We start from the raw sequence: 55,399 nt of genomic DNA, 5'->3' as shown, positions 1-55,399 counted from the left end.
GGGCGGCTGCGCTACATGGTCGCCCCCTCCGCTCCCCAGCGGGTGGCGCCCGAGCTGCTGGTCGGAGCGACCGAGCTCGCGCTCGAGCACGGCGCGGAGTGCCACATCCACGTCCTCGAGACGAAGACCCAGCTGGTCACCGGGCAGGAGTCGTACGGGGGCACCCTCGTCGAGTACATGGAGCGGATCGGCGCGCTCTCGCGGAACACCACGTTCGCGCACGGCATCTGGCTCACCGACTCCGACATGGACCGGGTCGCGGCCGCCGGCACGTCGATCTCGCACAACCCGCTCTCGAACCTCAAGCTCGGCTCGGGCATCGCGCCGTGGCGGGCGCTGCACGACGCCGGAGTGAACCTGGGGCTGGGCACCGACGGCTGCTCGAGCAGCGACTCCCCGCGGATGCTCGACGTCATCAAGGCCGCGGCCCTGCTCCACAAGGTGACCGACCCCGACCTCGCGTCGTGGCCGACCGTGGCGGAGGTGCTCACGGCCGGCACGATCGGCGGCGCCCGCAGCGCGGTGCTCGACCACGTCACCGGCAGCATCGAGGTCGGCAAGCAGGCCGACCTCGTGCTGTTCGATCTCGAGACGCTGAACTTCACCCCGCGCCAGCGGCTCGAGAACCAGCTGGTCTACTCCGAGAACGGCTCCTCGATCGACACGGTGATCGTGGCGGGCCGGGTCGTCGTGGCGGGCGGCGAGTCGACGACCGTCGACGAGAAGGCGCTGCGGGCGGATCTGGCGGCGCAGCTGGGCGAGATCGTCGCGCGGCAGGACTCGCTCGACCGCACGAACGGCGTACTCACCGCGCCGTTCCACCGCATGTACGAGCGGGCGATGGCGCGCGACGCGTCGATCGACCGGTTCAGCGGGCGGCGCCTGGTCTGACGCACCCTCCCGGGCGACCTCCGGCTCGCAGGACCACGTCCGGCTCGCAGGAACGCGTTCGGCTCGCAGGAATCCGCAGATCCCGCGAGCCGATCGCGGATCCGCGAGCCGGAGGTGAGGCCGGTCGGCGCGCGGATCAGTCGGCGAAGATCTCGCCGACCGGCTCGCGCTTCTCGGCCTGGAAGCGGTCCTCTGCGCGGCCGAGCGCCCAGTACGCCGACAGCGACAGGGCGCGGCGCTCGAGGCCCCAGTCGTCCTGCAGGAGGGCGCGCAGCTCCTTCATCGCCCCGCGCTCGCCGTGCGCGAAGACGTCGAGCACCCCGGCCGCCGCGGCTCGGCGCGGACGGCGGCGACCAGCGCGCGACCGGCGGCCAGCTCGCCCCGGTGCAGCCAGCGGACCTCGACGCCGTCGGGTGCCGCGAGCGGCTGCTCGTCCTCGGCGCCGTGCACCTCGATCAGCGCGAGTCCGCGCGCGTGCGCGGGCATCGACTCCAGCGCCGCGGCGATCGCCGGCAGAGCGGAGTCGTCGCCGAGCAGCAGGTGGAACGCCTCCGGCTCGGTGCTCGGCGACCACGCGCCGCCCGGGCCGTTGAAGGCGATGCGGTCGCCGGGGACGGCCGACGCGGCCCACGGCCCCGCCACTCCGTCGTCGCCGTGCAGGACGAAGTCGATCGCGAGGCTGCGGTTCGACGGGTCGACGGAGCGGATCGTGTAGGTCCGGCGCACCGGCAGGTCCTCGGGGGCGAGGGTCGCCCGCAGCGCGTCGAGGTCGTACGGCGGCTCGACGTCGACGCCGGCGCGGGGCAGCAGCAGCTTCACGTACTTGTCGGTGGTCGCGAGAGCCGCGGGATCCGCCTCCGCCGCGAACGCGTCGAACCCCGGACCGCCGAGGTGCACGCGCGCGAGATGGTCGCCGAACCGCTCGGTCCGCAGCACGGTCAGCACGTGCTGCGTGCGCACGGGGCGCTCGCCCCGGGGACGGGCGGCGGCGGGGCTCGCGGACGGGGAGGCGGGTGCGGAGGCGTCGGTCATCCCTCCAGCATGCCCTCCCGTCCGAGGCGCTCTCTAGCGAGCGCCTCGGAGTCCGCCGACACGTCGCGCGGCGCGGGCCCGGCCCGGAGCCGGTGCGGCGACGTAGCCTCTCCTCCGTGCCCGCGACCTCGGATCCTCTTGCCGCGCGCCGTAACGTGACCGCGGCGCTGCGCGGCCTCGGCCTGGCGCTGGTCCTCGTGCCCGCGCTGGCGGGGTGCGCTCCAGGCGGGGCGGCTCCGGAGGCGGGCACTCCCGGTGCGGCCACGACGGCGACCAGCCTCCCGCGACGACTCCGCCCGGCACCCCGGACGTCGACGCCGCTGCGATCGAGACCGCCCTCGTCGCCCTCGAGGCCGAGTACGCCGCCCGGATCGGGCTCGTCGCGATCGACACCGGTGACGAGCGCACCGTGGAGCACCGCGCCGACGAACGGTTCCGGTTCGCGTCCTCGATCAAGGCGCTGGCAGCGGGCGCGCTGCTCGCCCGCTCCGAGCCTGCGGATCTCGAGCGCGTCGTCATCTGGAGCGGCGTGGTCGACCACTCGCCCGTCACCGGTCCCGCCACGGCGACGGGCCTGCCGCTCGGCGAAGTGGCCGAGGCCGCGGTCCGCCTCAGCGACAACACCGCTCACAACATCGTGCTGCAGGAGCTCGGCGGGCCGGCCGGACTGCAGGAGGCGCTCCGTGCACTCGGCGACGACGTCACGCGCGTCGACCGGATCGAGCCCGAGCTGAACCGGGTCTCACCGGAGGGTCTCGACTCCGGCACCGCGCGATCGCTCGCGGGCGACCTGCGCGCGCTCCTCCTGGGCGATGCGCTCGATCCGGCCGACCGCGCTCAGCTGCACGACTGGATGAGCGGCAACGCGACGGGCGACGCGCTCGTGCGCGCGGGCGCTCCCGACGGCTGGAGCGTCGTCGACAAGTCCGGCGGAGCGGGCGGGCTCCGGAACGACCTCGCCGTCGTCGAGCGTCCGGATGCGGCTCCGATCGTGATCGCCGTGCTGACCGAGCGCACCGACCCGTCGCTCCCCTACGACGACACCCTCGTCGCCCGCGCCGCGTCCGTCGCGCTGGAGGCGCTCCGCTGACGCGGAGCTCCCCGGTGATGCCGGGGGTGCGCCCCGACCGGTGGTCTCAGCCGTTGACGAGCTGGGAGACGCGACCGCGGGACACTCCGAGGATCGCTGCGGAGTCGGCGACCGAGAAACCGGCCTCACGCAGATGCCGAGCCGCAGCGCGGGAGCGTGCCGCAGCCGTCACCGCCGCCCGGGCAGCCTGGTCCGTGGCCGATCTCGCTTCGACGACCTCTGCACCGAGGTCGCCGATCTCGGGAACGATCGCGACCTCCCACCGACTGTGGTCCGTCGCGGGCTCGACGGTGTCGAGGTAGTCGCGAACCTGCTGCGCGGCTCTGTCGAGTGAAGCGACCTGGGTCGCGGGCTCGCCGTCGATCCAGAGCTCCCACCCGTGCTCCCACCGGTGGGCGGTGGCTGTGATGGTCATCGATCCTCCTCGGATGCCGCTTCGATCGCTTTCAGGGCGGTGCGCACGAGACCAGGTGAGATCTCACGTGTCTGCGTGATCACCACCCGATGCGGACCACGGGTCCACACCTCGTGATCTTCCCTGCCCTGCCGTGCGGAGAACCCTGCTCGTCGCAGCAGAGCCGCCAGGTCCCTGTACTTCACCGGCTTCACCCTCAGGGTGATTTAGCCCGGCTAAGCCGGCAAGCCCGATGCAGGCGCGGGACACCGCGCGCCTACCCTGAAGCCGTGCCTCCCGCTCTCGCCCCGGCCGCCGGGATCTCCGTCTCGGCCGTCCTCCTCTTCGGACTCCGCCTCCCGCTCGCGGGCTACCTCGTGCTCGGCGCGAGCCTCCTGCTCGCGCTCGTGATCGATCGAGTCCTCGCGGTGGACCTGTCGCTGATCGCCGCCGGGCTCGTGATCGTCAGCACGATCTCGGTCGAGGCGAACCTCGACTATCCCAACATGGCGCTGATGGGCGCGGTGCTCTCGGCGGCCGTCGCCGTGCCCTGGGCGATCGACCGCTACGGCACGAAGAGGCGGATCATCCGCTTCCCGCTGCGCACCGGCCAGAAGTGGACGCCGCTGGAGAAGTCGTACCTGCCCGCCGTGCTGGTGCTGGGCTGGATCCTGCTGCCGTTCTACTTCATCCGCTCGGGCGCCTACCTGAACTGGCCCGCCATCCACGCTCCGGACGAAGTCGCGCGCCTGTTCGTCGGAGTGGGCTTCGTCGGCATCTGGGACGAGCTGTTCTTCATCTGCGTCGTCTTCGCGGTGCTGCGCCGCCACCTGCCGATGTGGTGGGCGAACGTGCTGCAGGCGGTCGTGTTCGTGTCGTTCCTCTGGGAGCTCGGCTACCGCGAGTGGGCGCCGGCGTTCACGATCCCGTTCGCGCTGCTGCAGGGCTGGATCTTCTCGAAGACGAAGTCGCTCACCTACGTGATCTGCGTGCACCTGCTGTTCGACCTCGTGGTCTTCCTGGCCCTGGTGCACGCGCACAACCGCGACTGGCTGCGCTGGTTCGTGTACTGACGCCTCCCTTCCAGGGGCCAGTACGGGCGGAGTGTTACGGCGGACGTCACGCGGCCGACGCGGGGCGGCGGCGATGCTCCATCATCGTCCCCGTGCGCCGACGGCGCCCGCTCCGCCCCGTCCCGGAAGGACAGCAGGCATGATCCGCCTCGAGCAGCTCACGAAGGTCTACGGACACGGCGACGCCGCCGTCACCGTGCTCGACCGCCTCGACTTCTCGGTCGCGACGGGCGAGATCTTCGCCGTCGTCGGCCCGAGCGGCGCCGGGAAGAGCACGCTCGCCGCGTGCGTGAACCTCCTCGAGCGTCCCACCTCCGGCTCGGTCGTCGTGAACGGCGATGCGCTCTCGCAGCTGTCCGAGCAGGAGCTGCGCGTCGCGCGCCGCCGCATCGGCACCGTCTTCCAGTCCGACGGCCTCTTCAGCCGCCGCACCGCGGCCCAGAACGTCGCGCTGCCGCTCGAGTACCTCGGAGTGACGCCCGCCGAGACCACGCGCCGCGTCGCCGAGCTGCTCGACCGCGTCGGACTCGCCGAGCGCGCCCGGCACTACCCCCATCAGCTCTCGGGCGGTCAGCGCCAGCGCGTCGGCATCGCCCGGGCCCTGGCCCTGCGCCCCAGCGTGCTGCTCTCGGACGAGGCCACCTCGGGGCTCGACCCCGCGTCGACGACCGCGATCACGACCCTCCTCAAGGAGCTGCGCGACGACCTCGGCCTGTCGATCCTGTTCATCACGCACGAGATGGAGACGGTGCGGCAGGTCGCCGACTCGGCCGCCCTGCTCGATCACGGCCGCATCGTGGAGTCGGGGCGCCTCGTCGACCTGCTCCGCGACGCCTCCTCGCCCCTGGGCCTCGCGCTGAATCCGCTGCGCCCGGCCGCGACTCCGGCCCCCGGGCTCACCGAGTGGGTGCTCGGCTACGCGCGCTCCGACGTGCCGGCCGACTGGATCGCCCGTCTCGGCGAGACGGTCGGACCGGTGTCGCTCCTCGGCGCCGCCATCGAGACGATCGGCGGGCGGGCCGTCGGTCACGCCACGATCGCGCTCGGCCCCGTCGACGAGCGCCGCCTCGTCGACGCCGCCGGAGCGCTCGGCCTGTCGGTCCGCCCGGCCCCCGTGCGCGTCGACTCCGCCCCGCTCGAGCTCACCGAGGAGATCGCCGCATGAGCCTGCACCTCGACAACCGCGTCCCGATCGCCGAGATCCCGGCGCTCGTGCTGCCCGCACTCGGCGAGACCCTGATCATGGTCGGCATCGTGATGACGATCGTCGTGCTCGTCGGGATCCCGCTCGGAGCCGCCGTGCACAACCTGGCACCCGGCGGACTGTTCGAGAACCGCGCCGCGCACCAGACCCTGAGCTGGGTGATCAGCATCGGCCGCTCGCTGCCGTTCCTGATCCTGATGGCGTCGATCATGCCGTTCACCCGGCTGATCACCGGCACCAACATCGGCATCGCGGCGGCCGTCGTGCCGATGTCGATCGCGGGCATCGCGTTCTTCACCCGCATCGTCGAGAACGCGCTGCGGAGCGTGCCGATCGCGCTGACCCGCGTGGCCCGCGCCTCCGGAGCGTCGCGACTGCAGGTCGTCCGCTCGGCGCAGCTCAGCGAGGCCGTGCCGCAGATCATCGGCGGCCTGACCATCAACACGATCGCGATGATCGAGTACTCGGCCATCGCGGGCACGATCGGAGCCGGTGGCATCGGCTACGTGGCCGTCACCTACGGCTACCAGCGCTTCGACAACACGGTGATGCTCGCGACGATCGTGATCCTGGTCGCCACGGTCGCGCTCGTGCAGCTCACCGGCGACGCCCTGGTGCGCGCCACGACGCCGAGCGCCTCGCGCACCCGGCGGCCCGAGCGCGTCGCCGCCGCGGTCTGAGACCGCTCCCCTCTCTTCTCCCCCACCCCTCGCCCGGCCTCCCCCCGCGGCGTCCCTCTCGCGCGCCCGGAACCCGCGCGCGCACTCCGGAAGGCCTCTCATGCCCACGCAGAACGACACCCCCGACACCTCCGACACCCTCGGCTTCGAGCTGAAGAAGAAGCGCCGCTGGCCGTGGATCGCCGGAGGCGCGGTCGTCGCGCTCGGCATCGGCGCGGCGGTCGTCGTGCCGATCCTCTCGCCCGCCGTGTCGGCGAACGAAACCGAGGGAGCGACGCTCTACGTCGCCACGGCCGAGGGCAACGCGTCGGAGCAGGCGCTCGTGCAGTTCGTCGCCGACGAGGTCGCGCCGAAGTACGGCATCGAGGTGGAGTTCAAGGGCCTCTCGGACAGCAACACCATCAACCGCGCCGTCAGCGAGGGCGAGGTCGCCGCGACGGTGTACCAGCACAAGCTCTGGCTCGGGCAGGTGCTCGAGTCGAACCCCGACTTCGAGGAGGAGGCGGCGACTCCGGTGTTCCGCTGGGGCTTCGGACTCTGGAGCGACAAGTACGGCGACGTGTCCGAGATCCCCGACGGCGGCACGATCTCGCTCTACTCCGACCCGGCGAACGAGGCCCAGGGCCTCTGGCTGCTGCAGAGCGCGGGGCTGATCGAGCTGAAGCCCGGCACCGAGCCCGGCACGGCGACGCAGGACGACATCGCCTCGAACCCCAAGAACCTGAAGTTCACCCTGCTCGACTTCGCGGCCCAGTCGCGCGCGCTGCCGGACCTCGACGCGGCCGTCGGCTACACCGAGTACTACCTCGCCGCCGACATCCCGATCGAGAAGCAGATCTTCGCGCCGACCGCCCCCGACGACTTCGCCGGGCAGCTCACGATCGGCTCCCGCTACGCCGACACCGAGAACATCGAGAAGCTCGTGCAGGCGTTCCAGGACCCCGCGGTGCAGGAGTTCCTGGCGACCGACGAGACGGTGAAGGGCATCCTGCTGCCGCTCGAGGGCTGACGCCGACGGCCGGCGGCCGGGGTCTCCTCCGGCCGTCGGATTCCGTGATGCATTCGTTGTGTCGGGACGTCGTGTCGCATGCCCCCGCTCCGCCAGGATCAGCACCAGGGGGCGCTTCGCCCCCGGATCCATGGGGAAGCCGGGAGAGCGCACTGCGCCCCGGAGGAAGCAGGAATCGTGCGTACAGCGCGAGGGGGCCGCACGGCCTCCGTCATCACGACCGCCGCACTGCTGGGAGCGCTCGCGCTCCCGAGCGCGGCGGGGGCCACCGAGATCCTCGAGCACCCGCCTCCGAGGCGACACCGACCGCGGTCGCGCCGGTGCTCGAGCCCACGCCGACCCCGGCCGCGACCAGCGATCCGGAGCCGACGAGCAGTCCGGAGCCCACGGGCACGCCGGAACCGACCAGCACGCCCGAGCCGACCAGCGCACCGGTCGCGACTCCGGTCGCCGCCGAGACGCCCGTCGCCGTGCCGAGCGCGGCTCCCGTGTCCGCGGCTCCGGAGCTCGCCCTCTCCCGCACGACGTTCGTCGTCGGATCGACCGCCGTCGGCGGACCGGACGCGGGGTGGGGCGACGGCATCGACGTCACCGGCTCGGGCTACACCCCCGGCACCGTCGTCGTGATCTCGCTCATGGACGGCCCGGACGAGGAAGCGCGCACCACGGTCGTCTCCTCCGCGACCGGCGAGATCGTGCTGGACGACTGGCTGCCCTCGCGCTCGGACGGCTTCAGCACCTACCCGCACCTCCCCCGAGCCGGTGAGCGGATCTCCGTGGTGGCCTCGGGGATCGACGCGGCCGGGGAGCCGATCACGTCGAGCACCGTGCCGCTGACGATGACGCGGCCCGCTGCGGGGGTGTCCTTCGTCGTCGCCGAGGACGGCGGCCGCATCGAAGCCGGCAGCGAGGTCGGCGTGGCCGGCTTCCGAGTCTTCGAGGTGGTCGCCCTGCTGGTCGGCTTCGACCGTGACGAGCTCGTCACGACGACCCTCACCGCTCCCGACGGCTCGGTCACCACCCTGACGGCGGACGACCCCTGGTCGATGATCTACGGCGAGACCTTCGTCCGTCTCGACGAGAGCACCATGGCCGATCAGCTCGGGACCTTCACGGTGACGGGCGTCGGAACGACGAGCGGCCGCAGCGCCTCGGCTTCGCTGGTGCAGGTCGCCGGCGAGCCCGGGATCCGGATCTGGCCCTCCAGCGCTCCCTCCAAGCCGGGGCCTGACGACGGGCAGCCCACGAGCGGCGGAGCCCTCTGGGGCTTCGCGTCGAACGAGCTCGTCTCGGTGAGCATCCACTCGGTCGACGGCACGCGCCAGCGCCTCGCCGACGGCAGCACCGGCCTGGCGTACACCGCTGACGGGGTGGGCTGGAGCCCGATCGCGCTGGGCCGGTACCCGCTCGACGACCCCGACGCCGAGGTCTACTGCGTCGTCGCCCTCGGCGCGACCAGCGGCCGCACCGCGAGCACCTCGTACGACTACGGCACGACCGAGTCGGACCTTCTGCCGGAGTCGGCCGACTGCTCGGTCGCCGAGGCGGCGGCCCGAGCCGGTGCGACGACGGGCGCGGGCAGCGGCTCGGGCACCGGAGTCACGGCCGGCCGGCCCGTCCTCGCGGCGACCGGCGTCTCGCCCGCGGCTCCCTTCGCTCTCGCGGCGTTCGGGATCCTCGGCGGACTCGCGCTGATGATCACGCGGCGCCGCCGCGCCTAGCGGTCACGGCACCACCGGAGGGGCGTCCCGAGAGGGGCGCCCCTCCGTCGTTCCCCGCCCCTCGGACGGCCGTCGACGAGCGCTGGCCCCCGTCGACCGCCTCGCCGAGAACCGTGATGCGTTCGTTGTGTCGGGACGTCGTGTCGCGACCCTCCGCTCCGCCAGGATCAGCACCAGGGGGCGCTTCGCCCCCGGATCCACGGGGAAGCCGGGAGAGCGCACTGCGCCCCGGAGGAAGCAGGAATCGTGCGTACAGCGCGAGGGGGCCGCACGGCCTCCGTCATCACGACCGCCGCACTGCTGGGAGCGCTCGCGTCCCGAGCGCGGCGGGGGCCACCGAGATCCTCGAGGCACCCGCCTCCGAGGTGACACCGACCGCGGTCGCGCCGGTGCTCGAGCCCGCACCGACCCCGGTCGCCACCAGCGAGCCGCCGGCGACGAGCAGTCCGGAACCGACCAGCACTCCGGAGGCGCCCAGCGCGCCCGAGGCGACGAGCGCTCCGGAGGCGACCGGCACTCCCGCGCCGACGGCCGCTCCCGAGGCGACGACCGCACCCACCGCGGCGCCCGCCGCGCCTGCGGCCGCGGCCCCGGTCCTGACCCTCTCCCGCACGACGTACACGGCCGGGTCGGAGCCCCGCGAGGGCGACCTCGGCTGGGGAGACGGTATCAACGCCCTCCTCACCGGCTTCGCTCCGGACACGGTCGTCACCGTCTCGCTGATGGACGGACCGATGGAGGAGGCCCGCACCGAGTCGATCGTCTCCACGTCCGGAGTGGCGGCGGTCACGGACTGGTTCCCCTCGACCCTCACCGACGGCTCCAGCCTGAACCCGCACCTCCCCCGACCCGGCGAGGAGATCACCGTCGTCGCGACCGGCCGCGACGCGACCGGGGAGAGGGTCTCCTCGAACGCCGCCCCGCTGACGATCCTGCAGCCCGACCCCGCCGTCACCTTCTGGGTCGCCGACACGCCGTTCATCCCGGCCGGCAGCGAGATCGGCGTGGGCGGCTTCCGCTTCTTCGGTGGCGTCGGCGTGCTCAGCGGCTTCGATCGCGACGAGCCCGTCACGACGACGCTCACCGCGCCGGACGGCACGGTGAGGACGATCGTCGGGGAGCGCCCGAACGCGATCTACGGGGAGGCCTACGTGCCGTTGACCGAGGACACCATGGAGGACCAGCTCGGCACCTTCACGGTGACGGGCGTCGGAACGACGAGCGGCCGCTCCGTCTCGGCCTCGCTCGTGCAGGTCGCCGGTGACCCCTCGATCCGCATCTGGCCGGTCGGCGCGCCGTTCGAGCCCGCTCCCGCCGACGGACAGCCCACCAGCGGCGGCGGCGTGGTCGGCTTCGGCGGCGGCGAGCGCGTCTCGGTGAGCATCCACTCCGTCGACGGCACGCGCCAGCGCCTGGCCGACGGCGGCACGCGTCTGTCGTACACCGCGGACGCGGTCGGCTGGTCTCCGATCGCGATCGGCGAGTACCCCCTCGCCGACCCCGAGGCCGGGGCCTACTGCGTCGTCGCCGTGGGCGCGAGCAGCGGCCGCGTCGCGAGCACGACGTACGACTACGGGACGACCGAGGCCGACCAGGTCGCCGAGACGGTCGACTGCTCGGTCGCCGAGGCGGCGGCCCGCGCCGGCGCATCGACGGGTGCGGGCAGCGGCTCGGGCGGCGGAGTCACGGCAGGCCGGCCGGTCCTCGCCGCGACGGGCGTCTCGCCGACCGCACCGCTCGCCCTCGCGGCGTTCGGGATCCTCGGCGGGCTCGCGCTGATGATCACGCGCCGCCGCCGCGCCTAGCGGTCACGGCATCATCGGAGGGGCGTCCCGGAAGGGGCGCCCCTTCGTCGTTCCACCTGCGCTCGCCGCTCGAGGCGCAGCACTCAGAGGTCGCGCGAGAAGCAGAGCGACCACTCGCCGCCGATGTAGGCGCCGAAGAGCGGGACGGACGTGTAGCCCTCGCGCTCGTAGAAGCGGACCGCGTCGGGCTGCCGGGTGCCCGTCTCGAGGACGAGTCGCGTCGCTCCGAGCCCCGCAGCGAGCTGCTCGAGCCGGCGCAGGACCAGGGTCGCGACTCCGGAGCCGCGTGCCGACGGGTCCACGAACATCCGCTTGACCTCGATCACTCCGGGGCCGAGGACCGAGTCGGCCAGCGGACGGAGGCCGCCGCAGGCCCGTGCCGTGCCGTCGGCGTCGCGGGCGACGACGAACACGGGGACGTCGGCGGCCGAGGGAGGCACGCCGGGCTCGTGGTCGGTGCTGCCGTAGCGCTCGTCGAGCTCGACGCGCTGGGCGGCGCGGAGCGCGTCCGCGTCGGGATGGTCGTAGGGGATCGTCTCGAGCTGCCAGGTCATGGGCGCCTCCGTTCGGCCTTCACCGTAGCGGGCGGTGGGCGTCAGGCCGCCGGGAAGGCCCGGCCCACGGCCACCCGGAGGAACGCGCGGCGCCGGTCGTGCTCGCGGCGCTCCTCGTCCGCCGACGCCGAGTAGACGGTGCTCACCGGCGACCACGCCATCGACATCGCGATGACCATCGCCATCACGTCGAAGGGATCCGCCTGCACGGCGATCAGGCCGCGCGCCTGCGCCGCGCGGATCGCCTCGAGCTTCCCCTCCTCGCGGCGGCGGGCCTCGTCACCCGGCACGAGGTGCCCGATCGGATGGCGCTCGAGTCGCGCCCACGTGGCGAGCCGGATGAGGTCGGGGCGCGCGAGGTACTCGTCGTAGAGGCGGACGGCCCAGTCGGGGAGATCGGAGGGGTCGATCGGCACGACGTCGACGATGCGGTCGAGCGAGGCCTCGAAGACCGCGTCGAAGAGCAGCTCCTTGCTGGTGAAGTACGCGTAGAGCTGCGCCTTGTTCGAGGAGGCGACCGCCGCGATGCGGTCCACGCGGGCGCCGGCGAGGCCGTGCTCCGAGAACTCGGCCGTGGCCGCGTCCATGATGCGGCGGCGGGTGGCCGCGCCCTTGTCGGTCGGAGGGAGCGGGGTCATGGATCGATCCTACCGACCGGTCTGTTTCTCGATGAGCTCTCCTGCTACGGTAGGAATAACAAACCGGTTGGTTTATTCCTGAGGAGCCCCCATGCGCCGCACGACCGCCTACGCCGCCACGGCGTCCGCACCCCGACCCGTCCGCTCGAGCATCGAGCGGCGGGACCTCCGGAGCGACGACGTCGCGCTCCGCGTCGACTTCTGCGGCGTCTGCCACAGCGACGTCCACGCGCTCCACGCCCTCGACGGCGACGCCCGCCTCGTGCCGGGCCACGAGCTGGTCGGGACGGTGACCGAGGTGGGCTCCGGCGTGACCCTCTTCGCTCCCGGCGACGCGGTCGCGGTCGGCACGATCGTCGACTCCTGCGGGGAGTGCGATCTGTGCGCCGCGGGCCAGGAGAACTTCTGCCGCGAGTTCCCGACGCTCGCCTACGGCGGTGTCGATCGGAGGGACGGCAGGCCGACGCTCGGCGGCTGGTCGCGCGAGCAGGTGGTGCGCGAGCGCTTCGTCCACCGGCTGCCCGCCGGCCTCGACCCGGCGGCCGCCGCTCCGCTGCTCTGCGCCGGGATCACGGTGTGGGAGCCGCTGCGCAGCCGTCACGTCGGACCGGGGACCCGCGTCGGCGTCGTCGGTCTCGGCGGCCTCGGGCACCTGGCGGTGACGCTGGTCCGAGCGCTCGGCGCCGAGGTGACCGTCTTCACGAGCAGCGCGGCCAAGACTGCGGATGCGCTCGCCCTCGGTGCGTCGGAGGTCGTCGTCAGCCGCGACTCCGAGGCGATGGCCGCGCAGCGCGGGCGCCTCGACCTCGTGCTCGACACGATCTCGGCGCCGCACGACGTGGCGCCGTACCTGCGCGTCCTCGCCCTCGACGGTGCGCTGAGCGTCCTCGGGGCGCTCGGGCCGGTGACGGTCGAGGTGCTCGACCTGCTGATCGGGAGGAAGAGCCTCACCTCCGGCGGCAGCGGCGGGCTCCGCGCCACCCAGGAGCTGCTCGACTTCTGCGCCGAGCACGGGGTCGCGGCCGAGGTCGAGGTGCTGCCGTCGGCGGAGGTCGGCACGGCCCTCGCGCGGCTGGAGGCGAACGACGTGCGGTACCGCTTCGTCCTCGACCTCGCCGACCTCGACGAGGGCTGACCCGCTTCACGCGGGGAGGGTCGTGACCGTCGACGTCGAGGGCGACTGCCGGAGGTAGCCCTCCGGCCCCGTCCCGTGGCAGGGTCGGATCGCCGACGAGAGGACGAGGATGTCGAACGACCGAGCACTGCGGGTGGCACTCGTGGGGACCGCTTTCATGGGCAGGACCCATTCGCACGCCTGGCGCACCGCCGCCCGCTTCTTCCCCCTGCCGCTCGAGCCCGAGCTCGCCGTGCTCGTGGGGAGCAACCCCGAGACGACCCGCGAGCGCGCCGACGTCCTCGGCTGGAGCGAGGCCTCGACCGACTGGCGCGCGGTGATCGAGCGCGACGACATCGACCTGGTCGACATCTGCACCCCCGGCGACACGCACGCCGAGATCGCGATCGCGGCCCTCGAGGCGGGCAAGCACGTGCTCTGCGAGAAGCCGCTCGCCAACTCCGTCGAGGAGGCCGAGCGGATGGCGGCCGCCGCGAGCGCCTCCGACCGCGTCGCGATGTGCGGCTTCAGCTACCGCCGCACCCCCGCGCTGGCCCTCGCCAAGCGCTTCGTCGACGAGGGCCGGCTCGGGGCGATCCGCCACGTCCGCGCGCAGTACCTGCAGGACTGGCTGCGCGACTCCGAGGCGCCGCTGACCTGGCGGCTGCAGAAGGACCGCGCCGGATCAGGCGCGCTGGGCGACATCGGCGCGCACAGCATCGACACGGCGCAGTGGCTGACCGGCCGGCGCATCTCCTCCGTCTCGGCCGTGCTGCGCACCTTCACGACCGAGCGCCCGGTGCTGGCCGAGCAGTCGGGGCTCGGCGGGCGCGCCGAGGAGGGGGCGGAGCGCGGACCGGTCACGGTCGACGACGCCGTCGCCTTCACGGCCGCGTTCGAGGGAGGCGCCCTCGGCGTCTTCGAAGCGACCCGTGTCGCGACCGGCCGCCGCAACGCCAACCGCATCGAGATCGACGGTGAGACCGGCTCGATCGCGTTCGACTTCGAGCGGATGAACGAGCTCGAGTACTACGACGCGCGCGACGCCGACGAGGCGCAGGGCTTCCGGCGCATCCAGGTGACCGAGCCCGTGCACCCGTACATGGAGGCGTGGTGGCCCACGGGGCACGGCATCGGCTACGAGCACCTCTTCACGCACCAGGTCGTCGACCTGGTCGAGGCGATCGCGGGCGGCACCCCGGTGGCACCGACGTTCGACGACGCGCTCGACGTGCAGCGGGTGCTCGAGGCGGTGGCGACGAGCGCGGCGCACCGCTCGGAGTCGACGTCGGTCTCCCGCGGCTCCGGACCGGTCTGACGGGCGCGCTCCGAGGACGTCCCCCGGTCGGCGTCTCGCCTCGAGAGGCGAGCTTGCGCCATAATGCGCCTATGAGCAAGAAGATTGACGCGGCCCACCAGGCACTGGTAGCCGCCCTCGACAAGCACGCCCGACTCGTCTCGGACAAGGCCTCGAGCCCTCGGAAGGTCGAGCGCGCCGGCGCCGAGCTGCGCTCCGCCACGAAGGCGTACGCCGCCCTCGTCTCGGCCCGCACCGGCTCGGCGAGCCCGTTCGCCGACCTCGCGGATCCGCGCCTGGACCAGCCGACCATCGCGTCGCTCCGGGCCGAGCGCGACGCGATCGCGAAGCGCCTGGCGAAGCACGAGGCCGCGGAGGCCGAAGCCCTCGCGGGCTGACCCTCCTCCCCTGCCGCTCGCCCCTTCCTCCCCCGTCTGCTCGGTCCGGCGCGAGTCGTCGTGTTACGCGCGTGTTTCGCGCGCACCGCGCGACGTCCGTACCGTGGTCCCCGGGTTCCGCGTCGACGCGGCGTCGAGCGACCGGAGGCCGGTCGCAGCGCCGGCGGTGATCAGCACCGCCCGTGGTCGCCGCCCCCTCAGCGGGCAGCACCGCGCGGATCCTCTCCACGGAAGGATCCCCACAGCATGTCCCTGCGCACGAAGCTCCTCGCGACCACCGCGATCACCGCCTCCGCCCTCGCCCTCGCCGGCTGCTCCGCCTCGGCGGGCGAGAGCGACACCGTCCGCATCGGCGTCGTCGGCGCCAGCGACCCCTACTGGGCCACCTACGAGGAGGCCGCCGCCGACGCCGGGATCGACGTCGAGATCGTCGACTTCAGCGACTACAACCAGCCCAACCCGGCGCTGAGCGAGGGCGAGATCGACCTCAACCAGTTCCAGCACATCGTCTACCTGGCGCAGTACAACACCTCGGCCGACGAGGACCTCGTGCCGATCGGCGCGACCGCGATCTACCCGCTCGGCCTCTACTCCACGCAGTACGACAGCGTCGAGGACATCCCCGAGGGCTCGACCGTGGCCGTTCCGAACGACGAGAGCAACCAGGCCCGCGGACTGCTCGTGCTCCAGTCGGCCGGTCTGATCGAGCTGACGGACGGCGGCAGCATCTTCTCGAGCGTCGACGACGTCGACACCGCGAAGTCCAAGGTCGAGGTGACCGCCCTCGAGGCGTCGCTGACCCCGACCTCGCTGCCCGACGTCGCCGCCGCGATCATCAACAACGACTTCATCGAGAACGCCGGCCTCGAGGCGACCGACGCGATCGCGACGGACGACCCGAGCGACCCCAACGCGCTCCCCTACGTCAACGTGTTCGCCGCCCGCTCCGAGGACGCCGACAACGAGACGTACCAGGAGCTCGTCGACATCTACCAGAGCACGCAGGCCGTGCTCGACGGAGTGTCGGAGCAGTCGGGCGGCACCGCGATCTTCGTGAAGACCCCCGCGGACGAGCTGGAGGCCTCGCTCGAGACCGTCGAGGCGGACACCGCCGCCCAGGGCTGATCCGCCCGGGGCTGATCCGCCCTCTCCTCGCGACGGGATCCCCTGCTCCGGCGGGGGATCCCGTCCGTCCGCCGGGACACCGGCACCCCCGCCCGAACCCCTCGAAGGGAGCGCCGTGCCGCTCATCCGCCTCACCGACGTGAGCAAGGTCTACCCGCCCCTGTCCCGCGGGGCGACGGCCTCGACCGCGGTCGACGGCGTCAGCCTCGACATCGAGGCCGGCGACGTGCAGGGCGTGATCGGCTACTCCGGCGCCGGGAAGAGCACGCTCGCGCGCCTCGTCAACGCGCTCGAGCCCGCGACCTCCGGCAGCATCGAGATCGACGGCCGCGACATCGTCGGACTGCCCGAGCGGGAGCTGCGCCGCATCCGGCTGGGCATCGGCATGATCTTCCAGCAGTTCAACCTGTTCGGCTCCAAGACGGTGTGGCAGAACGTGGCCTACCCGCTGCAGGTCGCCGGCACTCCGCGCGCCGAGCTGAAGGCCCGCGTCGACGAGATGCTGAGCTTCGTCGGCCTCTCGGACAAGGCGCGCAGCCATCCGGAGCAGCTCTCGGGCGGTCAGAAGCAGCGCGTGGGCATCGCCCGCGCCCTCGCCGCCTCGCCCCGCATCCTGCTCGCCGACGAGGCCACCAGCGCGCTCGACCCGGACACGACCGGCGAGGTCCTCGCACTGCTGCGGCGCATCAACGAGGAGCTCGGGGTCACGATCCTCGTCATCACGCACGAGATGGACGTGATCCAGCAGCTCGCGACGAAGGTCGCCGTGATGGAGTCGGGCCGCATCGTCGAGCGCGGCGACGTGTTCGACGTGTTCTCGGCCCCGCGCGAGCCGGTCACCCGGCGCTTCGTCTCGACCGTCGTCCGCTCCGTGCCCTCCCCCGCCGAGGCGGCCGTGCTGCGGCAGCGCCACCGCGGCCGGCTGGTCACGCTGTCGTTCTCGGACGGCTCCGCCTCGCAGGGCGACGTCTTCGCCGACATCGCCGCGGCCGGTGTGCCGCTCGAGCTGGTCTACGGAGCATCACCGACGTCCGCGGACGCGCCTTCGGCCACCTCACGGTCGCCCTCGACGCGTCGGACGACGTCGTCGAGCCCCTTCTCGCCCGCCTCGGCGCTCGCGTCGACCTCACGGAGGTGCCCCGATGAACGCCCTGATCGAGCTGCTCCCCGAACTCGCGAAGGCCACCGGCGAGACGCTCTACATCGTCGCCTTCAGCCTGCTCTTCGGAGGGCTCGGCGGCCTGCTCATCGGCCTCGGCCTCGCGCTCACCCGCGGCGGCGCGCTGTTCGCGAACCGCCTGGTCTACGGGCTCCTGAACGTCGTCGTTAACATCTTCCGGCCGATCCCGTTCATCATCTTCATCGCGGCCGCCCAGCCGCTCGCCCGCCTCGTGGTCGGCTCGGGCATCGGCACCGACGCGATCATCTTCTCGCTGTCGCTGGCCGCCGCGTTCGGCATCGGCCGTATCGTCGAGCAGAACCTGCTGACCGTGCAGCCCGGCGTGATCGAGGCCGCGCGCTCGGTCGGAGCGAGCCGACTGCGGATCGTCCGCACCGTCCTGCTCCCCGAGGCGCTCGGCCCGCTGATCCTCGGCTACACCTTCGTCTTCGTCGCCATCGTGGACATGTCGGCCGTCGCCGGGTACATCGGCGCCGGCGGTCTCGGCAACTTCGCGATCCAGTACGGCTACCGGCAGTTCGAGCCGGTCGTGACCTGGGGCGCGGTGCTCGTGATCATCGTGATCGTGCAGCTGGTGCAGCTGCTGGGCAACGTGCTGGCGCGGCGGGTGCTGCGGCGCTGAGGGGCGAGCGGAGTGACGGGGCCGGTCCGAGCGCGCGGCCCCGCGCCTCGTAGGCTCGACGCACCATGACCTCCACCACCGTTCCGACGCTCGTCGCCGTGCTGGTGCTCGCGCTGGTGACGACGGCGATCGTCGCGGCGCTGCGACTCGAACGGCCCGGTGCCCAGGCGGTCGCGATCACGCGGGCGGCGCTGCAGCTCGGACTCCTCAGCCTCGTGCTGCACGGCATCATCGAGGATGCTCGGCTGGTCGCCGCGTTCCTGGTGCTGATGCTCGTCGCGGCGACGTGGACGGTGCGCGAGCGCGCGGGCCTGGACCGCAGCGGCCTGCGGACCTTCGTGGTGCTGCTCTCCGCGGCGGGGGTCCCTCTCGCGGTCGTCACCGCGACCGGGGCCGTCGGGGCGGAGCCGCGCTACCTGCTCGCGACCGGCGGCATCGTCATCGGCGGAGCGATGACCGCCGCGTCGCTGATGGGACGGCAGCTGCGCGCCGGTCTCGCCGCGGGGACGGAGGAGGTGGAGGGCTGGCTGGCGCTGGGTGGCACTCCGCGCCGCGCCGCCCTGCGCCTGGTGCGCGCGGCGGCCTCGACGGCGCTCGTGCCGGCGACGGACCAGACGCGGACGACCGGTCTCGTCACCCTGCCGGGAGCCTTCGTCGGCGCGGTGTTCGCGGGAGCGTCGCCGCTGGAGGCCGCGCAGTTCCAGCTCGTCGTGCTCGCCGCGGCCCTGGCGGCGGGCGCCGTCGTCGCGGCGACGACCGCGCTGCTGTTCGGCGCGCCGCAGCGGCACCCGGCCGCCGGCTAGCGGGCTTCCCGAGATCCGCCCTCCTGGACACGCGGGTCTCGATACGCGGCGTACCGCCGCTACTCGACCAGCAGGGAATGCGCGCCGCTGCACCCACGCTCTGCGCCGTCCCCTGCTGATCGAGTAGCCCGCGGCAGCGGGCGTATCGAGATCCACTCCGCTGGACACGCGGGTCTCGATACGCGGCGTGCCGCCGCTACTCGACCAGCAGGAATGCGCGCCGCCGCGCCCACGCCCTGCGCCCCGCATCGTCCCTCGCTGATCGAGTAGCCCGCGGGAACGGGCGTATCGAGATCCGCCCCGCCCGCGAGTCGACGCGAACCGGGCTTCGGCTGTCTCTGTGCGCCCGGTCCGCGACGGGTCGCCCTCCGCCGCCGCGGTGAGTGGACGCGGACAGGGCGCCGGCGGGCGGGCAGGGCCCGTTGCGCGTCCACTCGGAGGAACGGCGGGACGACGGAGGGGGGCGGGACGACGGAGCGGCGGGACGACGGAGGGGCCGGCCCGCCGGCGGGGAGCGGCAGCTCCTCGGTCGGCGGACCGGCCCCTCCGGGGTCGGCGCGCGAGCGCTAGTAGCGCGGCTTGCGGTCCGGGCGCTCGGACGAGCGGGACGGGCCGGAGGGGCGGCCGCCGCGGTCGGCGCCGGCGCGGCTCGGGCGGCGGTCGGGCTTCAACTCGATCAGCTGGCCGCTGATGCGGGTGTCGGCGAGACGGTCGAGCACGTCCTGGGGCAGGTCGGCCGGCAGCTCGACGATCGAGAAGTCGGGGCGGATGTCGATGTGCCCGAAGTCGCCGCGGTTGAGGCCGCCCTCGTTCGCGAGCGCGCCGACGATCTGGCGGGGCTCGACGCGCTGACGGCGGCCCACCTCGATCCGGTACGAGGCGAGGTTGCTGTTCGCCGGGCGCTGGCGGCGCTCGGGACGCTCGCCCCGGTCGCGGTCGAAGCCGCGGTCGCCGCGGTCTCCGCGGTCGCGCTCGGGGCGCGCCTCGCGGTCGTCGCGCTCGCGGCGCGCGAAGCGGGGATCGTCGGGCGAGAGGAGCAGCGGCTCCTCGCCCTGGGCGACGATCGCCAGCGCCGCGGCGACGTCGGACTCGACGACGTCGTGGTGCTCGACGTAGTGGCCGATGATGTCGCGGAAGCGCTGCAGGCGCTCGGAGTCGGCGAGCGCCTCCGTGATCGCGTCGTCGAAGCGCGAGAGGCGCGTGACGTTGACGTCCTCGACGCTGGGCATGCGCATCTCGGTCAGCGGCTGGCGGGTCGCCTTCTCGATCGCGGCGAGCAGGCGGCGCTCGCGCGGCGTGACGAAGCTGATCGCCGCTCCGCTGCGCCCGGCACGGCCGGTGCGGCCGATGCGGTGCACGTACGACTCGGTGTCGATCGGGATGTCGTAGTTGACGACGTGGCTGATGCGCTCGACGTCGAGGCCGCGGGCCGCGACGTCGGTGGCGACGAGGATGTCGAGCTTGCCCGACTTCAGCTGCTCGACGGTGCGCTCGCGCTGGGCCTGGGCGACGTCTCCGCTGATCGCGGCGGCGGTGTAGCCGCGGGCGCGCAGCTTCTCGGCCAGCGTCTCGGTCTCGCTCTTGGTGCGGACGAACACGATCATGCCCTCGAAGTTCTCGACCTCGAGGATGCGGGTGAGGGCGTCGACCTTCTGCGGGTACGACACCATCAGGTAGCGCTGCGTGGTGTTCACGGAGGTCGTGGTCTTGTTCTTGACCGTGATCTCCTCGGGCTCCTTGAGGTACTTGCCCGAGATGCGGCGGATCTGCGAGGGCATCGTCGCCGAGAACAGCGCGATCTGCTTCTCGACGGGGGTGTCGGCGAGGATCGTCTCGACGTCCTCCGCGAAGCCCATCTTGAGCATCTCGTCGGCCTCGTCGAGCACCAGGTACTTCAGGGCCGAGAGGTCGAGGGTGCCCTTCTCGAGGTGGTCCATGATGCGGCCGGGCGTGCCGACGACGACGTGGACGCCGCGGCGCAGCGCGGAGAGCTGGGTGCCGTAGCCCTGGCCGCCGTAGACGGGGAGCACGTGCACGCCGCGCAGCGCCGACGCGTAGCGCTCGAACGCCTCGCACACCTGGAGCGCGAGCTCGCGGGTGGGAGCGAGCACGAGGGCCTGCGGGGTCTTCTGCGAGACGTCGAGGCGGGAGAGGATCGGCAGCGCGAACGCGGCAGTCTTGCCGGTGCCGGTCTGGGCGACGCCGAGGACGTCGCGGCCCGAGAGGAGGGACGGGATCGTCGCGGCCTGGATCGCCGAGGGCGTCTCGTAGCCGACCTCCTTGAGAGCCTTGAGGACGGGCTCGCTGAGGCCCAGGTCGGAGAAGGTGAGCGAGCGGGGCTCGTCGGAGGCCGCGGCGGCGGGTGCGGCGGGGGCCTCGGTGGTCGGAGCCTCGGAGGCGCTCTGAGCGGCGGTCGCGCTCTGATCCTCGGGGGCGGTATCGGGTGTTTCGGTTGACGCCATGGTGCAACGGTAGGCCGTCGAGGGCCTCCGCGGTGGCCGCATCGCCCTGATCGGCCCGGATAGTAGCCGATCCGGGGGCCCGTGGAGGCGAATCGGAGGTTCGCGGCGCCGATTCCGCTCCTCGGCGGGCCTCGCCCGGCCGTCGGGGTCCGTGCCCGATCCGTCGCGGACGGCCGCCGCCGCCCGCTCCCGGCGGCCTTTCGCGACGGATCGGAGCCGCGTTGCCGCGGAGCTCGCCGCGCAGGCCGTCCTCATGCCGATCCGTCACGGACGGACGCCGTCGACGGCTCCGCACGACCATCCGCGTCGGATCGGAACTGCGCGACCGCAGAACCCACGGGGCGGCCCACCCTCACTCACTCTCATCCGTCACGGACGGTCGCCGTCACCTGCGCCGCGCGACCCTCTGCGACGGATCGGGGCTGTGCACCGCAGAATGCGCTGCGTGGCCCGGCCTCCACCCGATCCGTCGCGGATGGTCGCCACCGCTCGCTCCGCACGGCCGTTCGCGACGGGTCGACGGGCCGGACGCGACGGCGCGGTCGCATCAGTAGAACTCGACCGTGTCGACGCGGTTGATCAGCTCCTCGCCGTCGAGGAACCGGGTCGCGTTGCGCGCGAAGAGCTCGGCGATCAGCCGGTCCTCGGCGGCGTTGAGCGCCGCGGTGTGCGGGCTGATCAGCACGGCGGGATGCGTCCACAGCGGGCTGCCCTCGGGCAGCGGCTCCTGCGCGGTCACGTCGAGCACCGCGCAGCCGACCCGGCCGTCGTCCAGCGCCGCGAGCAGGGCCTCCTCGTCGATCACGGTGCCGCGGCCGACGCTGACGAGCGTCGCTCCCGGCCGCAGCGCCGCGAAGAACTCGGCGCCCACCAGCTTCTCGGTGGCGGAGGTGCCGGGCAGCGTCACGACGACCCCGTCGATCCGCTCGGCCGCCTCGGCGATCGCGTCGGGCCGCACGATCTCGTCGACGTGCTCGACGGAGTCCTCGTGCCGGCTCGTGCCGATCACGCGCGCGCCCAGGCCCTGGAGCTTCTGCGCGGTGGCCCGGCCGATCGTGCCGAGTCCGACGATCAGGATCGTCTGCTCCGAGATCAGCCCCATCGTCCAGCGCGATCCCCACTCCTTCCGCTGCTGCAGCTCCTGGAGCCTCGGCAGCGACTTGGCGCCGGCGAGCAGTCCGAACACCGAGAACTCGGCGAGCGGCTGGGAGTGGACGCCCGCGCTCGTCGAGAACGCGATCCGCTCGAGCGCGTCGGAGTCGAGCCCCGCGGCCTTCACCTGGCCGCCGCCGCCCGCCGGCATCGTCTGCACCCAGCGCAGGGACGGATTCGCGGCGACGGTGCGCGCGAGGGCCGACGGCGTCTCGTCCGGGACGCCGTAGAGGACCTCGGCGGAGTCGACGAGCTCGTCGAACGCGGCCTGCTGCTCGGGAGTGCGCTCGAAGGCGGGATCGCCGCCGTGGTCGCCGGGGTGGCGCATCGGCGGGAGCAGGCTCTGGTCGGCGACGAAGTCGACGCGCGGCTCGAGCTCCACCACGCGGGCGATCAGCTCGTCGCTGATCGGAGTGGCGGCGACGACGCGGAGGCGGTCGGTCATGGGGAGGTCCTTCGGTCGGGGTCGGGTGGGAGCAGCCGCATCAGAGAACTCGGGCGGTCCAGAGGATCCCGCGCTCGACGAGCGTGCGCACCGTCGGATGCCGCAGCACCTCGATGCTGTGGCCGGGAGTGCTCACCGCGATGCGCCCGCGCCCCCAGTCCCGGGTCCAGACCGCCGGCGACGTCACGGGGCGGTGCCACTCCTGCCACGCCTCGGCGGGGTGAGTGGTCGTGGCGAGCACGTCGATGAGGTCGTCGTGCAGCACCCAGTACTGCTCGGTCACGAGCTCGAAGTCCTCGAGTCCGGCGGTGATCGGGTGCTCGAGGCCGGTGAACTCGATCCGGTGCCGACGGAACGCGTCCTCACTCCCCTCCGCTACCGCGGGGTGCGTGGCGAACTGGCCGCCGACGAGCTGCAGGTAGTCGGAGGAGGCGCGGAAGGAGTCGGCGATGCCGCCGTGCCAGCCGGTGAACCCGGTGCCGGCGGCCACCGCGGCGCGCAGGCCCGCGATCGCGGCGGGCGACGCCTCCGACATGGTCACGCTCTGCACGACGACGTCGAGGCCCGACATCGCGTCGGCGTCGGCGTAGACCTCGGGCGACTCCTCGACGCGGACCGCGAAGCCCTGCTCCTCGAGGAACGGGAGGAACAGGTCGGTCGCCTCGACCGGCCGGTGCCCCTCCCAGCCGCCGCGCACGACGAGTGCGCTCCTGGTCCGCGTGGTCTCCGGCATGCTCGTCCTCTTCCTCGTCGACGTCCCCTCGACGATGCCATGCCGGGCGCCGCGGACGCGCGCGGACGGGGCGGATCCTGCGGTTCCGGGACGGGAGGCGCGCAGAACCTCGGCCCGGAGGGTCCGCCGGCCACGACGGTGTCCGAGCGACGCTCACGGTGGACGTTCTGCGCGCACCTCGCCCGCCCCGCTCGTCGATCGCACGGCCTGCGAATCAGCTGCTCCGCAGGCGAGGACCTAGAGTGGACGGAGAACCGCAGATGCGGTTGATCATGAGAACCGAGGAGTCGCATGCGCCGTACCCGGTTCCCGGCAGCCCTCGTCGCTGCCGCCCTGGCGGGCCCGCTCGCCGGCTGCTCCGCCTCTGCCGCGCCCGACGCGGCGTCCGAGCCCCGCAGCATCACCGTCTTCGCCGCCGCCTCCCTCACGGGCGTCTTCACCGAGCTCGCCGACGAGTTCGAGGCCGCGAACCCCGGCACCTCGGTCGAGCTCTCGTTCGCCGGCTCCTCCGATCTCGCGACGCAGATCGAGAACGGAGCGCCGGCCGACGTCTTCGCGTCGGCCGACATCGCGACCATGCGGACGGTGCAGGAGGCGGGCCTCACCGCCGCCGACCCCGTGCCGTTCGCGACGAACGTGCTCGAGATCGCCGTGCCGCCGGGCAATCCGGCGGGTGTCCGCTCCCTCGCCGACCTCGCCCGCGAGGGCGTCGCGACGGTCGTCTGCGCACCGCAGGTGCCGTGCGGAGTCGCGGCCGACGCCGTCGAGCGGGCCGCGGGCCTCGTGATCGAGCCCGTCAGCGAGGAGTCGTCGGTGACCGACGTGCTCGGCAAGGTCCGCTCGGGCGAAGCCGACGCCGGCCTCGTGTACGTCACCGACGTCCGGGGCGCGGGCGACGACGTGCTCGGCGTGCCGTTCGCCGAGGCCGAGCAGGCGGTGAACACCTACCCGATCGCCCCACTCACCGACTCCGACGCGGCCACCGCGTTCGCCGCGTTCGTCACGGGCGCCACCGGCCGCGCGGTCCTCGACGCGGCGGGCTTCGGCGCCCCCTGACGAGCGTCCTCAGCGCAGCAGCCGCCGGCCCAGCGCCACCGCCGCGCGAGCCCGCCGAGCACCCAGGGCCCCGCGACCAGCAGCGGATCGAGCACCTGGTGCCGCACGTCCGAGCGGCCGAGCCGCGACGCGATCGGGTGCGCCTTCAGCTCGGAGAGCACGCCCGTCTCGGTGACAGGGTTGTCGGGCCGCAGGGACGCGAACGAGCGCAGGTGCGCGCCGGTCGCATCGACGCGGTCGCCCAGCACGAGCAGGAGCCAGTGCGCCGCACGGCCCTCGCTGAAGCGGTCGTACGCGTAGCGGCGGATCGCTCCCGAGACCCCGTGCAGCGGCTGCGCCGTGCCGAAGACGGGCGGCAGCTCCTCGTGCTCGATGCTCTTCTCGCGGTACTCCCCCGGGTCCATCGGCTCGGGCTTGTGCCAGTGCGCCCCGGTCTCGAGGTCGAACCGCTCGCGCGGGAACGAGGGCCGGTCGGCCGGGTCGAGGTCGGCGCCCCAGCCCGGGATGCGGGCGCGCAGCTCCTCCGCGGTCGGCGGCTGGATCGGCTTGTCGGCGGTGTACGGCACGGTGACCTCCTACGGCACCACGACGGTCTTGATGCAGCCGTCGAGCTTGGACGAGAACAGGTGGTACCCCTCGGCGATGTGCTCGAGCGGGATGCGGTGCGTGATCATGTCGCTGGGCTTCAGGTACCCCGCCCGGATGTGCTCGAGCAGGCGCGGCCACTGGCGCTTGACCGGCGCCTGGTTCATCCGGAGCGTGAGGCCCTTGTTCATCGCGTCGCCGAACTTCACGGCGCTGAAGAGCGGGCCGTAGGCGCCCATCACCGAGATCGTGCCGCCCTTGCGCACGCCGTCGATCGCCCAGTTGAGCGCGACGGGCGAGCCGCCCTGCAGCTTGAGCTTGGCCGAGGTGACGTGCTGGATGAGATTCCCGTCCGCCTCCGCCCCGACCGCGTCGATGACGACGTCGGCGCCGAGGCCGCCGGTCGTCTTCTTGAGGTGCACGACGATGTCGTCGTGCTCGAGGTAGTTCACGGTCTCGGCGAGCGCGAAGTCGCGCGCCTTCGCCAGCCGGTACTCGAGCTGGTCGACGACGATCACGCGACCCGCTCCCATCAGCCAGGAGGAGCGGGCGGCGGCGAGGCCGACCGGGCCGGCTCCGAGCACCACGACCGTGTCGCCCTCGACGATGTCGCCGAGCTGGGCGCCGAAGTAGCCGGTCGAGAACGCGTCGGTCAGCAGCAGCGCGTCCTCGTCGGGCAGCCACTCCGGGATCACGCTCGGGCCGACGTCGGCGAACGGCACGCGCACGTACTCGGCCTGCCCGCCGTCGTAGCCGCCGGTCGAGTGCGAGTACCCGTAGATGCCGCCGATGGCCGTGGCGTTCGGATTCACGTTGTGGCAGTTGGAGTAGAGGCCGCGCGCGCAGAAGAAGCACGTGCCGCAGTAGATGTTGAACGGCACCATCACGCGGTCGCCGACCTTCAGGTTCTGCACCGACGAGCCGACCTCGTCGACCACTCCGATGAACTCGTGGCCGAAGGTGTGGCCGATCCTCGTGTCGGGCATGAGCCCGTGGTACAGGTGCAGATCGGAGCCGCAGATCGCGGCGAGCGTCACCCGCACGATCGCGTCGTTCGGGTGCTCGATGCGGGGCCGGTCCTTCTCCTCGACACGGATCTTGTACGGACCCCGGTAGGTCATGGCTCGCATGCGTCCTCCTCCTCGACGCCGACAGCCTCCGTCGTGCTCCCGGCCGGGCTGAAGGGGGTTGCCAGTGCCCGGCCCTGCGTGGCAGACGCGGCTCGGATCCGCGTCCGCGGTCGTAGACTCCTTCCCATGCCGCAGATCCGGATCCGTGACGCCGCCGCCGCCCTCGGGGTGAGCGACGACACCCTGCGCCGCTGGATCGACAACGGCGTCCTCGAGAGCGGCAAGGACGCCTCCGGGCGCCTCGTCGTCGACGGGCTGGCCGTCGCCGAGCTCGCCCGGGCGAACGCGGTGCTGCCGGAGGATCCCTCGCCCGTCGCACGATCGGCCCGCAACCGCTTCGTCGGCATCGTGACGAGCATCGTGATGGACACGGTGATGGCGCAGGTCGAGCTGCAGTGCGGACCGCACCGCGTGGTCTCGCTGATGAGCAGCGAGGCGGTGCGCGAGCTCGGCCTCGAGCCCGGCTCCCCCGCCACCGCGGTGGTGAAGGCGACGACCGTCATCGTCGAGACGCCGCTGCCCCGCGCCTGATGCGCACCGGATCCGCGCCACCGCGCTGGGTCGTCGCGCTCGCCGCGGTCGGCGCGCTGCTGGTCCTGCTGCCGCTCGTCGCGATCCTCGCGCGGGTCGACTGGCCGCGCTTCGTGCCGCTGATCACCTCCGACTCCTCGGTCGCGGCGCTCCTGCTGAGCCTGCGCACGTCGGCCGCGGCGACCCTCCTGTGCGTGCTGCTCGGGGCGCCGATGGCGCTGGTGCTCGCGCGCACCGCGTTCCCGGGGCAGCGGATCCTGCGCGCGCTCGTGCTGCTGCCGCTGGTGCTGCCGCCCGTGGTCGGCGGCCTCGCGCTGCTGTACACCTTCGGCCGGCTGGGCCTGCTGGGCGGCGCGCTCGAGGCGGTGGGCGTGCGGATCGCGTTCTCGACGACCGCCGTGGTGCTCGCGCAGACGTTCGTGGCGCTGCCGTTCCTGGTGCTGAGCCTGGAGGGCGCGCTGCGCACCGCGGGGGCGCGCTACGAGGCGGTCGCCGCGACGCTCGGGGCGTCCCCCGGCACCGTGCTGCGCCGGGTCACCCTGCCGCTGATCCTGCCGGGGCTGGCGAGCGGAGCGATCCTGTCGTTCGCGCGGGCGCTCGGCGAGTTCGGCGCGACGCTCACCTTCGCGGGCAGCCTCGAGGGAGTGACGCGCACCCTGCCGCTCGAGATCTACCTGCAGCGCGAGAGCGATCCGGACGCGGCGGTCGCGCTGGCACTCGTGCTCGTGGTCGTCGCGGTGCTGGTGATCGGGCTCGCGTACGGACGGCGGGGGGTGCGCTCGTGACCCTGCGGTTCGACGCGCGCCTCGCCTCCCGCGGCTTCGACGTGGCGCTCGAGGTCGCCGACGGCGAGACCGTGGCGGTGCTCGGGCCCAACGGCGCCGGCAAGTCGACGCTGGTCGAGCTGCTCGCGGGCCTCGTCCGCCCCGACTCGGGCAGCGCGCGGCTGGGCGACTCCGTCCTCTTCGGGCCCGGCGCATGGACTCCTCCGCACCGCCGCGGGGTCGCCCTGCTCGCGCAGGACCCGCTGCTGTTCCCTCACCTCAGCGTCCGCGAGAACGCGGCGTTCGGTCCCCGGAGCGCCGGGATCGGCCGGGCCCAGGCGCGCGCGCGTGCGGAGCGACGCCTCGCCGACGTCGACGCCCTGCCCCTCGCCGATCGCCGCCCCGCGACCCTCTCGGGCGGGCAGGCCCAGCGGGTGGCGCTCGCGCGCGCCCTCGCGACGGATCCGCGCCTCCTGCTGCTCGACGAGCCGATGGCCGCGCTCGATGCGCGGGTCGCGCCGGTGCTGCGGCGGATGCTGCGCACCGTGCTCGCCGACCGCACCACGATCCTCGTCACCCACGACGTGCTCGACGCGTGGACCCTGGCCGACCGCGTCGTGGTGCTGCACGAGGGGCGCGTGGTGGAGGAGGGGCCGACCGCCGAGGTGCTCGAGCGGCCGCGCACGGCGTTCACCGCCGAGCTGTCGGGGCTGCGCCTGGTGCGCGGGGTGCGGACCGTTGCGGGCCTGCGGCTGGAGGACGGGCGCGAGATCGCGGGGTCCTCGGATGCTCCCGTGGGGTCGGCCGTCGCGGCGGCGGTGCGCCCGTCCGCCGTGACGCTGGGCGAGGGCGGGCTGCGAGAGGAGATCGTCGACCTGGAGCCGCGCGGGGACGCGGTGCGGGTGCACGGGCGGGTGCTCGCGGCCGACGTCACTCCGGCCGAGGCGGCGCGGCGCGAGCTGGCGCCGGGGGTCGAGGTCGGGTTCGTGCCGGCGCCGGTCGAGCTGTACGCGGTGTGAGCTAGGTCGTCGGCGGCCTCGGCGCAAGGGGCGAGGGGACCCGTGGCCGACGTCGGGGGTCGCGCCTACGGTGGGCACATGACCGCTTCGGACTCCTCCGCCCCGCACCACGACGTGCTCGTCATCGGCGGTGGCAACGCGGGGCTCTCGGTGGCGGGCCGGCTGCGGCGCTACGGAGTCTCGGACGTCGCGGTGATCGAGCCGCGCACGACGCACTACTACCAGCCGATGTTCTCGCACGTCGCGGGAGGCACGGCGAAGGCCTCGCAGGCGACCCGTCCGCAGGGCGAGGTGACGCCGAAGGGCGTGACGTGGATCCGGGACCGGGTCGCGACGATCGATCCCGTCGCCAAGACGGTGACGCTCGAGGGGGGACGCTCGGTCGGCTACGGCCAGCTCGTGGTCTGCCCGGGCATCCGGAAGGACTGGGACGCGGTGCCCGGCCTCGTCGAGGCGATGGAGTCGCCGGTCGGCATCTCGAACTACGAGTTCGAGTACGCGCGGAAGGCGTCGGGCGTGCTGCGCGACGTCCGCTCGGGGACCGTGGTCTTCACGCAGCCCAGCGGGCCGGCCACCTGCTCCGGGGCCTCGCAGAAGCCGATGTACCTGGCGTGCGACTACTGGCAGAAGACCGGGGTGCTCGACGGCATCCACGTGGTGCTCGTGGTGCCGACTCCGACCCTGTTCGGCATGCCGCTCATCGACGCCGAGCTCGAGCGCAAGGTCGCGGAGTACGGCATCGAGGTGCACTACGACCGCGAGCTCGTCGAGGTGGACGCCGCGTCGCAGACGATCGAGCTGGCGGGCGAGGACCGCCCCACCGCGCTGCTGGGCCCCGATCACTCGACGTCGCTCGAGGGTCTGGAGGGCGATCACCGCGAGACGCTGGCCTACGACGTGCTGCACGTGGTGCCTCCGCAGTCGGCGCCCTCGTTCCTCGAGGGCTCGGGCCTGACCGACGGCGGCTTCGTCGAGGTCGATCCGCTGACTCTGCGCCACGTGCGCTTCCCGGACGTGTGGTCACTCGGAGACGCCGCCGGCACCACCAACTCGAAGTCGGGCGGGGCGCTGCGGCCCCAGGCGAAGACGCTGGCGAAGAACCTCGTCGCCGCGCGCAAGGGGAGGCCGCTGCCGATGACCTACAACGGCTACTCCGTCTGCCCGTTCGTCGTCTCGCGGAAGACGGTGGTCTTCGCGGAGTTCGACGACCGCTACCGACCCAAGCCCACGATCCCGTTCTGGAAGGGGCTCGCGAAGGAGCGTCGGGCGACGTTCCTCGCCGACCGATTCGTGCTGCCGTGGGTGTACTGGCACCTGATCCTGCAGGGGCGTGCGTGAGCACTGGTCGCGCGGCCGCCTCGCCGGCGTACACGACGACGGTGGTCCTGGCCGTCACCGGGCTCGTGCTCGCGCTGTTCCCGGTGTTCGACGTCGCGGGGCTCGTGCTGAGCGTCATCGCGTTCCGGAGGAGTCGCCGTGACGGTGGGCCGCGCGGGCTGGCGCTCGCGGGGATCATCGTCGCGTCGGTGACGATCGTGCTGTTCGCGGTCGGAGCGGTGCTGCTGGGCACGCTGTTCGGCGGGCTCGTCGCGACCTGTGCGGAGCTGGGCGAGGGCGTGCACGTGGTGGACGGGGTGACGTACACCTGCTCGTGACGGGCCGGCCGAGCCTCGGACCGCCGGCGTGATCTCCCTCGGGAGAGCGGACCGGCGCCGCTCCGTCCGCCACGTTCTGCTGCTTCCGAGGGCCGAGAGCAGCGGGAAGCGTCCAACGGCGGCGCGGATCGCGCCTTGATGGGCGCACGCAGGAGAGAGGAGCCTGCCTAGCTCGCAGTGCCGACAGGAACCGCATCCGCTGCACGCAGCGGTGCCCTCCGGAAGCCGTGCACGAACAGGTACACCCCGAGGAACAGCTCCCACGCGATCTCGGGGAGCGTCAGCAGCCCCGACCAGACCGACGTCTGCTCGTACGCACCGAACAGGACGGCGATGCCGGACAGCGACATCAGCGGGCCGCCCAGGAGGCCGAGGAGCGCGACCGGGCGCGGGACGAGGTGGGCGCGGTACAGGAGGAAGCCCAGGAGCAGTCCGTTGCCGATGCCCACGACGAAGCCGGGGCCGAGGAGGAAGGTCGCGTCGTGGACCGCGACGAGCGCCTGAGCGACGGCGCGGGTCGCTTCCTCGTCCATTCCGGCCGACGCCTGCCGCAGCTCGACGACCGACACGACCGCGAGCATCCCGACGACGATCAGGGTGCACTCCACGATCCGCGCGACGACGTAGGCGAGGGCGGCGGTCTCGTGGTGCCGGCGGAGGACCGGGTAGAGGACGAGCGCCGTGCCGAGGTTGGTGATGACGAGCACGATCTCGCAGACGACGCCGGTCAGCACGCGGGCGTCGGCGCCGGGGCCGAGCACGTAGTCGGGGTCGGTGAGCAGGGGCAGGTAGAGCACGGCCCCGGCGATCGCCGACGCGAAGGTGAGGAGGAAGAGGACGCCCGTGAGGCGGGCGGTCCGGTCGACGGTGGGCATGGGCGTCCTGTTCCCGGCGGCGAGGCCGACTCATGGTGTACGACGTACACCTTCGATTCGGAGGGTAGGTGTAGGGCGTACACTTCGTCAAGAGCCGACGGGAGGAACGCGTGCCGGAGCAGACCCCCCGACGACCGCGCCTGAACCGCGAGACGGTCCTGCGCGCCGGTGTGGCCCTCGCCGACGAGGTCGGGATCGACGGCTTCACCATGCGCACGCTCGCCGAGCGCCTCGAGGTCGTCCCCATGGCCCTCTACAAGCACGTGCAGAACCGCGAGCACCTGCTCGACGGCATGGTCGACCTGGTCTGGAGCGAGGTCGCCCTGCCCGACGCGGCCCGCGGCTGGAAGCCGGCGATGCGCGAGCGCTCCGCCTCCCTCCGCGCCGCCCTGACCCGGCACCGGTGGGCGGTCGGCCTGATGGAGGCGCACGGACGGCCGGGCTCCGAGAACCTGCGCCAGCACGACGCGATGATGGGGTGCCTGCGCGAGAGCGGCTTCTCGTTCCGCACCACGGTCCACGTCACGTCGCTCCTGGACGCGTACGTCTACGGCTTCGCCCTGCAGCAGAAGACGCTCTCGTTCGAGACCCCGGAGGAGTCGGCCGAGGCCGCTGCCGCCACCCACCGGGACCAGCCCGCCGAGGCCGCGGCGCTGTATCCGTACCTGATGGAGGTCGTCGTCGAGCTGGCCCGGGAGGGCTACGACTACGACGCCGAGTTCGAGACGGGGCTCGACGTGCTGCTCGACGGGGTCGAGGTGCTGCGGGCGGGGTGGCGGTCGGAGGCGGACCGGCGGGTTCGCGGCGGACCGGCCGACGAGGGTCTCGACAGCTAGGCGTGCTCCGCGGGCGAACGCCGGGCAGCGCCCTTCAGTCCCACCCGAGTCGCGCATGAGCACGTGCGCCGAACCCGATGGGGTGCCGTCGCCCTGGCGGAGACGGCACCCCGAATGACGGCACTCCCCCGCGGAGGGCGATCACCGACGATCCCGTCCGGCGGGCGACGGACCTACTCGAGCGCGACGCCGGGTCGTGGGATCTCAGCCGGGAGAGCCTCGCCGACCTGTTCCGATCGCTCGGCAGGAATGCGCCCCGCCAGGAACTCGCGACGACCGGCCGCCGCAGCGGGAGCCGCGCACAGGGGTGCCGCCGAGGTCCGCACGAGGCGTCCTAACGGACGGGAGTGCTCTCCTCGTCCTCGTCGTGCGCGACCTCCGGGTGGCCGTCGCGCACCTCGATGTGCTCGTGGTCGCGGCGCATCTTGACCAGGCTCGCGAGGGTCGCGACGGCCATGCTCAGGATGATGACCGCGAGGGACGTCCATGTGTCGATGTCCCAGACGGGCACCGGCTCGCCGCCGTTGAGGAAGGGGAGCTCGTTCTCGTGCAGGGCGTGCAGCACGAGCTTCACGCCGATGAAGGCGAGGATGAAGGCGATGCCGTACTTGAGGTACTCGAGCTTGTCGATCAGTCCGCCCAGCAGGAAGTAGAGCTGGCGGAGGCCCATCAGGGCGAAGATGTTCGCGGTGAAGACGATGAACGGGCTCTGCGTGATGCCGAAGATCGCGGGGATCGAGTCGAGCGCGAACAGCAGGTCGGTGGATCCGATCGCCAGGAACACGATGAGCATCGGGGTGAAGTACTTCTTGCCGTCGATGACGGTGCGGATCTTCGAGCCGTCGAACGTGTCCGAGATCGCGACGCGGCGGCGGAGCATCCGGACGAGGAGCGTGTCCTTCGTGTCCTCGTCGTCGTGCGAGCCGAACGCCTGGTTGTAGGCCGTGTAGACCAGGAACGCGCCGAAGAGGTAGAAGATCCAGCTGAAGCTCTCGATCAGCTGCGCACCCAGCAGGATGAAGAGGCCGCGGAAGACGAGGGCGATGATGATGCCGACCATCAGCACCTCCTGCTGGTACTTCGGCGGCACCGCGAAGCGGCCCATGATGATGACGAACACGAAGAGGTTGTCGATCGAGAGGCTGTACTCGGTCAGCCAGCCCGCGAGGAACTGGCCCGCGTGCTCCCCGTCGCCCAGGATCAGCATCAGCAGGGCGAAGACCAGCGCGAGGCTGACGTAGAAGGCGACCCAGAGGCTCGACTCCTTCAGGCTCGGCACGTGCGGCCGCTTGTAGACGAGCAGCAGGTCGGCGGCCAGGATCAGGCTCAGCACGACGAACGAGCCGACGACGAACCAGGTGGGCAGATCGAGCATGGGTGGGGGCCTTCCGGGGGGGGGAGGGGAACCGAAAGTCTCTCCCCGAGTGGCGAGCGTCACGCGCTCAGCAGCACTCGCTCCGGCCCGGTACCGCGATCGCGCTGGTACGTACTGACGAGACGGAAGAAGCGGGATACTCCCTTTCGCCGCGAACACTACACGCACCGCGGTCCTCGTCGGCACGCACTCCTCCCCTCGCCGACCCCCGTGCGACCGTGTCGGAGGCGCTCACGGCACCGCCCCGACGCAGACGCACCGCCGCCGGGATCGTGAGGCCGGCTGGCGTCTCGCAACGCTCCGTCCTGAGCCCTCTTGAAAAAATCAAATAGGATATGTAAAACTTCCTACCGGGCACGAGACCCGCCCTGGTCCGCTCTTCCCCTCCCCGATCACTGGAGATCACGACGATGAAGTCACGCACCTATCTGGCCGCCGGCGTCGCCGCGGCATCGCTGCTCGGCCTGACGGCCTGCAGTTCCGCAGAGCCCGCCGCCGACGGAGCCCCGTCCGGCAACGTCACGATGGTCGTCCCGATGGGCGCCGGCGGCGGGAGCGACCAGTCCGGCCGCGCCATCGCCTCCGGCCTCGAATCGGGCACCGGCCTGAACATCAGCGTCGAGAACCGCGAAGGCGGGTCCGGCGCCGTCGGCTACTCCTACTTCCTCTCCCAGCAGGGCAAGAACACCCTCCTCCTCGCTGCCGAGACGGCCCTCGTCGCCCTCCCCGTCACGCAGGACGTCGAGTTCACCTACGAGGACTTCACGCCGATCATGAAGGTCGGCGACGACTACACGCTCATCGTGGTCGCGCCCGACAGCGAGTACGAGACGTGCGCGGACGTCGTGGAGGCGGCGCGGGAGGACCGCGTGGTCGCCGCCGTCTCCGGCGCCACGTCGCTCGACGAGATCGTCTTCACCCTCATCGAGGAGGACCAGGACGTCGAGTTCGACCGCGTGCCGTTCGAATCGGGCAGCGAGGTCCTCACCGGCATCCTCGGCGGCCAGGTCGACGTGGCCTCGCTCAACCCCTCCGAGGTCGTCGCCCAGCTGGACGCCGGAGACCTGAAGGCGCTGTGCGCGGTGTCGGAGGAGCGCTACACCTACGACGAGCTCAAGGACATCCCGACCGCGATGGAGCAGGGCATCGACGTCGCCTTCGCGCAGTTCCGCGGCTTCATCGCCCCCGGCGGCATCGGCGAGGAGAGCACCCAGTACTGGATCGACGCGGCGAAGGAGTACGAGTCGAGCGCGTCGTACACGGAGTACATCGAGGCCAACTACATGCAGGCCAACGCCCAGTACGGCGACGACTTCACCGAGTACCTCGCCGGCAACACGGCGGACCTCGAGAAGGTCTTCAGCGAGTGACCACCGCTCAACGCGGCGGTCTCGCCGCCAGCATCGTCCTGGCCGTCCTGGGCGTCGCCGCCGTGTTGGGCGGCCTCACCTACGGCATCACCGTCGAAGGAGGCGAGATCGGCCCGGGCTTCCTCCCCGTGATGTCCGGCGGTCTCGTCGCCGCCTTCGCCCTCCTCGACCTGGTCGGACGGCTCCGCCGCCGCGACGACGTCCCGACCCAGGCCGAGCTCATCCTCGACACCGTCGACCGGTCCGGCGCGGACGGCCGCGGGGACTCCCCGCTCCACCCGGCCGGGGACCCCGGCGCCGCCACGACCAGCACGCAATCGGTGCACACGGTCGTCTGGGAGGAGGGCGAGGTCGACATCTTCGGCCGGACCCAGTCTCAGCGCAACCGGATGCTCGCGGTCGTGGTCGGCCTCGTGGTGGCGACCCTGCTCGCCGTGCAGCTCGTCGGGTTCCTCGTCGCGTTCGTGCTGCTGCTCGTCGTCATCGCGGTGTTCGTCGAGCGCCGCCCCGTCCTGCCCGCCGTCCTCGTCGCCCTCGCGGCCGGGGCCGTCACCTACGGCGTCTTCGTCGTCCTGCTGCGCGTGCCGCTGCCGCAGGGCCTGCTCGGGATCATCTAGGAGCCGAACATGATCGACAACCTCATCCTGGGCTTCTCGACGGCGTTCACGCCCGAGAACCTCCTCTGGTGCTTCATCGGCGTCCTGCTCGGAACCGTCATCGGGCTCATGCCCGGCCTGGGCTCCACGACCGGCGTCGCCATCCTCATCCCCCTGACCCTGACGCTCGAGCCGGTCACCGCGCTCATCATGCTCGCGGGCATCTACTACGGCGCCCAGTACGGCGGCACGATCACCTCCGTGCTCATCTCCACACCCGGCGAGGCGGCCAGCGTCGTCACCACGCTCGACGGCTACCAGATGGCGAAGAACGGCAAAGCGGGATCGGCTCTCGCGATCAGCGCGATCGGCTCGTTCATCGCCGCCATCATCTCGCTCGCCCTGCTGATGTGGCTCGCACCACCGCTGGCCGACCTCGCTCTGAACTTCGGCCCGGTCGAGAACCTCGCGATCATGATCCTCGGTCTCGTCATCGTCGTCAGCTTCGCCGGCGGCTCGCTGTCGCGCGGCTTGATGATGGCCGCCCTCGGCCTGCTGATCTCGACCGTCGGCGTGGCCACCGGATTCAGCGACGCCCGATTCACGTTCGGCAACATCAACCTCCTCGGCGGCATCCCCTTCATCGAGGTCATGATCGGACTGTTCGCGGTCGGCGAGGTCCTGCACCAGATCCGGATGGGGGCCGACGCCCCGATCCGCACCCGCTTCCGCGACATGGTCATCAGCCGGTCCGAGCTCAAGCGCAGCGCCGGCCCGATCCTGCGCGGAAGCGGCATCGGCTTCGTCCTCGGGATCCTCCCCGGTGCGGGCTCGACCCTCGCCTCGTTCATGGCCTACGGCATCGAGAAGCGCGTCTCACCGCGGAAGGCGATGTTCGGCAAGGGCGCGATCGAGGGCGTCGCCGCTCCCGAGGCCGCGAACAACGCCGCCGCGAACGCCAACTTCGTGCCGACCCTCGCCCTCGGCATCCCCGGCGGCGGGACGACGGCGGTCCTGCTGGGCGCCTTCACCGTGTACGGACTGCAGCCCGGACCGCGCCTGTTCGAGACGCAGCCCACGCTGATCTGGGGTCTCCTCGTCTCGTTCTTCATCGGCAACGTGATGCTGCTGGTGCTGAACCTGCCGCTCGCCCCGGTCTTCGCGCAGATGCTCCGCATCCCCTACGGCTACCTCTACCCGATCATCCTGCTGACCAGCTTCGTCGGCGCCTACTCGGTCAGCAACAACATGTTCAGCGTCCTCCTGGTGCTGATCTTCGGAGTGCTGGGCTGGCTGATGAAGGAGCTCGACCTCCCGATGGCGCCGCTCGTCCTCGGCCTGGTCCTCGGCCCGCTGTTCGAGAAGTCGCTCGTCCAGACCTCGGCCCTGGGCCAGGGCAGCTTCTTCATCATGCTCGAGCACCCCATCAGCGTCGGGATCCTGCTCTTCACGGTCCTGCTGATGGTCGGCCCGAAGATCGCGACCCGCTTCGCCGTGCGCCGCCGCCCCCGCGTCGACGCTCCGCGCGACCACGAACGGATCTGAGACATGACGGTCGCCACCACCACCCACCGCACCCTCTCGGCGGACACCTGGCCCATCGCCGCGGCGATGCTGCAGTTCCCCGCCGTCGGCCGCGACCGCGTCCCGGTCTTCGACGCCGACCCGTCGACGTGGGTCGACGCCTTCACCGACATCCGCGACGCAGGATTCGACCGGATCGAGATCAACGACAACTGGCTCCGCGTCGGAGACCTCTCCCGTCCCCGACTCGACGCGCTCGGCGCGGCCGGACGCGAGGCCGAGATGATCCTCGAGTCCGTGTGCGTCGTCCGCTCCAGCATCATCGACCCGCTCCACGGCGAGGCGAACCTCGCCTACTCCCACCGCACGCTCGACGCCGCGGCCCAGCTGGGCGCCGGCGTCGTGTCGATCGGCTTCCACCGGCCCCTCACCGCGGAGCAGCGCTCGCGCCTGTGGTTCTGGACCGCCCAGGGCGAGATCGACGAGCCCGAGGACGAGCAGAACTGGCGGCTCGCCGTGACTCGCGTCGCGGAGCTCGGCCGTCACGCCGCCGAGCTCGGTCTCGACCTGACGCTGGAGATGTACGAGGACACCTACCTCGGCACCGCGGCCAGCTCCGTCCGCCTCGTCACCGAGGTCGGACTCGAGAACGTCGGGCTCAACCCCGACGTCGGCAATCTGATCCGCCTGCACCGGCCGATCGACGACTGGCAGGAGACGCTGCGCGCGACCCTCCCCCACGCCAACTACTGGCACGTCAAGAACTACGCCCGGGACGAGGACCCGGCGACGGGGACCTACACCGCTGTGCCGGCTCCGCTGGAGCTGGGACTCATCAACTACCGCCACGCGGTGCGCGACGCCCTCGCACTGGGATTCCGCGGCACGTTCGTCTGCGAGCACTACGGCGGAGACGGACTGGGAGTGTCCGCGATCAACCGGGAGTACCTGCGTCGGGTGCTCCCGAGCGCCCTCCGCGCTCTCCCCGACGACCGTCGCGACCAGAGCGTCGACGCCTCCGACCTCACCGAAAAGGAAGTGACCCTGTGACCGTCCTCGACCACGACGCGACCACCTTCGCCGACGACGCCCTCGCCGGCCTCGTCGCCGCTCATCCCTCCCTCCGACTCGTGGACGGAGGCGTCGCCCGGCGCGACGCCCTGGCGACGGACCGCGTCGCCGTGGTCATCGGCGGAGGGTCGGGCCACTACCCCGCCTTCGCCGGACTCGTCGGCCCGGGCCTCGCGACCGGCGCCGCGTACGGCAACATCTTCGCCTCCCCCTCCGCCGGCCAGGTGTGCCGCGTCGCCCGCGCCACCGAGCGCGGCGGGGGCGTGGTCCTCAGCTTCGGCAACTACGCGGGCGACGTCCTCAACTTCGGTCAGGCCGCCGAGCGGCTGCGCGCCGAGGGCATGGACGTGCGCGTCATCGAGGTCACGGACGACATCGCCAGCGGCAGCGCCGACGAGCGGCACAAGCGCCGCGGGATCGCCGGGGACCTCACCGTCTTCAAGATCCTCGGAGCCGCGGCGGAGGAGGGACTCGATCTCGACCAGGTCGAGGAGCTCGGGCTCCGCGCGAACGCCGCGACCCGATCCTTCGGCGTCGCCTTCTCGGGCTGCACTCTGCCCGGAGCCGCCTCGCCGCTGTTCAGCGTCCCCGAGGGGCGGATGTCGATCGGCCTCGGCATCCACGGGGAGCCGGGCATCTCGGAGTCGGACCTGCCCACCGCACCCGAGCTCGCCGAGCTGCTCGTCTCCCGCCTGCTGTCGGAGGCTCCCGACGGCGCGGGCAGTCGCGTCGTCGTCCTGCTCAACGGTCTCGGGACCTTCAAGTACGAGGAGCTGTTCGTCCTCTACGGCCACGTCGCGCGCCTGATCGACCAGGCGGGTCTGACCGTCGTGGAGCCGGAGGTCGGCGAGCTCGTCACCAGTCTCGACATGAGCGGCGTCTCGGCCACGCTGCTGTGGCTGGACGAGGACCTCGAGCGCTGTGGAGCGCCGCGTGCGCGACTCCGGCCTTCCGCAAGGGAGCACTCGCCCCCTCGGACTCCGTGGACGCCGCCGACGAGGTCGCCGGACCCGCTCACGCCCCCGACGACACCCGTCACGCCGCAGCCGGACCCGCCGTCCTCCTCGGACTGCAGCAGGTCCGCGACATGGTCGTGGCCTCCGAGGAGGAGTTCGGGCTCATCGACGCCATCGCCGGCGACGGCGACCACGGCATCGGGATGGCTCGGGGCATCACCGCCGCCGTCGAGGCGGCGGAGGCCGCCGTCGAGCGCGGCGCCGGCCTCGGCACGATCCTCGCGGACGCCGGGGAGAACTGGGCCGAGCACGCGGGAGGCACCTCCGGAGCCCTCTGGGGCGTCTGCCTCACCAGCGCCGGTGCGAGCCTCGCCGCCGAGGCCGACCCCTCGACCTCCGGCGCCTCGGCCCGGGCCGCAGCCGCGGGACTCGCCGCCATCCAGCGGCTCGGGAAGGCCGAGGTCGGCGACAAGACCCTCGTCGACGCCTTCGCTCCGACCGTGGCCTCCCTGCACAGCAGCGCCGCGGCCGACGAGCCCCTCGAGCAGGCCTGGAGCCGTGCCGCCTCGGCCGCCGAGGAGGCCGCCCGCGGGACCGCGGCGCTGCGCCCGCGACTGGGACGCGCGCGTCCTCTCGCCGAGAAGAGCATCGGGCACCCCGACGCCGGCGCCGTCTCGTTCGCCCGCATCGTGAGCGTCGTCGCCGACTCCCTCACCCCCGCCCTCACGCCCTCGTCCACGACCTCACAGGAGAAGTGACCGACATGCCCGAACCCCTCAGGATCGTCATCGGCAGCGACGACGCCGGCTTCCAGTACAAGGAGGCCCTGTTCGAGGACCTCGCCGCCGACCCGCGGGTCTCGAGCGTCGTCGACGTCGGAGTGGCCGCCGACGGGCACACGGCCTACCCGCACGTCGCCGTCGAGGCCGCGCGGATGGTCGCCGACGGCCGGGCCGACCGCGCGCTGCTCGTCTGCGGCACCGGTCTGGGCGTCGCCATCGCCGCCAACAAGGTGCCGGGCATCCGTGCCGTCACCGCTCACGACGGCTTCTCCGTCGAGCGCGCCGTGCTCAGCAACAACGCGCAGGTGCTCTGCTTCGGCCAGCGCGTCATCGGCCTGGAGCTCGCCCGGCGCCTCGCCCGCGAATGGCTCGACCACCGCTTCGACCCCACCAGCGCGTCCGCCGAGAAGGTCGACGTCATCAACAGCTACGACGGATCCGCTCAGGAGAACAACGCATGACCAGCACGCCCGTCCGCCCCAGGATCGCGCTCACCCTCGGAGATCCGGCGGGTGTCGGCCCCGAGCTCGCGGCCCGACTGCTCGCCAACCCCGCGAACCTCGAGGCGGCGGAGATCTACATCCTCGCCGACCGCTCCGAGCTGGACGCCGCCGCGGCCGTCGTGGGCGCCGAGATCCCCTTGAGCGACGAGCCCCGACCCGGCTTCGCGACCCTCCTCGACGACGGCACCGCGCCCAGCGAGCCCGTCCCGCCGAAGCAGGTCAGCAAGGAGGCCGGCGAGCGGGCGCTCCACCAGCTCCGCCGGGCCATCGACCTCGCCAACGAGGGCGCCATCGGCGCCATCGTCTTCACTCCTCTGAACAAGACCAGCCTGCACCTCGGCGGGATGACCGAGGAGGACGAGCTCCGCTGGTTCGCGAAGGAGCTGCACTACGACGGAGTGACGAGCGAGATCAACATCATCCCGGGGATGTGGACGGCGAGAGTCACGTCGCACATCGGCATCCGCGACGTCGCCGCGCGGGTCACCACGCAGGGAGTCGTCGACGCCGTCCGCCTCCTGCACGAGCTCCTGCACGACTCAGGGATCGAGGCGCCCCGCCTCGGCGTCTGCGCGCTGAACCCCCACAACGGCGAGAACGGCATCTTCGGTCGCGAGGAGATCGACGTCATCCGCCCGGGAGTCGAGGCGGCCGCCGCCGAGGGCATCGTCGTCGACGGCCCGTGGCCGTCGGACACGATCTTCGTCGGATCGAAGGACCGCTACGACGGCATCGTGACGATGTACCACGACCAGGGGCAGATCGCGATCAAGCTGATGGGCTTCGACGGCGGCGTGACCGTGCAGGGAGGGCTGCCGGTGGTCATCGCCACCCCGGCCCACGGGACCGCCTTCGACATCGCCGGCACCGGCATCGCCAGCGTCACGTCGAGCCAGAACGCCCTCGACGTGGCGATCGCCATCGCCGGACGTCGCGCCGCGCGCTCGGTCTGACCATGACCGCGCCCGCCCTCCGCATCGGCATCAGCACGAAGCTCTACCTCTCCTACGAGACGTCGATCACCTGGCTGACCGCCGTGGCGCGGATCGCCTCCGCGCATCCGGCGGTCGTGGACGGCCGCGTCGAGCTGTTCGTCGCGCCGTCCACGCCGCTGCTGGAGGCGGCGGTCCGGCTCCTGGACGGCAGCGGGGTCGTGGTCGCGGCCCAGGACGTCAGCCGCTGGGACTCCGGTCCGTACACCGGCGAGACCGGAGCTCCCCTGCTCGCCCAGATGGGGGTCCGGATGGCCGAGATCGGCCACGCCGAGCGCAGGGCGCTCCTCGGCGAGACGGACGAGGTGGTGCGGGAGAAGGCGTCCGCGGCCCAGCGCGCGGGGCTCGTTCCGCTGCTCTGCGTCGGGGAGACGACCGCGATGCCCCCGACCGACGCCGCCGCCGCGTGCCTGGAGCAGATCGGGGCACTCCGGCAGGGGCCCGCCGTGATCGCCTACGAGCGTCTGGGCCATCGGAGCGGCGGAGCCGGCGGACGCGGAGCACGTGCGCGAGACGGTGCGCGCCCTCAAGCGGGGGCTGCCGGACTCGCTGACGGGAACGCCCGTCATCTACGGAGGCAGCGCGAAGCCCGGTCTCCTGCGGCGGCTGCGCCCCGAGGTGGACGGCCTCTTCCTCGGACGCTTCGCCCACGACCCCGAGCAGATCCGCCTCGTCCTGGACGAGGCGGACGCGGAAGCGGGGCGGATCCGATGACCGCGACCGCGACCGCCCTGCCGGAGCGCGCGGAGGCGTTCCTCCGCCACCTCCGCTCCCTCACCGCCGCCAGCGGAGGACACGCCACGTGGAGCGTGGCGATGATGAAGGCCGACCTCATGAACGCCCGGGACGAGTGGAGCCCGGTGTCCGTCGCGGCACTCCACGACGAGCTCGCGCGTCGCGGATGGACGGACGACGACCGGCGATCCGTCTGCGATCTGGTGAGCCGCGCGCAGGAGGGCAGGCGGCCGGTGCCGGCTCCCCTGTATCGGGACTACCGCTTCGACGTCGCCTCCGCGGAGGATCGGACCGGGAATGCGCCGATAAATGGTACATCCTGTAGGACTATGCGAAGCTGATGCCATGTCGACACCACTCACCCGAGGCCGACCTCGGCGGACGTCCCTCGCTGACGGCGTGTACGACGAACTGCTCGCCCGCCTGTTCGAGAACGCCCTCCCGCCGGGCACGTCCCTCAACATCGACGCCCTCTCCCGCGATCTCGACGTCTCTCCGACGCCGGTCCGCGAAGCACTGGCCCGCCTGGAGTCCACCGGGCTCGTCACCCGCGAGGCGCTCCGGGGCTACCGTGCCGCTCCGATGCTCTCGGCGAAGGAGCTCGACGACCTCATGCACGCGCGCTCGGTCGTCGAGCCCGCGAACGCGAAGCTCGCCGCGGAGCACGTCGACGACGCCTTCCTCGACGCCCTCGACGAGGCCATCACGAAGCTGTCCACCGCGCCCAAGGGCCCGTCCTTCGCCGAGTACCACTCGTACTGGCAGGCCGACGAGCAGTTCCACGACCTGATCGCCCGCCGGGCCGACAACGCCTTCCTCTACCGCGCCTTCGAATCCCTCGGCGGTCAGGCCCAGCGCTTCCGGATGTTCGGGGGGCTGGGCGTGAGCGACGCCGAATCGGCCATCGCGGAGCACGAGAACGTCCGCGCCGCCCTCGCCACCGGGTCCGCCGACGCCGCCGGCGCGGCGATGCTCGAGCACATCGAGAACGTCCGCCGACGCTCGCTCGAGCAGGCGACCAGCTGACCGCTCCCCCGAGCGGTCGAGCGACGACCCCGTCGTCGACTCTTCGCGAGAGGGGGGACGGAGGCGGCCGGACCGCTCCTGATCCGCGCGCCCGCGAGCGCGCCGTCGGTGCTGCCGGGCGGAGGACTCCCGTCATGGGCGGGACAGCCGCCCCCACCGTCCCGTCCGCCTCACCCCGCCTCGGAAGGAGCCCGCCATGAGCGGCGTCCTGATCGGCTTCTCCATCATCGGCGTCGTCATCGCGATGGGGTACGTCCTCGCCAGATCCGGGGCCGTCGGGCCGGAGTCGAGCGTCGTGCTGAGCACGGTGGCGTTCTTCGTCACCACGCCCGCGCTCCTCTTCACCGTCCTCACGCGCGCCGACCTCTCCGCTCTGTTCTCGTCGTTCTTCCTCGCCTCCCTCAGCGCGGTCGCGGTGATCGCCGCACTCTCGCTCGCACTGTCCGTCCTGCTGCTCCACCGGCCCGTCGCGGAGACGGCAGTCGCGTCGGCGGCCGCCTGGTACGTCAACGCGAACAACATCGGGCTCCCGGTCGCGATCCACGTGCTCGGAGACCCGCAGTGGGTCGCCCCGATCCTCCTGATGCAGCATCTGATCCTCGTTCCGGCGCTCCTCACCACGCTCGACGTCTCCGCCCGCGGTCGGGCCTCCCTCCGCTCGATCCTCACGCGGCCGCTGAGGAATCCCATGATCATCGCGTCGGCGCTCGGCATCACCGTCGCTCTGACGGGTGTCGAGGTGCCGGCGCCCGTCCTGCAGCCGTTCGAGATCGTCGGCAGCGCCTCGGTCCCCCTGGTCCTGCTCGCCTTCGGAGTGTCGCTCCGCGGGCAGCGCCCCCTCCGGGCCGGCTCCGCACGCCGCGACGTGATCGTCGCCTCGATCCTGAAGAGCCTCGTCATGCCGGTGTGCGCCTGGGCGCTCGGCCGCTTCGTCTTCGCGTTGAACACCGAGCAGCTGCTCGCCGTCACGGTGATCGCGGCTCTTCCGACCGCGCAGAACGTCTTCACCATCGCCTCCCGCTACGAGCGCGGAGCCGTCCTGGCACGGGACACCGCGCTGCTGACGACGATCGCGGCGGTACCGGTGCTGGTGCTCGTGGCCCTGCTGCTCGGCTGAGCCGCCGTCCGTCGGGCGCGGGGACCCTCGGCTCCGCCGGTCGAGAGCTCGACTCCGCAGCTCGAGAGCTCGGCTCCTCAGCCCGCCTGGTCCGGCAGCGCCGCCGTCCCCGTCGTGCGCAGGCGCTCCTTCACGAGCTCCGGGAACAGCGGCCGGCCGTAGAAGTAGCCCTGCGCCCGCTCCGCGCGCAGCGACGTCAGCAGCGCGTGCGCCGACGGCGTCTCGACGCCCTCGACGATCGTGTGCATGTCGAGGTCCGAGACCAGGTTGATGATCGAGCGGAGGATCGTGGCGTGCTTGGGGTTCTCCTCATCCGCCAGGAAGACGCGGTCGATCTTGACGATGCTCAGCGGCACGGTGAGCAGGGCGGCAGCGGCCGCGTGCTCCTGGCCGTAGTCGTCGAGGGCGATCGCGATGCCCTCCTCCGTCAGCCGGCGCACCCGCTCGATCACCTCGGCGTCGACGTGGCCGATCGAGCCCTCGGTCAGCTCCAGGCAGAGCTGGATGCCCTTCTCGGCCGTGCGGTGGCCGCGGACGAGGTCGAGCACGTCGTCGTGCAGGAGCTGCTCGGCCTCGAGGTTGACGCTGAGGAACGTGACCGTGTCGTCGATCCCGCGGAACTCGACCATGCAGGCGACGGCCTGGTCGATGATCTGCGTCGTCAGGAGGTCGAGCAGGCCCAGCGAGCGGGCGACGTCGACGAGGGTCAGCGGACTCAGCGGAGTGCCGTCGCGGCGGGTGTAGCGGGCGAGGGCCTCGAAGCCGATGATGCGGCGCTCGGCCACGTCGATGACCGGCTGGAACGCCACGCGCACCTCCGCACCGAGCACGGCCTCGTGGATCTCGGTGAGCAGGTCCTCGCCCGCCGGATCCTGCGGCGCCCCCTTCCGCTCCTTCTTGGCTCGTACATCCGCTCGTCGGCCTCCTGCATGACCCGGTCGAAGCTGCCGCCGTCGACGCGACCGGGGCGCCGATGCTGATGCGGGGGTGGAGGGTGACGCCGCCGACGAGGACGGGGCGCTCGACGGCGCGGCTGATGCGCTGGGCGACGGCTCCTGCCGTGGCCGAGTCGAGCAGCACGGCGAACTCGTCGCCGCCGATGCGCGCGACCACGTCGTCGCTGCGCACGCTCTCGCGGATCCGGCGGCCGACCTCCTCGAGGACCGTGTTGCCCGTCGAGTGGCCGTGGGTGTCGTTGATCGCCTTGAAGGCGTCGAGGTCCATGAAGAGCATCGCGCGGCGGGTCGGATCGGTGATCGCGTCGAACTCCTCGTAGAGCCCGCGGAGGTTCGTGAGGCCCGTGAGCGAATCCGTCGTCGCCGCGTCGCGCAGGGCGCGCGTGTTGCGGCGGTCGTACAGGGCCTGTGTCGCGATGTGGGCGAGGGCGAGCAGCGTCCGGTGCTCCAGGGGGCTGAAGCCGTCGGAGTCGGGGCGGCGGGTGAGGACCACGTGGCGGACGCCGATGCCCGGCGCGGTCACGGGCGCGGACAGCTCGAAGGGCCGGCCCGGCTCCTCCGCGATGCGGATGCTCGCCGACGGGATCGACTGCCGCGCCGACTTCTCGAGCGTCTCGAAGATCGAGGCCTGATCGCCCCACGGCAGCGCGAGCGACGCCTGCACGAGCCCCTCGAGCTTGCGCTCGACGCGGGTGCGGCGCAGGTGCTGGCTGACGACCGCGATGACCAGCGCGATCAGCAGCAGGGTGTTGGCCGAGCGGATGTCGATGCCGACGCCGAGGTCGATCCGCTCGATCCCGGAGGAGAGCCGGGCGCCGTAGGCCAGCGCCACCAGACCGATGTTCAGGGCGAGCGCCAGGACGACGCGGCCCGGGCGGAGGGTCGGGCGCGGCACGTCCGGCACCTCGTCGAGCGTCAGCCACGCCTGCAGGTACTCGGTCCCGATCGAGAGCAGACCGTAGGCGAGCACCGCCGGGACGGCCGCGATGACCGGCCACCAGCCCGTGTGCGGGAAGAGGGAGAGCGTCAGGAGGAACGCGCCGCCCGAGAGGCTCGCGAGCCCGGTCAGGTAGACGATCACCGTCCACGGTCGGCGGCCGACGACGAGGAAGACCGCGAGCGCCAGGACCCACAGCACCAGCGCCTGGGGCCGCGGGACGTCCTCCGCGAGGAACGCGAGGACGGACACCCCGACTCCGAAGGTCACGGTGCCGATGCCGGAGGAGAGCTCGAGGCGGAACGGCGCGGTGATCCACATCGCGGCGAGCAGCACGAGGAACGGCAGTCCGAGCGCCGGCAGCGCGGTCGCGTTCGGCACCAGCAGGGCGAGGGCGAGGAGCAGCCCCGCGGCGCCGACGCCGAGGCGGAGGGCGCGGATCCGGGCGGACTGCCGGGCCGCCGCCCCGTTCGGCAGCACGATCGTCTCGTCGGCGCGCGCGCCCACGACTCCGTCACTCACTCGGACCCCCCGTGTCCGCTCTGGTGCGGATGCGCCCACTCTTGCAGACGGGCGGGGCGGAGGGCCCCTCCCCTGCGGGATCGGGACCGTCGCCCCGGCGACGCGCCCACGGCCTCAGCCGTGCACCGGGAGGCGCGCCGCGAGCAGCGCGCCTCCCGACGCGGAGGGCAGCAGCTCCAGCCCGCCTCCGTAGACCGCGAACTGGCGGGCGAGGCGGGCGAGGCCGTTCCACTCCGGAGCCTCGCCCGGGCCCCGGCCGTCGTCCTCGAGGGTCACCAGCACGGCAGGAGCGTCGTCGACCGCGAGCGTCAGTCGCACCGCGTCCGCCCCGCCGTGCTTGAGCGCGTTGGTCAGCGCCTCCTCGACCGTGCGCACGAGCAGCACCCGCTGCTCCAGCGGGACGGCGCGCTCCTCCACCTCCGCGTAGCGCTCGTCGATGTCGAGCTCGACGGCGATCTCGAGCGGCAGGCGGGCGACCAGGTCGCGCACCGCGGCGACCAGGCCGTGCTCGATGTCGACGGGGTAGAGCGCACCGCTCGCGGCCCGGATCCCGTGCTCGCGGAGCTCGTCGAGGCGGTCGGCGATCGAGGCGATGCGGGAGCGGTCCGCCGGCGCATCCGCCACCGCGCGCAGCTCGGCGCTGAGCACGACGAGCGTGTTCTGGAGCCGCCCGTGCAGGTTCTGCGCGACCTCGCGGCGCACGCGCAGCTCCTCCTCCTGCAGCGCCTGCACCGCCTGGACCGCCTGCAGCAGCACGCGGGCGTTCTCGCGCTCCTTCTCGCGCACCCGCCGGGCGGTGCGCACCAGCAGGAAGCCGAACGCGGTGGTCATGCCGATCACGGCGGCGCCGACGGCCAGCTCGATCACGAGGGCGTCGACCGCCTCGAGCGGGTACACGCCCGCCAGCACCTGCAGCGTGCAGCGCACGAGCGCGACTCCCCCCGCGAGGGCGACGACCGCGGGCACCGAGACGCGACGCGGGAACCGCTCGGGGCGCAGCACCGCGAGCAGCAGGACCGCCAGGGCGATCGCCGAGACGTTGACGCTCACCCGGACCACGACGTCCAGGACCGGCCCGCCCGCCACTCCGCGGACCGTCTGCGACAGGATGCCGAGCGCGAAGACCGCTTGCAGCGCGGCCAGCAGCGACAGCACGCCGCCCAGCAGCGAGACGACTCCGACCAGGATGCGGCTGTCCTGGCGGACGTCCTCGCGCGTCCGAGCAGTGCCGTCGACGAGGGTCATCCGGTGTGCTCGAGGAACTGCAGGGTCGCCTCGACCCGCGGATTGCGGGCGCCGTCGGCGCGCAAGCCCAGGCCCGCGTAGACCGCGTTGACGTGGTTGTCGACCGAGCGGACGGCGATGCCCAGCTTCTCGGCGATCGCCGCGTTCGTCAGACCGGCCGAGAGCCAGGTCAGCACCTCGTACTGACGGCGGCTGAGGGCGGCGACCGGCGAGTTGCGGCGGGCGGTGCGGGCCGCGACGAGAGCCGGATCCAGGACCGTCCGCCCGTCGGACGTCGCGCGGATCGCGGTCAGCAGAGCGGGGGTCGAGAGCGAGGACGTCTTCGAGAGGTAGCTCCAGCCGCGCGCCTCGGAGCGGTCGAGCCGGAGGAAGCGGTGCATCGCGTCGACCGCCGAGAGCAGCACGACGGCGAGCGCGGGGTTGCCGGCGCGCAGCTCGCGGCCCAGCTCGATGCCGTCGCCGTCGCCCAGCTCGATGTCGAGGATCGCGACGTCGAGCGACTCCGGCTGCAGCCGCTCCCGCGCCTCGGCGACGGAGGAGGCGTCGACGACGCTCCGGACGCCCGGCACCGAGCGCAGCACCGAGGCCAGCATCTGACGGTAGAGGGGCTGGTCGTCGACGACGGCCACCCTCAGGTCTCGCACGCCCCCCACGGATGTCACGGATCCATGATCGCGCATCGACACGGCGGCCAGGCGCGTCGGGACACCGGGTCTCACCCCCTCAGAAGGGGGCACCGGCGAGGGCGAGACCGAGGAGCGCCGCGGCGAGCGCCGCCGCCCACGTGCCCAGTCCGTAGGCGAGCGCGGCGGCCCGGCGACCCTCGAGCAGCATCCGCGCGGCCTCGACGCTCGCCGTGCTGAACGTCGTGAAGCCGCCCAGGAGTCCGGTGCCCAGCAGGATCCGCCACTCCTCGGCGACGACGCCCGCGAGGGCGAGGCCCGCGACGAGGCCCAGGAGGAGGGAGCCCGTCACGTTGATCAGGGCCGTGCCGATCGGCCAGCGCACGGGCACGAGCGAGCGGGCGACTCCGTCGACCACGAGGCGGGCGGCCGAGCCGACGCCGCCGGCCAGCGCCACGCCGAGGAGGAGGGCGAGGGGGCTCACTCCGCGGGCCCCCTCGCGGGTGCCGGGTCGTGGGGGCGGCCGTCCGGGCGCGCGGTCCGGCGCCGGTCGGCGAGCAGGATGCCGAGCACGGCGGCCGAGGTGCCGAGCACCAGCGTGATCCCGACGGCGAGCGCGGCCTCGGCGACGCGCCCCGCGGCGAGCAGCTCCGCGGTGTCGAGCGAGAAGGCGCTGTAGGTGGTGAAGCCGCCGAGCACGCCCGTGCCCAGCAGGAGCCGCAGGGTGCGGCGGCCGCCGTCGTCGGGACCGCGGCGGGCGAGCGACTCGAGCAGCACTCCCAGCAGGAAGGCTCCGACGAGGTTCACCGCGATGGTCGGCAGGGGCAGGCCGTCGACCGGAGGCAGCGCGAGCGCGGTGGCGTACCGGGCGGCGGTGCCGACGGAGCCGCCCACCGCGACGAGGAGGATCGGACCTGCGCGCAGATGCAGCGGTCGCGTCACTCCGCCAGATCCCACGGCACGCGGTGCGCCGGGTCGCGCTCGGCGCGGGGCACCACCACGACGGGCCGGTGCTGACGGTGCGCGAGGTGCACCGCCACGCTGCCGCTGAGGAACTCGGCGATGCTCGCGAGCACGCCGGCGTCGCGGGTGCCGACCACGATCATGCGCGCGTCGGTCCTCTCGGCCGCGTCGGTGAGTGCGAGCGCGGGCTCGCCCTCGGCGACCTGGAACGTGTGCTCGGCGCCGTCGAGGATCGACTCGACCTCGGCCACGAGGCTCGGCGGAGCGGTCGGGCCCTCGGTCGGACGGCCGCGTCCGACGACCGGGATCGCGCCGGTCATCGGATCGACGTACTCGCCGACGAGGTACGGGTCGGGAGCCGCGTAGAGCACGAGGAGCGGGGCGCGGAGGTCCTTCGCGAAGCGCGCGGCGGTGCGCAGGACCTCGGGACGCTGGCCCTCGACGACGCCGACGAGCACGGGACCGGTGGGGGTGGACTCGGTCATGGACGGCTCCTTCCCTTGCCCGACCATCCTGGCACCGGGCGCCGCGCGACGGGCCGTGATCCTTCCGTGATCTGCGGACGCCGCGTTAGACTCGCTCCTCGCCGGTGCCCGACCGGCCCCGCCGGTGGCCCCGAAGCCCCGCGGACGGACGATCCCGAGGAGTACGCGCGCGTGTCGAACCCTGGCGTTCCCGAGCATCCGGAGCGCGTGGAGGGGGCGGCACCGGTGCCGCTGACGCGGCGCGAGGCGCGAGCGGCGGAGGCCGCCGCGGCGGCCCGCGAGAGTGCGGACGCTCCTGCCTCGATCGCGACTCCCGCTCCTTCTGTCCCCGTGCGCGCTGCGGCCGCCCCGTCCCCCTCCGCCCGCACCGCCGCGTCGAGCACCCCCTCACTCACCCGCCGCGCGCTCGGATTCGCCACCTTCTCGATCGTCGGCGGCCTCGTCGCAACCACCGCGATCCCCGCGTACGGCACCCGCGGCACGACCGCCACCGCCTCGGGCGGAGCCGGCACCGCCGCGAACCGCGCGGGCGTGCAGAACCTCACCGTCTCCTCCGAGACCGCCGGGCAGACCGCCGTGCGCGACGCCTTCGCCGCGCCGACGCAGGCGCAGCTCGACGAGGCGAGCCGCCAGGCGGCCGTGCTCTCGGGCTCGAACGGCGGCCGGTTCACGACCGTGCAGACCCGCGCCGTCGGCGACGACTACCCGTGGCCCTACGAGACCATCGACGACGACGGCGGCGGACTCTCCCCCCTCGGCTACTACTACCGCGAGTGCGTCGACTTCGTCGCCTGGCGCCTCAACCGCGACGCCGGCGCCACCGCCGCGCCGTGGACGTACACCTGGGGGAACATCACCCCGATGGGCGGCAGCGCGTGGGAGTGGCCCGACAACTGGGCCGCCAAGGGCTGGGCGACGAGCAGCGTGCCGATCGCGGGCTGCGTCGCGTGGTGGACCTACAACCACGTCTCGTACGTGCAGAAGGTGAACGACGACGGCACCGTGCTCCTCGAGGAGTACAACTACGGCGGCAAGCACAGCTACGTGACGCGCACGTACCCGACGGCGCAGGTCCCCCTCTTCCTGTACCCGCCGGCGCTGTAGCGCTCGCGGCGGTGAGGACTGCCCAGGTGGGTAGTCCTACTCATCGACACGGGAGGGCGTAGTCCCTACAGTGAGCGGCACGCGGCCCCGGGCACCTTCGATGCGGCCGCGGCGTCCGGAACCACTCCTCACTGCCGAGAAAGGCGACCGATGTCGTCCCACGCCGCTCCTCGTCCGCTCGCCCGTCCACTGCTCGCACTGCTCGTCCTGCTGCTCCTGTTCGCGACGCTGCTCGCAGCGCCGCCCGCGCGAGCGGCGGAGGTGCTGGAGGCGGAGCCGAACGGATCGACCGCGACTGCTCAGCCGCTGGCGCTCGGAACGGGCGTCACCGCCGTCTTCGGGCCGTCCGGGGACTGCGACAACAACTTCTACGACTGCGACTTCTACCGGATCGCGGCACCGACCGCCGGGCGGCTCGTCCTCGACCTGCGGTTCTCCGACTCTCTGGGTACCGCCTCCTCGTTCGAGCTGGTGGTCCAGGACGCGCGGGGCGACTACATCTACACCGAGACGATCTCGTCGGCCGACTACGACGGGAGCCGGTTGCGCGGGCTCGGTATGTACGTGGACGCGGGCACGTCCTACGTCCAGCTGAAGACGCGTGTCGCTGGATTCAGCAGCGGATACATCTGGTCCGGCCAGGCCTACTCCCTGAGCGCGAGCCTGACTCCGGGCGTCGTCGAGACGGAGAAGAACGGCTCGACCGCGACGGCCGACGTCATCACCCTCGGACGAGCCATCGAGGGATCGATCTTCGACGGTGACTGCAACAGCTCGGACTGCGACTACTTCCGCCTCCAGCTCCCCTCCCCCGCACGGTTGAGCATCGACTTCCGGTTCGCGTGCGACCTCGGAACAGGGAGGGTCTACTCGGTCTCCTCCTACGACAACGTCGGGAACCGGCTGACGACAGCCGACCTCCAGGGCTCGGACTGCGGAGGGGAGACCCTGCGGGCCGCGACCGTCGCCGCTCCTGCCGGGAACGTGTACGTCCTCGTCTCCGCCCGCACGAACGGAGTCACCGCCGGCCTGCCCTACCGGCTCACCGTCGACCGCACCGACGTCCCCACTCCCGACGTCGATGTGAAGCGCCTCTCGGGCAGCGACCGGCAGGGCACCGCCGTCGAGATCTCGAAGGCGACCTTCGCACCCGGCGTCCCCGTGACCTACATCGCGACCGGAGCGAAGTTCCCGGATGCGCTGGCCGCCGCGCCCGCCGCAGCGACCCAGGGCGGACCCCTCCTGCTCGTCGACCGCGAGAGCATGAGCCCGAGCGTGAAGCAGGAGCTGGCCCGACTGAAGCCGCAGCGGATCGTCGTGGTCGGCTCCGCGCTCAGCGTCGGCGATGCACTCTACGCGGAGCTCGCCCGCTACGCTGGCGCGATCGAGCGGATCGGCGGCGTCGACCGCTACGACACGGCCGAGAAGATCGTGCGGTCGGCGTTCCCCTCCGGCGCCTCGAAGGCGTGGATCGCGACCGGCGAGAAGTTCCCCGACGCCCTCGGTGCCAGCGCGGCCGCCGGCGCGGTCGACGCTCCGGTGCTGCTCGTCAACGGCGGGGCGACCTCGGCCGACCCGCGCACCGGCCGGTTGCTGACCGATCTCGGTGTCGGATCGCTCACGATCGCGGGCAGCGCGCTCTCGGTCAGCGAGGGCATCAGGACCTCGCTGCCGGTGCCGGCGACGCGCATCGGCGGCTCCGATCGCTACGACACCTCCGAGCAGCTCAACCGCGCCGCGTTCTCCTCGGCGAGCACCGTGTACTTCGCCACCGGCGAGAACTTCCCCGACGCCCTCGCGGGCGCCACGGCGGCGGGATTCACGAGCAGCCCGCTCTTCGCGGTACGGCCGGACTGCGTGCCGCCGAAGGTGCTCCAGGACGTGACCGCGCTCGGAGCCGACACGGTGATCCTGCTCGGAGGCACAGGGACCCTCTCGGACCGGGTCGCGCGACTCGTGTCCTGCTGAGGCCGGTCCCGGTCGCCCGTCCGCGAGGCGCCGCTCCGGTACGCCGTCGTCGGCGTGCCGGGGCGGCCTCTCGTCGTCAGGGCAGCAGGGCCAGGAGGGTGTCGAAGGCCGGGCTGCGCGGGTCGACGAGGTCGTCGTGGCCGGTCGCGGCGAGCTCGATCAGGCGCGCGGACGGATGCCGAGCCGCGTAGGCGCGGCTGAGGGCCGGTGGGACATCGGGGTCGTCGGTGCCGTGCACGAGGGTCACGGGCATCGGGGGAATCGGCAGCTGCAGCGGATCGGCCGGGGCGAGCGGCCGGTCGCCGAGCAGCTCGAGCACGGCGTCGTCGCTGAGGTGCAGCTCGGCGGCGGCGCGCAGGTCGGCGACTCCGGCGAGCGCCACGACCGCCTCGACGTGGGGCGACGGATGCGCGGCCTGCGACCACAGGGCGAGATGCCCGCCGGCGGAGTGGCCGACGAGCGTCGCCCGCGGCGCCGCGCCCACGAGAACGGGCAGGGCTGCGAGGAACGCGACGACGTCGGCTCCGGTCCCCGGCCAGCCGCCTCCGGGATCGCCGACCCGGCGGTACTCGGGCAGCAGCACGTCGTACCCGCGGTCGGCCAGCGCCGCGGCGAGCGGACGGAGGTGCGTGCGATCCCATCGTGCTCGCCAGAACCCGCCGTGCACGAGCACGACGAGTCCGCGGCCGGATGATCGCGGGGCGTAGCGGTCCGCGATCTGCTGCGCAGCCGCTCCGTAGCGCAGGACCGCGTCAGGCACGCGCGCCACGAGGTCGAGGAGGTCGGTCACCCCGGCACTCTAGGCGGCCGGGCTCCGGGTGTCGCGGGTCTCGATGCGCGCCAGCGGCGCTGGTCGACCAGCAAGGGAAGGGGCGCCGCCTCCCCTTGCTGATCGAGTGACCCGCGCAGCGGGCGTATCGAGATCCACCGACTCCGGACCTGGCGGGTCTCGATACGCGCTTGCGGCGCTACTCGACCAGCGGGGGGGCGTCAGCTCTCGAACCAGCCGCGGGGGTGGTGGTCGGCCGTGAGCGGGGTGCGCTCGCGGGTCGGGCGGGCCCAGCGGACGGCGTTCGCCAGCACGCGCTTGATGTCGGGGTGGTGGTAGACGGGGTAGTCCTGGTCGCCGGGCGAGAAGTAGAACACCTTCCCGAGGCCTCGCGTGTAGGTGACTCCCGAGCGGAACACCTCGCCACCGGTGAACGTCGAGAGGAACACCGTCTCCTCCGGCACGGGGATGTCGAAGTACTCGCCGTACATCTCCTGCTGCGGGATCACGATCGGGCTCGGAACGCCCTGCGCGATCGGATGCGTCGGAGCGATCGTCCAGACCAGCTCGCGGTCCTGGTCGTTGCGCCACTTCAGCGAGCAGGTCGTGCCCATCAGGGCCTGGAAGATCTTGGAGTAGTGGCCGGAGTGCAGCACCAGGATGCCCATCCCCTCCTGCACGTGCCGCAGCACCCGTTGCACCACCTCGTCCGACACCTCGCCGTGCGCGATGTGGCCCCACCAGAGAAGCACATCGGTGCGCGCCAGTGCCTCCTCGGTGAGACCGTGCTCGGCCTCGGGGAGCGTCGCGGTGCGCACCGCGACTCCGTCGCCGAGCGAGTCGGCGAGACCGTCGGCGATGACGCGGTGGATGCCCTCGGGGTAGTGCTTCATCACGGTCTCGTCGCCGCGGGTCTCGTGGCGGAACTCGTTCCAGACGAGGACCTCGACGGGTCCGGCCGGGGTGGTCGCGGGGGTCGTCTCGAGAGCGCTCATGCGACCTCCACCTCCTTCTTCTCGGCGGCGGAGCGGTAGATCGCGTCGATCACGCGGCTGCGGTGCAGCGCGTACTCGCCGTAGTGGCCGGAGTAGCGGGGGCCGCCCGCAGGCGCGTCGGCTCCCGAGGCGATCGCGTCGAGGAACTCGGCGATGACCGAGCGGTGGTGGCCCGACGGCACCGGGATGGTCGGGCGGGAGGTGGTCGGGGCGCCGGCGACCTCCGAGTAGAGGGTCACGGTGCCCTCGGTCGCGTAGTCGGCGACGTGCAGTCGGGCACCGCCGGCGGATCCGAGGAGCTCGACCTCGATGTCCTCGTCGACCTTGGAGTAGCTGGCCCACGAGGCGTCGAGCTGCAGGCTGCGCCCGTTGTCCAGGCGCAGGAGCGCGCTCGAGAAGTCCTCCACCTCGAACGCGTGGGTGCCGCTCGCGGCGACTCCGTAGGGGCGGCCGCCGCGTCCGGAGCGGCCGATCTCGCCGTAGGCGACGGCCGAGACGCTGGTCACGCGCGGCTCGTCGAGCAGGTGCAGCGCGATGTCGAGGACGTGCGAGCCGAGATCGATCAGCGGGCCGCCTCCGGCCAGCGCCTTGCTCGTGAACCAGGAGCCGATCCCGGGGATCCCGGTGCGCCGCTGCCAGCTCGCGCGCGCGTGGTAGACGTCGCCGAGCGGAGCGTCGTCGAGGTAGCGGCGGAGGTAGGCGACGTCGGCGCGGCGGCGGTGGTTGTAGGCGATCTCGAGCACGCGGTCGGCGATGCGCGCGGCCTCGACCATCTCGGCGGCGAGCTCGGCGGTCGTGGCGAGCGGCTTCTCGCAGAAGACGTGCTTGCCGGTCGACAGCGCGGCGACCGCGATCGGGTGGTGCAGATGGTTGGGCACGCCGATCGAGACGACGTCGAGGTCGTCGCGCGCG

General features: G+C 72.6%; 55 protein-coding genes and 5 pseudogenes (1 of these 60 running past the window's edge). 37 read left to right on the top strand and 23 right to left on the bottom strand.

The features are described from left to right. Positions 1-15 precede the first annotated feature (15 nt). On the top strand, positions 16-891 hold the full coding sequence (locus tag B0T42_RS21845; RefSeq protein ID WP_269087484.1) for an amidohydrolase family protein: 876 nt from the start codon (positions 16-18) through the stop codon (positions 889-891). Between the two features lie 136 nt (positions 892-1,027). On the opposite strand, the gene B0T42_RS22545 is transcribed toward B0T42_RS21845, so the two are convergent. Next, entirely contained in the window at positions 1,028-1,210 is a 183-nt protein-coding gene (locus tag B0T42_RS22545) for an SIP domain-containing protein (protein WP_446737346.1), read from the bottom strand. Continuing rightward, positions 1,171-1,923 (bottom strand): siderophore-interacting protein, encoded by a 753-nt coding sequence (locus B0T42_RS01960; RefSeq protein ID WP_446737345.1) that lies wholly within the window; start codon positions 1,921-1,923, stop codon positions 1,171-1,173. Before B0T42_RS01960 ends, B0T42_RS22545 begins: the two co-directional genes overlap by 40 nt. Positions 1,924-2,137: 214 nt before the next feature. Here B0T42_RS01960 and bla point away from each other — a divergent pair, with 214 nt between their 5' ends. Then, entirely contained in the window at positions 2,138-3,013 is an 876-nt protein-coding gene (gene bla, locus B0T42_RS01955; RefSeq protein WP_201788470.1) for a class A beta-lactamase, read from the top strand. 46 nt (positions 3,014-3,059) lie between these two features. Here bla and B0T42_RS01950 read toward each other — a convergent pair whose 3' ends face one another. Continuing rightward, complete coding sequence (locus B0T42_RS01950) at positions 3,060-3,428, bottom strand: antitoxin HicB (protein WP_077221734.1); 369 nt, start codon at positions 3,426-3,428, stop codon at positions 3,060-3,062. A 269-nt stretch (positions 3,429-3,697) separates the two neighbouring features. Between B0T42_RS01950 and B0T42_RS01940 the strand changes: the two genes are divergently transcribed. From B0T42_RS01940 to B0T42_RS01910, 6 genes are all read left to right on the top strand, one after another. Continuing rightward, positions 3,698-4,480, top strand: coding sequence for a CPBP family intramembrane glutamic endopeptidase (locus B0T42_RS01940; RefSeq protein WP_056866191.1), 783 nt, complete (start codon positions 3,698-3,700; stop codon positions 4,478-4,480). 139 nt (positions 4,481-4,619) lie between these two features. After that, positions 4,620-5,645 carry a methionine ABC transporter ATP-binding protein gene (locus B0T42_RS01935; protein ID WP_077221732.1) on the top strand — a complete coding sequence of 342 codons (1,026 nt, stop codon included), beginning with the start codon at positions 4,620-4,622 and terminating at the stop codon, positions 5,643-5,645. Then, entirely contained in the window at positions 5,642-6,364 is a 723-nt protein-coding gene (locus tag B0T42_RS01930) for a methionine ABC transporter permease (protein WP_077221731.1), read from the top strand. Before B0T42_RS01935 ends, B0T42_RS01930 begins: the two co-directional genes overlap by 4 nt. A 100-nt stretch (positions 6,365-6,464) precedes the next feature. Then, on the top strand, positions 6,465-7,373 hold the full coding sequence (locus tag B0T42_RS01925) for a MetQ/NlpA family ABC transporter substrate-binding protein (protein WP_077221730.1): 909 nt from the start codon (positions 6,465-6,467) through the stop codon (positions 7,371-7,373). 320 nt (positions 7,374-7,693) lie between these two features. After that, positions 7,694-9,094: a RodZ family helix-turn-helix domain-containing protein gene (locus tag B0T42_RS01915; protein WP_139344384.1), complete on the top strand. Its 1,401-nt coding sequence runs from the start codon at positions 7,694-7,696 to the stop codon at positions 9,092-9,094. A gap of 365 nt (positions 9,095-9,459) precedes the next feature. Continuing rightward, positions 9,460-10,899 (top strand): LPXTG cell wall anchor domain-containing protein, encoded by a 1,440-nt coding sequence (locus B0T42_RS01910; protein ID WP_077221727.1) that lies wholly within the window; start codon positions 9,460-9,462, stop codon positions 10,897-10,899. A gap of 83 nt (positions 10,900-10,982) precedes the next feature. On the opposite strand, the gene B0T42_RS01905 is transcribed toward B0T42_RS01910, so the two are convergent. Together B0T42_RS01905 and B0T42_RS01900 are read right to left on the bottom strand one after the other, a co-directional pair. Continuing rightward, positions 10,983-11,453: a GNAT family N-acetyltransferase gene (locus B0T42_RS01905; RefSeq protein ID WP_056866185.1), complete on the bottom strand. Its 471-nt coding sequence runs from the start codon at positions 11,451-11,453 to the stop codon at positions 10,983-10,985. Between the two features lie 41 nt (positions 11,454-11,494). After that, complete coding sequence (locus B0T42_RS01900) at positions 11,495-12,091, bottom strand: TetR family transcriptional regulator (RefSeq protein WP_077221726.1); 597 nt, start codon at positions 12,089-12,091, stop codon at positions 11,495-11,497. A gap of 91 nt (positions 12,092-12,182) precedes the next feature. On the opposite strand from B0T42_RS01900, the gene B0T42_RS01895 reads away from it, so the two are divergent. After that, positions 12,183-13,226, top strand: coding sequence for an NAD(P)-dependent alcohol dehydrogenase (locus B0T42_RS01895; protein WP_077221725.1), 1,044 nt, complete (start codon positions 12,183-12,185; stop codon positions 13,224-13,226). 6 nt (positions 13,227-13,232) lie between these two features. Here the strand turns inward: B0T42_RS01895 and B0T42_RS20420 are convergent, their stop codons facing one another. Further along, on the bottom strand, positions 13,233-13,385 hold the full coding sequence (locus B0T42_RS20420) for a hypothetical protein (RefSeq protein ID WP_173892273.1): 153 nt from the start codon (positions 13,383-13,385) through the stop codon (positions 13,233-13,235). Between B0T42_RS20420 and B0T42_RS01890 the strand changes: the two genes are divergently transcribed. The 6 genes and pseudogenes from B0T42_RS01890 to B0T42_RS01865 all read left to right on the top strand — a co-directional run bounded on the left by B0T42_RS01890 (position 13,336) and on the right by B0T42_RS01865 (position 18,630). Beyond that, positions 13,336-14,523: a Gfo/Idh/MocA family protein gene (locus B0T42_RS01890; RefSeq protein WP_077221724.1), complete on the top strand. Its 1,188-nt coding sequence runs from the start codon at positions 13,336-13,338 to the stop codon at positions 14,521-14,523. The genes B0T42_RS20420 and B0T42_RS01890 overlap by 50 nt on opposite strands. Positions 14,524-14,594: 71 nt before the next feature. Further along, positions 14,595-14,900 carry a hypothetical protein gene (locus tag B0T42_RS01885; protein WP_077221723.1) on the top strand — a complete coding sequence of 102 codons (306 nt, stop codon included), beginning with the start codon at positions 14,595-14,597 and terminating at the stop codon, positions 14,898-14,900. Between the two features lie 246 nt (positions 14,901-15,146). Beyond that, positions 15,147-16,025 (top strand): MetQ/NlpA family ABC transporter substrate-binding protein, encoded by an 879-nt coding sequence (locus B0T42_RS01880; RefSeq protein ID WP_077221722.1) that lies wholly within the window; start codon positions 15,147-15,149, stop codon positions 16,023-16,025. 115 nt (positions 16,026-16,140) lie between these two features. Next, a pseudogene (locus B0T42_RS01875) lies at positions 16,141-17,171 on the top strand (methionine ABC transporter ATP-binding protein). Beyond that, complete coding sequence (locus B0T42_RS01870) at positions 17,168-17,827, top strand: methionine ABC transporter permease (protein ID WP_077221721.1); 660 nt, start codon at positions 17,168-17,170, stop codon at positions 17,825-17,827. Before B0T42_RS01875 ends, B0T42_RS01870 begins: the two are co-directional and overlap by 4 nt. A gap of 65 nt (positions 17,828-17,892) precedes the next feature. Beyond that, positions 17,893-18,630 carry an ABC transporter permease gene (locus tag B0T42_RS01865; protein WP_077221720.1) on the top strand — a complete coding sequence of 246 codons (738 nt, stop codon included), beginning with the start codon at positions 17,893-17,895 and terminating at the stop codon, positions 18,628-18,630. Positions 18,631-19,196: 566 nt separating this feature from the next. Here B0T42_RS01865 and B0T42_RS01860 read toward each other — a convergent pair. The 3 genes from B0T42_RS01860 to B0T42_RS01850 all read right to left on the bottom strand — a co-directional run bounded on the left by B0T42_RS01860 (position 19,197) and on the right by B0T42_RS01850 (position 23,422). Further along, positions 19,197-21,092, bottom strand: coding sequence for a DEAD/DEAH box helicase (locus B0T42_RS01860; RefSeq protein ID WP_077221719.1), 1,896 nt, complete (start codon positions 21,090-21,092; stop codon positions 19,197-19,199). 547 nt (positions 21,093-21,639) lie between these two features. After that, positions 21,640-22,689, bottom strand: a complete 1,050-nt coding sequence (locus B0T42_RS01855) for a D-2-hydroxyacid dehydrogenase (protein WP_077221718.1) — start codon at positions 22,687-22,689, stop codon at positions 21,640-21,642. A 40-nt stretch (positions 22,690-22,729) separates the two neighbouring features. Beyond that, positions 22,730-23,422 (bottom strand): ThuA domain-containing protein, encoded by a 693-nt coding sequence (locus B0T42_RS01850; protein ID WP_077221717.1) that lies wholly within the window; start codon positions 23,420-23,422, stop codon positions 22,730-22,732. A 291-nt stretch (positions 23,423-23,713) separates the two neighbouring features. Here B0T42_RS01850 and modA point away from each other — a divergent pair, with 291 nt between their 5' ends. Beyond that, complete coding sequence (modA, locus tag B0T42_RS01845; protein ID WP_077221716.1) at positions 23,714-24,478, top strand: molybdate ABC transporter substrate-binding protein; 765 nt, start codon at positions 23,714-23,716, stop codon at positions 24,476-24,478. Positions 24,479-24,525: 47 nt separating this feature from the next. Here the strand turns inward: modA and B0T42_RS01840 are convergent. Together B0T42_RS01840 and B0T42_RS01835 are read right to left on the bottom strand one after the other, a co-directional pair. Then, a pseudogene (locus B0T42_RS01840) lies at positions 24,526-25,044 on the bottom strand (hypothetical protein); the annotation flags it as partial. A 9-nt stretch (positions 25,045-25,053) separates the two neighbouring features. Continuing rightward, positions 25,054-26,193, bottom strand: coding sequence for a zinc-dependent alcohol dehydrogenase (locus B0T42_RS01835; RefSeq protein WP_077221715.1), 1,140 nt, complete (start codon positions 26,191-26,193; stop codon positions 25,054-25,056). 126 nt (positions 26,194-26,319) lie between these two features. Here B0T42_RS01835 and B0T42_RS01830 point away from each other — a divergent pair, with 126 nt between their 5' ends. The 5 genes from B0T42_RS01830 (at position 26,320) to B0T42_RS19840 (ending at position 30,162) form a co-directional block, all read left to right on the top strand. Next, on the top strand, positions 26,320-26,724 hold the full coding sequence (locus B0T42_RS01830) for a TOBE domain-containing protein (RefSeq protein ID WP_077221714.1): 405 nt from the start codon (positions 26,320-26,322) through the stop codon (positions 26,722-26,724). Then, positions 26,724-27,509 carry an ABC transporter permease gene (locus B0T42_RS01825; RefSeq protein WP_077221713.1) on the top strand — a complete coding sequence of 262 codons (786 nt, stop codon included), beginning with the start codon at positions 26,724-26,726 and terminating at the stop codon, positions 27,507-27,509. The genes B0T42_RS01830 and B0T42_RS01825 overlap by 1 nt, the downstream gene beginning before the upstream one ends. Beyond that, the gene (locus B0T42_RS01820) at positions 27,506-28,507 is read left to right on the top strand and encodes a sulfate/molybdate ABC transporter ATP-binding protein (RefSeq protein WP_077221712.1); all 1,002 of its coding nucleotides are present in this window, start codon (positions 27,506-27,508) and stop codon (positions 28,505-28,507) included. Before B0T42_RS01825 ends, B0T42_RS01820 begins: the two co-directional genes overlap by 4 nt. 78 nt (positions 28,508-28,585) lie before the next feature. Then, the gene (locus B0T42_RS01815; RefSeq protein ID WP_077221747.1) at positions 28,586-29,845 is read left to right on the top strand and encodes an NAD(P)/FAD-dependent oxidoreductase; all 1,260 of its coding nucleotides are present in this window, start codon (positions 28,586-28,588) and stop codon (positions 29,843-29,845) included. Beyond that, positions 29,842-30,162, top strand: a complete 321-nt coding sequence (locus B0T42_RS19840) for a hypothetical protein (protein ID WP_158078013.1) — start codon at positions 29,842-29,844, stop codon at positions 30,160-30,162. The genes B0T42_RS01815 and B0T42_RS19840 overlap by 4 nt, the downstream gene beginning before the upstream one ends. A 167-nt stretch (positions 30,163-30,329) precedes the next feature. On the opposite strand, the gene B0T42_RS01805 is transcribed toward B0T42_RS19840, so the two are convergent. After that, positions 30,330-31,037, bottom strand: coding sequence for a DUF4386 domain-containing protein (locus tag B0T42_RS01805; protein ID WP_077221710.1), 708 nt, complete (start codon positions 31,035-31,037; stop codon positions 30,330-30,332). A 110-nt stretch (positions 31,038-31,147) separates the two neighbouring features. Between B0T42_RS01805 and B0T42_RS01800 the strand changes: the two genes are divergently transcribed. After that, entirely contained in the window at positions 31,148-31,873 is a 726-nt protein-coding gene (locus tag B0T42_RS01800) for a TetR/AcrR family transcriptional regulator C-terminal domain-containing protein (RefSeq protein ID WP_077221709.1), read from the top strand. A 334-nt stretch (positions 31,874-32,207) separates the two neighbouring features. Here B0T42_RS01800 and B0T42_RS01790 read toward each other — a convergent pair whose 3' ends face one another. Continuing rightward, positions 32,208-33,248 (bottom strand): TerC family protein, encoded by a 1,041-nt coding sequence (locus B0T42_RS01790; protein WP_077221707.1) that lies wholly within the window; start codon positions 33,246-33,248, stop codon positions 32,208-32,210. A 410-nt stretch (positions 33,249-33,658) separates the two neighbouring features. On the opposite strand from B0T42_RS01790, the gene B0T42_RS01785 reads away from it, so the two are divergent. The 12 genes and pseudogenes from B0T42_RS01785 (at position 33,659) to B0T42_RS01735 (ending at position 43,920) form a co-directional block, all read left to right on the top strand. Continuing rightward, complete coding sequence (locus B0T42_RS01785) at positions 33,659-34,618, top strand: tripartite tricarboxylate transporter substrate binding protein (RefSeq protein ID WP_077221706.1); 960 nt, start codon at positions 33,659-33,661, stop codon at positions 34,616-34,618. Further along, entirely contained in the window at positions 34,615-35,235 is a 621-nt protein-coding gene (locus tag B0T42_RS01780; protein WP_077221705.1) for a tripartite tricarboxylate transporter TctB family protein, read from the top strand. The genes B0T42_RS01785 and B0T42_RS01780 overlap by 4 nt, the downstream gene beginning before the upstream one ends. A 9-nt stretch (positions 35,236-35,244) precedes the next feature. Continuing rightward, positions 35,245-36,759, top strand: a complete 1,515-nt coding sequence (locus B0T42_RS01775) for a tripartite tricarboxylate transporter permease (RefSeq protein ID WP_077221704.1) — start codon at positions 35,245-35,247, stop codon at positions 36,757-36,759. A 3-nt stretch (positions 36,760-36,762) separates the two neighbouring features. Then, positions 36,763-37,788, top strand: coding sequence for a sugar phosphate isomerase/epimerase family protein (locus B0T42_RS01770; RefSeq protein ID WP_077221703.1), 1,026 nt, complete (start codon positions 36,763-36,765; stop codon positions 37,786-37,788). Further along, positions 37,785-39,523 (top strand): annotated as a pseudogene (locus B0T42_RS01765) (dihydroxyacetone kinase family protein). Before B0T42_RS01770 ends, B0T42_RS01765 begins: the two are co-directional and overlap by 4 nt. A 5-nt stretch (positions 39,524-39,528) precedes the next feature. After that, positions 39,529-40,008 carry a ribose-5-phosphate isomerase gene (locus B0T42_RS01760; RefSeq protein WP_077221746.1) on the top strand — a complete coding sequence of 160 codons (480 nt, stop codon included), beginning with the start codon at positions 39,529-39,531 and terminating at the stop codon, positions 40,006-40,008. Beyond that, positions 40,005-41,003, top strand: coding sequence for a 4-hydroxythreonine-4-phosphate dehydrogenase PdxA (locus tag B0T42_RS01755; protein WP_077221702.1), 999 nt, complete (start codon positions 40,005-40,007; stop codon positions 41,001-41,003). Before B0T42_RS01760 ends, B0T42_RS01755 begins: the two co-directional genes overlap by 4 nt. Positions 41,004-41,005: 2 nt before the next feature. Next, positions 41,006-41,443: pseudogene (locus B0T42_RS21840) on the top strand (triose-phosphate isomerase); the annotation flags it as partial. A gap of 103 nt (positions 41,444-41,546) precedes the next feature. Beyond that, positions 41,547-41,756 carry a triose-phosphate isomerase gene (locus B0T42_RS21835; RefSeq protein WP_269087483.1) on the top strand — a complete coding sequence of 70 codons (210 nt, stop codon included), beginning with the start codon at positions 41,547-41,549 and terminating at the stop codon, positions 41,754-41,756. Then, entirely contained in the window at positions 41,753-42,118 is a 366-nt protein-coding gene (locus tag B0T42_RS01745) for a hypothetical protein (RefSeq protein ID WP_077221701.1), read from the top strand. The genes B0T42_RS21835 and B0T42_RS01745 overlap by 4 nt, the downstream gene beginning before the upstream one ends. Before the next feature lie 58 nt (positions 42,119-42,176). Next, entirely contained in the window at positions 42,177-42,803 is a 627-nt protein-coding gene (locus B0T42_RS01740; protein ID WP_236720057.1) for a GntR family transcriptional regulator, read from the top strand. A gap of 196 nt (positions 42,804-42,999) precedes the next feature. After that, positions 43,000-43,920, top strand: coding sequence for an AEC family transporter (locus tag B0T42_RS01735; protein WP_077221699.1), 921 nt, complete (start codon positions 43,000-43,002; stop codon positions 43,918-43,920). A 77-nt stretch (positions 43,921-43,997) separates the two neighbouring features. Here B0T42_RS01735 and B0T42_RS01730 read toward each other — a convergent pair whose 3' ends face one another. Beyond that, positions 43,998-44,750 carry an EAL domain-containing protein gene (locus B0T42_RS01730; RefSeq protein ID WP_446737344.1) on the bottom strand — a complete coding sequence of 251 codons (753 nt, stop codon included), beginning with the start codon at positions 44,748-44,750 and terminating at the stop codon, positions 43,998-44,000. A gap of 136 nt (positions 44,751-44,886) precedes the next feature. Next, positions 44,887-45,369: pseudogene (locus B0T42_RS22540) on the bottom strand (GGDEF domain-containing protein); the annotation flags it as partial. On the opposite strand from B0T42_RS22540, the gene B0T42_RS20900 reads away from it, so the two are divergent. Next, positions 45,359-45,508, top strand: a complete 150-nt coding sequence (locus tag B0T42_RS20900; protein ID WP_236720056.1) for a hypothetical protein — start codon at positions 45,359-45,361, stop codon at positions 45,506-45,508. The pseudogene B0T42_RS22540 and the gene B0T42_RS20900 sit on opposite strands and share 11 nt — an antisense overlap. 941 nt (positions 45,509-46,449) lie before the next feature. Here B0T42_RS20900 and B0T42_RS01720 read toward each other — a convergent pair. From B0T42_RS01720 to B0T42_RS19830, 5 genes are all read right to left on the bottom strand, one after another. Continuing rightward, positions 46,450-47,580, bottom strand: coding sequence for a sensor histidine kinase (locus B0T42_RS01720; RefSeq protein ID WP_077221697.1), 1,131 nt, complete (start codon positions 47,578-47,580; stop codon positions 46,450-46,452). Then, a complete protein-coding gene (locus B0T42_RS01715) occupies positions 47,577-48,242 on the bottom strand; it encodes a response regulator transcription factor (RefSeq protein ID WP_236720055.1) in 666 nt (221 codons plus the stop codon). The genes B0T42_RS01720 and B0T42_RS01715 overlap by 4 nt, the downstream gene beginning before the upstream one ends. Before the next feature lie 61 nt (positions 48,243-48,303). After that, positions 48,304-48,687, bottom strand: a complete 384-nt coding sequence (locus tag B0T42_RS01710; protein WP_077221696.1) for a CrcB family protein — start codon at positions 48,685-48,687, stop codon at positions 48,304-48,306. Further along, positions 48,684-49,145, bottom strand: a complete 462-nt coding sequence (gene crcB / locus B0T42_RS01705) for a fluoride efflux transporter CrcB (protein WP_094742653.1) — start codon at positions 49,143-49,145, stop codon at positions 48,684-48,686. Before crcB ends, B0T42_RS01710 begins: the two co-directional genes overlap by 4 nt. Continuing rightward, entirely contained in the window at positions 49,142-49,651 is a 510-nt protein-coding gene (locus B0T42_RS19830; protein ID WP_158078011.1) for a universal stress protein, read from the bottom strand. Before B0T42_RS19830 ends, crcB begins: the two co-directional genes overlap by 4 nt. Before the next feature lie 171 nt (positions 49,652-49,822). Here B0T42_RS19830 and B0T42_RS19825 point away from each other — a divergent pair, with 171 nt between their 5' ends. Beyond that, entirely contained in the window at positions 49,823-50,755 is a 933-nt protein-coding gene (locus tag B0T42_RS19825) for a CHAP domain-containing protein (RefSeq protein WP_158078010.1), read from the top strand. Positions 50,756-50,905: 150 nt separating this feature from the next. Further along, the gene (locus tag B0T42_RS01690) at positions 50,906-52,723 is read left to right on the top strand and encodes a cell wall-binding repeat-containing protein (protein WP_077221693.1); all 1,818 of its coding nucleotides are present in this window, start codon (positions 50,906-50,908) and stop codon (positions 52,721-52,723) included. A gap of 76 nt (positions 52,724-52,799) precedes the next feature. Here the strand turns inward: B0T42_RS01690 and B0T42_RS01685 are convergent, their stop codons facing one another. From B0T42_RS01685 to B0T42_RS01675, 3 genes are all read right to left on the bottom strand, one after another. Next, positions 52,800-53,513: an alpha/beta hydrolase family protein gene (locus tag B0T42_RS01685; protein ID WP_077221692.1), complete on the bottom strand. Its 714-nt coding sequence runs from the start codon at positions 53,511-53,513 to the stop codon at positions 52,800-52,802. Between the two features lie 200 nt (positions 53,514-53,713). Next, positions 53,714-54,487: a ThuA domain-containing protein gene (locus B0T42_RS01680; RefSeq protein WP_077221691.1), complete on the bottom strand. Its 774-nt coding sequence runs from the start codon at positions 54,485-54,487 to the stop codon at positions 53,714-53,716. Beyond that, positions 54,484-55,399, bottom strand: the 3' portion of a protein-coding gene (locus B0T42_RS01675; RefSeq protein WP_077221690.1) for a Gfo/Idh/MocA family protein. Its footprint extends 194 nt past the window's final position; only the last 916 of its 1,110 coding nucleotides appear in the window; its start codon lies off the right edge, out of view; the stop codon is at positions 54,484-54,486. The genes B0T42_RS01680 and B0T42_RS01675 overlap by 4 nt, the downstream gene beginning before the upstream one ends.

The sequence above is a fragment of the Rathayibacter rhapontici genome (assembly GCF_001995175.1).
Classification (GTDB): Bacteria; Actinomycetota; Actinomycetes; order Actinomycetales; family Microbacteriaceae; genus Rathayibacter.
The sequence above is the reverse complement of the archived record's forward strand: the minus strand, read 5'-3'. Positions and strand labels throughout refer to the sequence as shown.

What these genes read in the sequence shown, in the direction of transcription:
- B0T42_RS21845 (WP_269087484.1), top strand. Translation starts at nt 16, where the DNA reads ATGGTCGCCCCCTCCGCTCCCCAGCGGGTGGCGCCCGAGCTGCTGGTC.
- B0T42_RS01960 (WP_446737345.1), bottom strand. Translation starts at nt 1,923, where the DNA reads ATGACCGACGCCTCCGCACCCGCCTCCCCGTCCGCGAGCCCCGCCGCC.
- B0T42_RS01950 (WP_077221734.1), bottom strand. Translation starts at nt 3,428, where the DNA reads ATGACCATCACAGCCACCGCCCACCGGTGGGAGCACGGGTGGGAGCTC.
- B0T42_RS01935 (WP_077221732.1), top strand. Translation starts at nt 4,620, where the DNA reads ATGATCCGCCTCGAGCAGCTCACGAAGGTCTACGGACACGGCGACGCC.
- B0T42_RS01930 (WP_077221731.1), top strand. Translation starts at nt 5,642, where the DNA reads ATGAGCCTGCACCTCGACAACCGCGTCCCGATCGCCGAGATCCCGGCG.
- B0T42_RS01925 (WP_077221730.1), top strand. Translation starts at nt 6,465, where the DNA reads ATGCCCACGCAGAACGACACCCCCGACACCTCCGACACCCTCGGCTTC.
- B0T42_RS01905 (WP_056866185.1), bottom strand. Translation starts at nt 11,453, where the DNA reads ATGACCTGGCAGCTCGAGACGATCCCCTACGACCATCCCGACGCGGAC.
- B0T42_RS01900 (WP_077221726.1), bottom strand. Translation starts at nt 12,091, where the DNA reads ATGACCCCGCTCCCTCCGACCGACAAGGGCGCGGCCACCCGCCGCCGC.
- B0T42_RS01895 (WP_077221725.1), top strand. Translation starts at nt 12,183, where the DNA reads ATGCGCCGCACGACCGCCTACGCCGCCACGGCGTCCGCACCCCGACCC.
- B0T42_RS01890 (WP_077221724.1), top strand. Translation starts at nt 13,336, where the DNA reads ATGTCGAACGACCGAGCACTGCGGGTGGCACTCGTGGGGACCGCTTTC.
- B0T42_RS20420 (WP_173892273.1), bottom strand. Translation starts at nt 13,385, where the DNA reads ATGAAAGCGGTCCCCACGAGTGCCACCCGCAGTGCTCGGTCGTTCGAC.
- B0T42_RS01885 (WP_077221723.1), top strand. Translation starts at nt 14,595, where the DNA reads ATGAGCAAGAAGATTGACGCGGCCCACCAGGCACTGGTAGCCGCCCTC.
- B0T42_RS01880 (WP_077221722.1), top strand. Translation starts at nt 15,147, where the DNA reads ATGTCCCTGCGCACGAAGCTCCTCGCGACCACCGCGATCACCGCCTCC.
- B0T42_RS01870 (WP_077221721.1), top strand. Translation starts at nt 17,168, where the DNA reads ATGAACGCCCTGATCGAGCTGCTCCCCGAACTCGCGAAGGCCACCGGC.
- B0T42_RS01865 (WP_077221720.1), top strand. Translation starts at nt 17,893, where the DNA reads ATGACCTCCACCACCGTTCCGACGCTCGTCGCCGTGCTGGTGCTCGCG.
- B0T42_RS01860 (WP_077221719.1), bottom strand. Translation starts at nt 21,092, where the DNA reads ATGGCGTCAACCGAAACACCCGATACCGCCCCCGAGGATCAGAGCGCG.
- B0T42_RS01855 (WP_077221718.1), bottom strand. Translation starts at nt 22,689, where the DNA reads ATGACCGACCGCCTCCGCGTCGTCGCCGCCACTCCGATCAGCGACGAG.
- B0T42_RS01850 (WP_077221717.1), bottom strand. Translation starts at nt 23,422, where the DNA reads ATGCCGGAGACCACGCGGACCAGGAGCGCACTCGTCGTGCGCGGCGGC.
- modA (WP_077221716.1), top strand. Translation starts at nt 23,714, where the DNA reads ATGCGCCGTACCCGGTTCCCGGCAGCCCTCGTCGCTGCCGCCCTGGCG.
- B0T42_RS01835 (WP_077221715.1), bottom strand. Translation starts at nt 26,193, where the DNA reads ATGCGAGCCATGACCTACCGGGGTCCGTACAAGATCCGTGTCGAGGAG.
- B0T42_RS01830 (WP_077221714.1), top strand. Translation starts at nt 26,320, where the DNA reads ATGCCGCAGATCCGGATCCGTGACGCCGCCGCCGCCCTCGGGGTGAGC.
- B0T42_RS01825 (WP_077221713.1), top strand. Translation starts at nt 26,724, where the DNA reads ATGCGCACCGGATCCGCGCCACCGCGCTGGGTCGTCGCGCTCGCCGCG.
- B0T42_RS01815 (WP_077221747.1), top strand. Translation starts at nt 28,586, where the DNA reads ATGACCGCTTCGGACTCCTCCGCCCCGCACCACGACGTGCTCGTCATC.
- B0T42_RS01805 (WP_077221710.1), bottom strand. Translation starts at nt 31,037, where the DNA reads ATGCCCACCGTCGACCGGACCGCCCGCCTCACGGGCGTCCTCTTCCTC.
- B0T42_RS01790 (WP_077221707.1), bottom strand. Translation starts at nt 33,248, where the DNA reads ATGCTCGATCTGCCCACCTGGTTCGTCGTCGGCTCGTTCGTCGTGCTG.
- B0T42_RS01785 (WP_077221706.1), top strand. Translation starts at nt 33,659, where the DNA reads ATGAAGTCACGCACCTATCTGGCCGCCGGCGTCGCCGCGGCATCGCTG.
- B0T42_RS01775 (WP_077221704.1), top strand. Translation starts at nt 35,245, where the DNA reads ATGATCGACAACCTCATCCTGGGCTTCTCGACGGCGTTCACGCCCGAG.
- B0T42_RS01770 (WP_077221703.1), top strand. Translation starts at nt 36,763, where the DNA reads ATGACGGTCGCCACCACCACCCACCGCACCCTCTCGGCGGACACCTGG.
- B0T42_RS01760 (WP_077221746.1), top strand. Translation starts at nt 39,529, where the DNA reads ATGCCCGAACCCCTCAGGATCGTCATCGGCAGCGACGACGCCGGCTTC.
- B0T42_RS01755 (WP_077221702.1), top strand. Translation starts at nt 40,005, where the DNA reads ATGACCAGCACGCCCGTCCGCCCCAGGATCGCGCTCACCCTCGGAGAT.
- B0T42_RS01745 (WP_077221701.1), top strand. Translation starts at nt 41,753, where the DNA reads ATGACCGCGACCGCGACCGCCCTGCCGGAGCGCGCGGAGGCGTTCCTC.
- B0T42_RS01735 (WP_077221699.1), top strand. Translation starts at nt 43,000, where the DNA reads ATGAGCGGCGTCCTGATCGGCTTCTCCATCATCGGCGTCGTCATCGCG.
- B0T42_RS01720 (WP_077221697.1), bottom strand. Translation starts at nt 47,580, where the DNA reads ATGACCCTCGTCGACGGCACTGCTCGGACGCGCGAGGACGTCCGCCAG.
- B0T42_RS19830 (WP_158078011.1), bottom strand. Translation starts at nt 49,651, where the DNA reads ATGACCGAGTCCACCCCCACCGGTCCCGTGCTCGTCGGCGTCGTCGAG.
- B0T42_RS01690 (WP_077221693.1), top strand. Translation starts at nt 50,906, where the DNA reads ATGTCGTCCCACGCCGCTCCTCGTCCGCTCGCCCGTCCACTGCTCGCA.
- B0T42_RS01680 (WP_077221691.1), bottom strand. Translation starts at nt 54,487, where the DNA reads ATGAGCGCTCTCGAGACGACCCCCGCGACCACCCCGGCCGGACCCGTC.